Below are 57,213 nucleotides of genomic sequence, written 5' to 3'. Positions count from 1 at the left end.
AGCGACAACTGGCGGTGCAAACGGGTACCTGGAGACAGCTTCGGGCTCACGCTCATGTTCATAACTGGGCGTCCGTTCTCACCTGGCCGCGATCTCTCCAGTATATCCTCTTTCATCCCTGGTGGTGTCCCGGCACGGGGCATGCTGCTTCGGGCAAACTCGTGTGCGATTGGAAGGAAACATCCTGCTCTCTTGCGAGCTCCGCGCCAAGACGGGCTGGCAGCCTGTCACATCAGCCCGGTTTCCTTCGTCGGTGGTATGACGAATGGAGAAAGAAGGAAGAGAAGGAATGGATGAACAAGACTGGCTGGTGAAGCGCTTCGAGGCAGAACGTCCCCAACTGCAGGCGATGGCCTATCGGATGCTGGGTTCCCTTCCCGAGGCGCAGGATGCCGTTCAGGAGTCCTGGCTGCGTCTGGTCCGCACGGACCCAAGCACCGTCTCAAACCCGGGCGCATGGCTGAGCAGGCGGTCACGCGGATCTGCCTGGATATGCTGCGCGCGCGGAAATCGCGGGGAGAAGAGTCCCTGGAAGCGTCCTTTGCTGGGTCCATCACGAGAGAGCCTGGCAGAAGCGACCCCGAGGAAGAAGCCGAACTGGTCGATGCGGTGGGTCTAGCGCTGCTGGTGGTGCTCGATCAGCTGACTCCTGCCGAGCGCCTCGCCTATGTGCTGCACGACATCTTCGCCGTGCCCTTCGACGAGATCGCGCCTCTCGTGGAGCGCTCAGAGGGCGCAGCCAGGCAGCTCGCCAGCCGCGCCCGCCGCCGGGTGCGGGGAAGAGCCCATATTCAGGATGCGGACCTGTCCGCCAGCCGAGAAGTGGTGGAAGCCTTCCTCATCGCCGCGCGTGTCGGGAACTTTGACGCGCTGCTCGCCGTGCTCGATCCAGAGGTGGTGCTCCGGCGCGATCCCATGTCCGTGCCTGCGGGCGGAGCAGGAGAGCTTCATGGTGCAGCGGCTGTGGCGAACCAGTTTGTGGGACGTGCCCAGGCAACACAGACTGCGCTGGTGAATGGCTCCGTGGGAGTCGTGGTGGCCCCGTACGGGCGGCTGATCGGCGTCTTTGATGTCTCGATCAGGGGAGGCAAGATCATCGCGATCACCACGATTACCGATCCTGCACGCCTGCGCCAGGTGCTCCTTGCGGTCCTCGACGACTGACGAACCGCCGCCCGTTAAACGCCGTGCTCCCACAGTTCGAGTCGTGCCCGTGCTCACACGACTCGAACTGTGGGAGCACGGCGAGCCGCATGCTCGCGTGATGCGTCGCACCATCGGTCGGAGCCTGCGGAAAAACAGGGCGAGCCGATGAGATAAAAACGAGGGAGACCCATTCTTTCTACGACAGATGGCGAATTGGTATCAGCTATCTGGATCGATTCCAGGGATAGGCATCAGGCTGCGCGTGCAGCCGCTCCTGAAGGCGAGGGTGAGAGCTCCGGGCGGCTCGAGTGCCGATGGCAACGCGACCAGCTCCCTGATGCGATCCGCGAGCTGGTCCTGGATGATCAGCGGTTGCGCAACGACATCTGCTGGTCGGTGTTCGACTGCTGATCAACTTTCAACCTGACCACACACCATCTGCCTCACGCTCCCTTCACACCTGGAGCACCATTCCGTTGCCCAGCGCTCTCGTAGAAAGGAAACGTTCGCACCCACCACATAGCGCACTGGCCACTCCCTCCTCCTCATGGTTCTCTTTTTTATCATTCGGAGCCTTTTGGCCCGCTGTCATTTCGCAGATAAAATTGGCTGTTTCTCAGATAATTTTATCCGCGAAATGACAGCGGGCCTGGGAGTGGCAGTGTTCGTCATTGAGGGAATTGAAGTGCAGCGCCGGATCTGCTCCTCTCTTTACCCACTTTCAAAGGGTTGTGATTGCAAGTGAGGGTATAGCGAAGAGAGAGGAAGTAGTAGCGAGTTGGAGGTAGCGCCATGACCCTCTGGTCACCCTGGAAGAAACTGCCGATCACGCTCCCAGATCAGAACCCGCAGGCGCAAGCTGTTGGATATGCTTGGGCTCTCTATAAGTACGCTGAACTTTATCTCGATCAGATTTTGGAGCGTATGCCTGTCCAAGTGAGGTCCCAAGCTCGCCTATTACAGTACCCCCTGGCCCGCATGTTTCGCTCCACCCACCAACGGGGGAGGTTCACGGGACAAGACGAGCTCGCATTTGGGAGAGGAGCAGCCTGCACGTTTGTTCGGTGCCCCTATATCCAGACGAACAATCTGGACTTGTTTCAGGACCAGTACAGTCAAGGATTCGTCGAGGGCTACCGCTTTTGCTTCTTTGCCTGTGCGACAGGGCTGCTAGAACTGCTCTATGTGCTCCCTATGCGGTATTGGTGGGCTCTGGCTATCCACTTTGCCTGGGAGCGCATGGCACCGGGCGAAGTTCCATTGCTTGGGACCGCGAGCATGCCTATGGATGAACTATTAGAGCAAGCGTTGAAGATACTCAGGTACCTCTACCAGTGCTACCTCCAAGTATCCGAGGGCAGACAGTGACTGTTTGCCTTTGTGTTCTCCTGTGAAGAGGCCTGAAACGAACAGCGGCTGGCTTGCTCGGAGTAAGCAGGCCAGCCCCTTGTGAGTGTTACAGGAGCGTCGGCTGAAGCCGCTCCTGTGCGGCGAATTTTTCTTGCCTGCGCCACCACGTATTCATCTCGCGGACGAGGGTCTTCTCTGAGATGGAGACGTCGGGGTTGGCGGCCAGATACTCCCGCGCCAGCGGGACGTACCTGCGCTCGATCTCTCGCAGACTCAGCGGTTCCTTTTTCTCGCCCACCTAGCGCGAGCAGAAGGCCCTTCACCCGCTCAGACACGCTCCAGTTCCTTCTCCACCAACAGACACACAAACGGAGAAGATACCACTTTGCCACAAAGCGTATCTTCTCCCGATCTCTCAAAACAGGCTCACTCTTCCTACACCACCATGCGTACCTCTCTCAGAAACACGCTTCCATCTCTCCTCGCTACACTCTCTCTGGAAAACAGACAGGAGAAATTGCTCCCTCGGGTTGATTCTCCCTTTGCTCGCTTCGTGTACAATCTCAAGGGAAGCATCCAGACCTCCACAACCTGACGACATGGCGAGCCTGGGAGCGCCTGGTCACGTACTCCCCAGGTTCGGGGCCCAGTTGTTGCGGGCAGTCTTCAGCCACAGAGACGCAACCAGCACCAGTGGCTCAAGCATCATTCTCCTGTTGGGCATCAAGCTGCTGCTCCTCTGATGCTAGCCAGGACGACCCGATTCCCTCTGATCTCTACACGCAGATGAAGTTGGGTGAGAGAAACGTGGCTACCGGTTGGCAAAGAGAGGCGCGAAGAGAGCATCAAGACACGCCACCATGAATGGACGCTCGCATCCTCTTCCACCATGGCATCACGTCGACTCGCATGCTCATCAAGCTCTTCCATACATTTCCGCGCGTTTCTCTCGTGGATTGCACATTGCGGCATTTCATGATACAGTGAAGAGAGAAAGAGGCATTCGCACGACGCACGAATGCCTGCCCCAGGCGTCAAAGGAAGCAGGCGCCATTTTCCAAGGGGACAGATATAGACCCGCAAACAGACACGGGGCTGACGAGAGAGGCAGAAGCATTCTCTCGTCAGCCCCGTACCAGACACGGCTGATCAGGCCAGCACTGATCATGTCGAGCATCCCTTTTGCCCTTTCCCCGGATCCGCACCTTGCCCCCAAAAGCACCAGAGAACACAGCAAGCGTTCTGCCCCTGTCCAGGCATCAGCCATCCTGCACGTCAACCAGCAGACCTCTACCGCCTTCAGTGGCTACTATGCCAATGGCCAACCCACCACCATCAATGGGCAGAACTCCTAAGCACCGCTCGCTCGCGCGTGGGGCCTCGAACCAGGACATCGCGGATGCATTGGTGGTCGCAACCAGCACTGTGAAGCATCATGCCAGTAATATCCTCAGTAAACTTGAAGCCACCAATCGCACCCAGGTGATAGCCCGTGCGCGGGCTCTTGGCCTCCTTTCTTCAGCCCCTCTTGACTGAGGGCGTGCTTGCCAGAGACAGGTCTATCAGGCAGATCTAACTCGAATATATTCAACTGACCAGAGAAATCGAGTTGCGCACTAGAACTTTGGTGCCGGGTTCCATTTGTCACCTCTCTCCTTCCAATAGCTCTTTGGACCCATGACGTCCTCTCTACTCTTCCTGTATACTTTGAGAGCCAGAGGGCACCTACGAGAAAAACGCTGGGGAGACGCGATGGATGCTCCTTTTCCTGAAGAAAGTAGAAGCATGCTTGATAAGGGATGCGGGAGGTGAAAGGGGAACACCACGGATGTCGTTACGAACCGAAAAAAGCGGGCAGAAAGCGATGGAAGAAGAGCATGGCAACGGGTGAGTACGGCGACTATGAGCCGCGCCATCCGTGACGTGGGCTGGACACGAAAAAGAGTATACTTCTTGGTATCAGTAAAAGACAAGAGCACGAACGCTGCATTGCCGAAAGGAGACCATCATGTCTGGGGACACCACCCAGCACCAAAATGGTCATTTAGAGAGGAGAGGGCTAAGAGGAAGGGAGGAGCACTATGTTATCGGAACACGTCTCGAAACACGAATCGCTGTTAAGCACCTTGCAATGGTTGCTCGAACTGCCCGCAACCTCGGTGGGTAACACGCTCCATCAAAGCGCCCAACTGGTCGCCGCCGTTCTGCATGCCGAAAAAGTGGATACGTTTCTCTACGATCCGACCACCGAAAGCCTCGTGGCTTACGGAACGAGCCAGACCCCAATGGGAGCCAAACAGCAAGCGCTTGGCTTAGATCGCCTCCCTCTCGCTCTTGGAGGGCGGGCCGTTGAAGTGTACCAGACAGGCCAGCCATATTGGAGTGGACAAGTCCAACGTGATCCTGCCGAACTCCCTGGGATGAAAGAGGATTTGGGAATCAAGTCAGAGATCCTGGTTCCTTTGTCAGCCGATGGCACCCTGCGAGGGGTGGTGCTGGTCTCTTCGAGCGCGGAGCAGCACTTTACCGAAGAGGACCTACACTTTCTGGAAGCAGTCACGCACTGGATCGGTGTGGTCATGCATCGAGCCGAACTGGTCGAACAACAAACGCACGAAGCGATGGTCCAGGCGCACCGACTGGCAGCCGAAGAAATCCTGACCGTGATGGCCCACGATTTGGGGAATATGCTCACCCCGATCAAAGGGCGGTTGGATCTGCTGGAACGACGAGCACGGCGAGAAGGACAGGTGGCCTACGAGCGAGAACTGCTGATCATCAAACAGTGCGTCGTACGGGTAAGGCGCTTGATGACCGATCTGCTGGATGTGGCCCGGTTTAGACAAGGACTCTTCACCTTAGATGTCCAAGCGTTCGATCTGGTGGAGATGCTCTCTGACATGGTCTCCATCTGGAGCACTCCAGAACACGCGATCCAGCTGCATGCTCCAGATCATCTCTCGTCACAGCAGATCTGAGCCGGATACAACAGGTGCTGGAAAATCTCTTGTCCAACGCGACCACCCATGCAGCGGGGAGGACAGCAGTCCGCGTCACGGTAAAAGAGGAGCAGCATGATGCGGGACCGTGGGTGATCGTCACCGTCAGCAATCAGGGACCTCCCATTCCAAGAGAATTGCTCGCCACCCTCTTTCTACCATTTGCCAAAGGAGAGCGGTCGCTAGGGATGGGCTTGGGGCTCTATTTAGCGGAGCGCATTGCTCATGCCCATCGTGGGAGCCTCACCGTGCAAACAGAGGTAGGGCCAACCACCCACTTTGTGTTGTCTTGGCCCCGAAAAGCTGACTCCTGATCTCGGTTTTGAGCCGAGCCCTTTCTGCTGTTGGAGAGGGCAATTTTGGTCTGTTATGAGGTGGCCTCCTCACACAAGCTTTTCTTTTTCTTCCCACCAAAGCCGCCCCTGAAAGGGCCCGGGGCAGATGCTCATTGCTCCTGGCCTCTCCGGGAAAAGCACGTATTGCATACACACACTTTTCATCGCTTGTTCCAACTGATGTGACAGAAGAGGGATCATCGCCATTGCATGATATTTCTTGAGGTTCAAAGCGGGAAAACATCGTTGCCACCAGGGATGGGGAGACGTGAAAGGGAGAGAGACAGTATGATGTTCAATCCACAAAGCAGCGAGTCAAGCATGCTCACATCGCGTGACACGCTCCTCAGCACGCTTGAGACACTTCCTGGTGCGTTGTTTGTCGTCGATGACGCCACAACGATTGTGTATGCCAATGCGAGCGCGCAGACCATGCTCGGCACCACACAAGAGGCGCTTGTTGGAAACAGCTTCTGGTGCCTTGCTCCTCACCTGGTGAGCACAACGCTCTACCAGGCGGTGCTCAAGGCCAGGCAGACGCGGAAACGGACCGACGTGGACTATCGTTCCCCGGTGACCCAGACCTGGTTTCATGCACAGATCTCGCCCACCGGAGTGGGCCTCGCGGTCTTGTTCCAGGAAAACACAGAACCAACGCAGTGCCAGGACGCCCTTCGCCAAAGTGAACAGCGGTATCGGGATCTCCTGGAGCACAGTGCTGAGCGGGTCGCGATGTTGACACCGGAGGGACTGATCCTGGAGATCAGTCAGCGTCCCTTGACGGACGCACAGGTCCAGCTCGAGGAGGTGATTGGCAAACCGCTCACCGCTGTTCCCTGGTGGTCGTCTGTCCCGCATGCCCAAAGGCAATTAGGTGCGGCGATCGAACAGGCCAGACAGGGAGAGACGGTACGCTTTGAAGCCCGCGTCTGTCCACACCCAGGAAGGTATCTCGACCTTGCGTTGACGCTGACGCCCCAGTGCGGGACAAATCAGCAGGTCGAGTATCTGATCTGTAGGGGATTCGATATTACCCGGTACAAGCACGTGGAAGAGGAACTTCGTACTGTGCTCGATACCGTGCCCCAATTTGTCTGGGTCAGGCGGCCTGATGGTTCCATCGCCTACTGTAATCGACGCTCGCACGACTATGCCCACGAGATGGCCGAGCAATGCACAGAGGATGAATGGCTCCAGCACCTGCCTCCCACTGACCGGCTGTGCATCCAGGGTATGTGGCCCACAGCCCTCCGAACGGATATCACGCATGATGAAGCGGTCTCACTTCAGTTTGTACATCCTGAGGATCAAGAGCGGGTCCTGGCTCTTCAGCGCCAGGCATTGGAGACAGGGGAACCCTATGAGTTTGAATATCGCCTCAGGGAGAGACAGCCGGGCACCTATCGCTGGTTTTTATCACGGGGTGTGCCGCTGCGGAACGAGGAGGGGCAGGTTGTCCAATGGGTTGGCACCTGCACCGATATCCAGAGGCAGAAACAAACCGAGGACGCCTTGCACCAGAGCCAAGAACGCGTGAACCATCTCATGAGTTCCAGCGTGATCGGGATCTTTTTCGCCGAAGGCGACATGGTGGTGGAAGGGAACAACACCTTCCTGAGGATGACGGGCTATAACCGGGACGAGCTGTGCCAGCGGTGTATCAACTGGGGCAGTTTCACCCTGCCAACCTCGAAGCCCTCGCTGTTCCAGCAAGCGCACCAGGAACTGGTCGTGCAGCAAGATACCACGCCCTTTGAAGCCGAACTCGTGTGTAAGGATGGTAGCCGCCTGGACGTGCTCATGGGAGGAGTGGCCTTTCATGGGGAGGTGCTCCAGGGCATCGGCTTTGTGCTGGACAACTCAGCCCGCAAGGAGCTGGAGCAGCGCAAAGATCACTTTCTAGGGATGGTCAGCCATGAACTCAAGACACCGCTCACGTCCTTGAAGCTGCAAACGCAACTATTACGAAAGCAACTGGGAAAGCAAGGCATCGACAACGCGGATACCGTTCTTTCCCGGATGGAGGCACAACTCAACATGGTTACCCGATTGGTCGGAGAGTTGCTCGACCTCTCCAAAATTCAGGCTGGCACCCTGGAGTATGCCCAAGAAACGGTGAATCTGGACGACGTGCTCCAGGAGGTCGTTGAGATCGTGCAACAGATGCAGACGACCCATACCATCGTCGTGCATCGTGCCGCGTCCCCCCCGCTTCTGGTCGGGGATAAGGACCGGCTCGAGCAAATGTTGCTGAACCTGATCAGCAACGCGATCAAATATTCCCCAGGAGCCAACACAATAGAGGTGGATATCAAGACATCCGAAGAGGCCGTGACGCTCAGTGTGCATGATCAGGGTATCGGCATTCCACGAGAGCAGCGCGAGAAAATCTTTGAGCGCTTCTATCGGGCGGTTGCTCCACATCAGCGCGCCTTTCCAGGCCTCGGAATGGGCTTGTATATTGTCGCGGAGATTGTGAAATACCATGGAGGATCCATCACGATGGAGAGCGAAATGGGAAAAGGATCGACTTTTCAGGTGACGCTTCCCCTGAAAAGAACATAAGAAGCGCACATGGAGACTTTCCAATACCAAGGATGTAATGATGTTCTTGCTGTCAAGAGTATTCTCATTGTCGAAGATGATCCCATCCTTGGCAATCTCCTGCTGGAAGTGCTCCAGAAGGAGACGACCTATCAAGGCTATCTTGCTTCAAGTGGCGAGATGGCGCTGAATATGCTGCAAACGATCACGCCTGCGTTGTTTCTGCTCAATTACCATCTCCCCGGGATGAATAGGCTGGAACTCGCCGACCACCTGCGGCGCCGAGAAGGAGGGAAGCCGAGGTTCAGAGAGGAGCTGCTCAGATTTTTCCCTTTCTGAGTAGATCCTGAGCAGAATCATTTTGACGCAATGCGTGTGTAACAGAAAAACACGCAGTCTTTTCAGATCGCTACAGGTTCAAACGCCCTGTCACCTTGCATACGTCCGCAAGACCAGATAGGATGATAGGGAAGCTTTACGAGAGAGTGACGAAATCATCCCAACCGCTCCGGTATTGAGGGGAAAGGAGTAGACTGTTATGACCACCAATCTTCGGCTCAATGACCAGTTCCCCGATTTTGAACTGCCGAATCACCAGAACGAGCCCATGCGACTCTCCCACTTCACCAAGCCCAGTTTCCTCGACACCCACCTGGGGTTCCAGGACGGGTATCCGCTGATCCTGGTCTTCTTTCGCGGGTTCTTCTGCCCGCGTGACCAGCAGCAGATGCGGCAACTCGTGGAGTTCCAACGCGAACTGGCGGTGAATTATGGCAAGCTCGCGGCGGTAAGCGCGGATCCTCCGCTCGTGCAGGCCGCGTTCCGAGCGGGCCTGGGGGCGCAGTGGACGTTCTTGTCGGATGAACAGCGGGTCGTCATCAAACAGATCAACATTCTCGACGAGACGGAAGGCGAGTATGCCTATCGTGCGCAGCCGTACACGTTTGTGCTGCGGCCAGACTTGCGCATCCACGCCATCTATAATGGCTGGTACTTCGTGGGCCGCCCCACGACTGAAGAGCTGCGACGGGATCTGCGCGCGATCATGGAAACCCGTTCCGATTATCGCTACGAGGCGTATGACACGCCAGAGGTGCGGCGGATTCGCATTCCCCAGCAGGAGTGGCTCAAGGGAAGTCCTGCATTGGGGGAGAACGGCTTGCCGATAGCCCAAGGAGTCGTCCGCTGGTTTGACCCCAACGCGGGGATCGGTATCATCGTGAGAGAAGAAGCAGGCGAGGAGATCTTCTTCCACTTCACGGCGCTTCCTGGACAGGGCTACCGCACGATCAGAGCCGGCGTTCCAGTGCAATTCGAAATTGTCGAGGGGAGGGCCGGGCTAGCCGCACGGAATATTCAGCAAATCAATCTCTGAGGAGGTGCTTCTTAGGCTACCAGCAGCATGTCTTTTAAGACATCCAAGCGTTGACAGAACAGACGGCGTTGGTCGGCAAGAGAAATGCATTGCTTCGTGGGAGTACGAAACCGGAAGAACTGGCGTCCCTCGTCGAACGCCCGGCAGAAGCGTGTATGAATTTGCGTCATCAAGACCCAGAAAGGGCTCCCTCATCGAGGCCAACTCAGCCAGAGCAAGGGAATGGTAGACGGCCCAGCCGAACCGTTTTTGGAGAGAGGAAGAGGCCTGCTCCTGCGGGCAGAGGGTGAGAGCGGGACCACGAGCAAGATGCGCGTCATCAGCAGTTCCCTGAGCAGGACGCAGGGAAGCCTCCTCACGCACTGACGATTGCTGATCCGCCAGAGGCTTGTACTCTCGTTCTCTCCCGTCCCCTCGCGACACCTAGGCCCATAACATGTGCTGGACCAGCCGCTGCCGACGGAAACGCAACTGCCGCTCAAAGGCCTGATCGAGCATCAGTTGGATGGAGCGCGAGAGGGGAAGTGGATGCCCGATCAGGCCTTTGAGCGGCAACTGCTTGATCGTCTGGTCTCCCAGCCAGACGTCCAGGGCCCACTCGGGGGCATGGAGCAACAGCGTCACCTGTTGCCCGCAGAGAGCCCGCGAGATGGAGTAGGTCTCCCCATCCACCGTCACGCAGCCATCCGAACCGATCTTGCGTGCCAGGGCATGCCCATGCAATGCCTGGAGCCACGCGTCCGGATCGACCGGATCTGGCAAGGGTGGCAAGGTGGGGAGCGTCGGAAAGGCTACACGCGGAGGCTGATTGCGGCAGGAGAACCCCTGGTGTGGGCGCTTCTGGTTGTAATGGTGCTGATACTGCGCCGTGACCGTGCGCACCTCCTGCAGCGTGCCGGGATGATGGACCAGCAGACACTCCTCTTTGAGGCTGCGATGCAGCCGCTCTACAAACGCGTTCTTCTTCGGTTGATGGGGAGGACACAGATGTGGCTCAACTCCCACGCACCGCAAAAAGCGGCACAGCGCAGAGGGAAAATCGCGCCCGCTGCGGCTCCCCACCCATCTGGGATCATGGTCAAAGGTCATCATGGGAGGGCAGCCGTAGGTGAAGAGGAAGTTGATGACGGCCTGCAGTGCGGTTTCGGCGTGAAAGTCCGCATGGACCTGAGCATCGAGCCAGATCGAGGTGCCAGCATCCACGGCATTGCAGATCTCCACCACATGCTGCTGCTTGCTGCCGGGTTCGCTTGGATCGGGACGCACGGTGGAAGTGTCCTTGAAGTCGACCTGCACTTCCTGTAGTGGCCCGGGGCGTGGCAGGAGGTGATGCTCATGAGCTTCCTGCTCCACAAGCAGCCCCGTTTGATGCAAGAGGCGCCAAATAGCTCGTGGGGAACGGGGCAGGCGAGCCCCTTCTCGTCGCAGATCGGGATCACGGTGGAAGTAGTACAAGATCGTACGTGGTCCAGGGAGACGCTGCAAGCCCTCGGGGGGCTGCACACGAATCTCTATGATGCGCTGCACAACGCTGGGATCGTAGGCAGGAGGAGGTGTATGTCGCGCTCGCGAGTGGGAACGCAGGACCTCCAGATCATGGGGTGGGGCCTCCTGCAAGCGTTTGAGCCACTTCTTGACCCAGCTCCGTGAGTAGCCAAGCAGACGGGCTAATTGTGTAGGACCCCAGGTCGGGTGACGGACGGCCAAGGTGCGCAGGGCAGCCCGATCGGCAATCCATTGGGCTTCCATCGACAGACTCCTTCGTAGAAACGAGCCTTCCTGGCTCACAAACAGTCTCTCTACCCTCTCAGTCTAGCGCACAAGCGCGCCTAGGAGAAGCGAGGGAGAAACTAAGCAAGGAATCGCAGCTCAGCTGGCCTCGATGGGCAAGCCCTTTCTGGGTCTCGATGACGCAAATTCATACACCTGGTGCCATGGACGTTCACATACGTTTCATCTACGTCCCACGATGTTTTTGCTTGTCCGCGTCGTTTGGCCCGTAGGTGATCGGCGACAAGTGGAGCAAAACGGGCTTCCCAGTCTCTGATCGCTTCATGCGTGAACACAAAGCCACGCTCTAAGAACATCTCAGCGAGATCACGCAGACGCAACTTGTACCGGAGCCGCCACACAACGACGAGCAGGACGATATCGGTAGGATATTCGAGGGAATTGAAGGGAGTCCTAGTCCGCTCGTTGAAGATGCGCTGACAAGCGAAACAACGAAACGTTCGATAGCCAGGTATGGTGCTTTTCTGCCGTTCTTTCGTGGTTGGGGATGTGCAGTGTGAGCAGTTCATGGTTCCTTCCTCATCACGATGTGCTCAATGATCGTCAGTCTACCACAAGGGCTTTTTTCACACCGTCCTTGTTCTCAGTTCTGACGCTTCCACCTGGAGGGCACATACCGCCTGGGACCTGCATCAGGACAGAGCGAACTCTGTGCCAGGTCAGCGCTAGAGCTAGTGAGGCGGGCCAAGCAGGAGCGAGTCATGCTGTGACGACTCCCCACACATAAAGGCTGACATGTATACACAAATATGAACGTTTGCAGAAGATCCTCAGCATGATGCGAGGGAAAGGTGTTGAAAAAAACGCCCCTTGATGCACAGTGATGTGCTTTCAGCTTGGCGAGATGGTAAATAGTGCGAATGATCGACGGTTTTTAAGGGTCTTGGTCACTTTCGGTGGAAAAACACAGCAAAAGATCACGGCAGAAGCCACCCAAGCTCTTTCTTTTCAATTGTTGATGAGCTTAAACACCGAAAGTAAGCAAGACCCGTTTTTAAGGTGAATGTTAGGCAATCGGCGCGAAACATGGGAATCGACCATTCATCGTCTGAGAAAAGCCACGCTACAAGCGGACGTTTGCACATCGTTTTTGTCAATTCACAGCAACGTGGTTCGCCTCATGTTCGCTTCTTTGAGCGTCAGTGACGTGACGACTCGTCATGCCAGTGTGCTGAAGGTGCGTTCGGTGACGGTGCCGTAGACGAGATGCGCGGCCAGATCCGGAGCCAGCTCTGTGAAGCTGTACTTCCATATCGGCTTGTAGAGCCCCAGCAGCGGCAAGGTGACGTAGCTGCTCACCCACACACAGGCTCCGAACGTTGGGCCCGCTGCCAGGGGCAGGCGGCGCAACGTTCCACCGACAACCCCGAAGGTGCAGCCACAGTTGATGCCGTACCCCCAATGCGCGAGGTTATTCGTCAGGCGAGCCCAACGGTCGGCGAGTGGACGTTGCAGCAAGCCCTCATACAGGCGACGGCCCACTTGGGCGGGGGCTGAGACGCTCTCCCAATCGCTCTTGCCGCCGAATTCCCAGGCCAGGAATCGGTCGCTACCGCCGCTGGCACGGTGGCGCGCGTACAGTGCGAGGTCCATCGCCGTGGTCCCTACAGCGCCGGCAATGGCACCCAGGATGATTGCGCCAAGTGGCGTCATGCATCGCATCACGTTGTTCCCTCCTTTGTTATGACAATGATGTTCTGCTGCAGAAACGAAGAGTGGCACTGAAATGTGACAGAACATCACGCTCAACAAAAACAAGAAAACGCTGCCAGGAATTTCCACCGTGTGCATGCAACAAGCTGCTTCTAGGGATGTGTCAGAACAGAGAACACAGAAGATCACAAGGCGTGCTTCATCTTCAAGCTGAATCTGTTTAGGCGACCAGCAACATGGTTTTCAAGGCATCCAAGCGTTGGCAGAAGAGATGGCGTTGGTCCGCGAGGGAAACATGTTGCTTTCTCGTGGTCCGAAACCGAAAGAACTGGCGTCCCTCGTCATATACCCTGCAAAAGCGAGAGGCTGATGTGAAGTTCCCAAATCCACGCATCGGGTAATAGCGCTGTTTGATTCCACGATGATCTTGTTCCAGGTGGTTATTCAAGTAGGCATTCCAACGATGCATGACCTCGCTGCCGAGCATCTCACGAATCGCACGTGGATAGGAGTCATGTCCATCGGTCGTTACCCGCTCCGGGGCGTGACCAGCCGTTGCGAGAGCTTGGCGGAAGAACTGCTTTGCTGCCTCCATATCGCGTTTCTCACTCAGGCGTGAATCGACCACATTCCCATCACGATCGAGAGCGCGATAGAGATACCACCACTTTTCTCGCACTTTGATGTACGTTTCATCTACGTACCATGATGTCCCTATGTGTCCCCGCCGCCTGGTACGCAAGTGTTCTGCAAGTAAGGAAGCAAAACGAACTTCCCAGCCTCGGATCGCCTCATGAGTGAAGACCCAACCGCGCTCGAGAAACATCTCAGCGAGATCTCGCAGACTCAGTGTATAGCGCAGCAGCCAGAGAACGACAAGCAGAACGAGATCGGTTGGATATTCCAGCAAGTTGAAAGGCGTGTTGGTGCGCTCATTGAAGATATGGTGGCACCCTCGGCAACGGAATATCCGGTAGCCAAGTGTGGTTTTCCTGTTTTGTTCTCTTGTCGTTACAGACAGGCAGGACGGGCAATTCATCGGACACGCCTCCTCACAATGTCTCTGTGCTGATCAGTCTCTCACACGCTAGCGGAACTTCGCTTAGAGTCCTGTTCTCAGTTCTGACGCATCCTGAAGACCCGCAAGACGACGCAGCCGTTACAGATTGCGCTTCATGCGGTATTCATCTATGTTCGTTCCTTCGCATTCCAACCTGACGCTTCTTAAGATGCTATCTGCCGGCGTCACTGTCCGGACCTGTAAACTATCCGGTCTCTCCCGCACTTTTGATGAGAAAGTGCAGGAGAGTCATCTCACCCCAAATTGACTCCTTCCCTGGTGAGGGCATCCATCTCTTGCTCGGAAAGATGCCGTTTTCACCAGGGTTCTCTGTCATGTCCTGTTTGGATCAGTTTTCGTCCTCAAGCGGCTAGGCCAGTTTGAAATCATCGAGAACAGACGGATAGCTGAACATGACCAGGACGGAGCAGCCATTCTTCGTCGTATGTGGACCGTGAGCAATCAACGGCTTGACATTGAGTTCCGTGCCCGCCGGATAGGAGATGCCCTCGTTTATGAAATCACCCTCAAGGACGTACAGGGTTTCCGTTGTTCGCTCCTGCAGGTGTCTTGCAATCTCGCTCTCCGGCTCCATTCTCAGGAGGGCCAGCGCTGGACCCAAGGGCTGATCAGCGTTTAAAATCTTGAGCGTGACAGTCCCTTTGGTGTTGGGAAATGGTGCCGGTATCGCCTGGATCTCCGAGGTTTGGAGCGTTTGGTTAAAACTCATAGAACTGTGCCTTCTTTCTGTCTCTTTTTTCTTTCTTCGTCTCAGCCAAGACAGGTGCGCTTGACCTGCTTCTCGTGTAGAGCGAAATGCACGAGAAGTCATGGACCAAAAGACCCATTTTGGAGAGCACCAAACACTGTCACTTGCGTCGTAGTATCTGTCTCTTCAGACAAGAACAGACCACCCATTTCATTATGCAGCTTCCCCCAATCTCAGGGTCTGGTACAGATATGGTGGCCGAAACGTTTTCACCACACCTGCACCAGACCCTGTCATCAAAAGAGCGGTTGACCCACTATCCGCAGCGAGGTTTCGCCCCTACATACAAAATCGAAAGGTTTCGTAAAGGTCTCCATACCGTTTTTTTACATTCTTGAACGAGTCAGCTTGTCGCAAGAAACCAACCAGCCTGTTGAAAAAGTCCTTGCTGAGTTTATAAGAATACCTGAGCTTGCTTGCCCATCGCTTTGTTGAAGGAATAAACCAGCGACAAGAGCGATAAAGGGATGTGTCAGAACTGAGAACACAGAAGATCACAAGGCGTGCTCAATCCTCCAGCCTTCTTCTGTTAGGCTACCAGCAACATGACTTTTAAGGCATCTAAGCGTTGGCAGAACAAACGACGTTGGTCGGCAAGAGAAATGGATTGCTTCGTGGGAGTACGAAACCGGAAGAACTGGCGTCCCTCGTCGAACGCCCGGCAAAAGCGTGATGCTGACGTGAAGCTTCCAAACCCGTGCATCGGAGAGGAACGTTGTTTGATCCCACGATGATCTTGTTCCAATCGATTGTTCAGGTAGGCATTCGTCCGGTACACGACAGTATCGCCGAGGGTCTCGCGGATTGCGCGGGGGGAGGAATCATGCCCATCGGTTGTCACTCGCTCAGGTGCGTGATCAACCATGGTCACCGCTTGGTTGAAGAATCGCTTTGCTGCCTCCATATCGCGTTTCTCACTGAGACGTGAATCGATCAGATTACCATCTCGATCAATCGCCCGATACAGATAACACCAGGTGCCATGGAATTGGATAGGGACACGGCGCAGTACGCTTCTTACGAAGCACCTGTTTCCGCATCCCCTCCACCAAACCCGCCGTGCAACTCATCGCTGCAACGGGCTCTCCACGGTCTTTTGTTCTTTCTTAGGGTAATCAAACGGTCCTACGTATCCAGACCTCTCACCCCTCCTTGAACGAGAACCACCGCACCCTTCCCCGCAGTCCAGTCATTAGCTGGCTTTCAAAGGGTACTATGATGGCTCTGACTGATGATCTCTCCATCGGATGCAGCTATCTTTGCCTGTCTCACAAGCGTTCCAGGCGAAGAGATCACCTCTCACAAGTTTGGACCCTGACATTCTACGATGACCTTTGGGTGGCTCCTTTAGGCCGAATACAGACGCGTCTCGTCTGCCGCAGAAGGGGGGCGCGTTTCTTCCCCTATAACATCGTCTCTTGCTGGGGGGACCCCCAACGTTTTGGTGTAGTAAAAGAGTACACCATACCTCCCACTCACGGTTGTCCCTTAGAGGGCGACTCTCCCTCACCGTGTGAACCTTAACGACCCGTCAAACAGAGCTTTCTTACGTCACCCAGTTTCATCTTTGGCTAGCAAACCGGGTGAGGAGAGAGAGTTTTCTCCTCTCGTCCACATTGTCCAGGCAGCTCTTTCACCTCCGATTGCTCAACCGGAAGCTACGCCTGTAGCCATCAGGCTTTTGGGGGAAGCCTAAATCCTACCAAAGAAGAAATCTCCTTTGCTTCGGAGAGTGTCAGTAGCCAAGTTCTTGTCGCACCTTTTACGTACGTTTCATCTACGTCCCACGATGTTTTTGCTTGTCCGCGTCGTTTGGCCCGTAGGTGATCGGCGACAAGTGGAGCAAAACGGGCTTCCCAGTCTCTGATCGCTTCATGCGTGAACACAAAGCCACGCTCTAAGAACATCTCAGCGAGATCACGCAGACGCAACTTGTACCGGAGCCGCCACACAACGACGAGCAGGACGATATCGGTAGGATATTCGAGGGAATTGAAGGGAGTCCTAGTCCGCTCGTTGAAGATGCGCTGACAAGCGAAACAACGAAACGTTCGATAGCCAGGTATGGTGCTTTTCTGCCGTTCTTTCGTGGTTGGGGATGTGCAGTGTGGGCAGTTCATAGTTCCTTCCTCATCACGATGTGCTCAATGATCGTCAGTCTACCACAAGCACTTTTTTCACACCGTCCTTGTTCTCAGTTCTGACGCTTCCGTGCTGCGCACCTATTTTCCTGCATAAGAGGCTGGTGATCTTTCATGCCAATGCGATCAGATGACCCATTACAGACAATAGCACATACCTTCGATCGTATTCGAAAAGGCCAGGATCCGTGGGTGGCCATCGGGAATTTTTCCAACGAGTGGTTCCTCTATGCTGCCGATCGGCGACCGACTCTTATCGCTGAGGCGCCTTCTTTGCCATTTTCCCCAACCCGAGAGGAATGCCGCTGGGCCAGTTTTCTCGCTGCCTCGGTAGAGTATCTGTGCGAGGAGTACGTTTTGCCTTGTCCAGAATGGGTACACGAGCTGGACGAGCTGGTCCATCTGGACGTCCCCTGGTATCACGTGCTCTATGTCGACGAAGAAATCAAAAAGTGGCTGGAAGTTGCATCCCCTTTAGCATTTAAACAGAGAAATATCTTCTGCGGAAGCCAGGTCTTTCCTGACAAACGATCTCTTCTCTCCCAAGTGCCAGAGGGAGAGCGTATGCGGTAGCTGTGCCAACTGCCGGTCGACACACCACACAAACAACGCGTAACAGAAAATGCCAGGCCATCAACCATGCTGATCCCGCACTACGAGATCAATATTTATTGATGAGTAGAGGCCAAAGAGTCTCTTTCCTCTCAAGGTCGTGGGGACATTTATCAGTCCGAGCGTAAGATCCCTGCCTTTATGTGCTTACACTTACACACAAGTTTGAACGTTTGTAGAAGATCCGCATGAGCATGCGAGAGAAAGACGCCAGGAAAAACGCGTAATGATGCGCAATGATGTGCTTCAAGCTTGGCGAGACACGCGGCTTCTTCTGAGAGAAGCGGGCCACTTCTCGTGTGGGAAAAACAAAGCTTGTGCAGCGCATCGCCTCCACGTTTTTTCTCCAGATCCAATAGTTGTGTGTAAGTGTAAGGGATAAACGGCCTGGAGCTCGCAGGTTGGCTGGAAAGCCAGGAGGAATATGAGCATATCCCTATCCTGCTGATGAGCGCGGATATGCCGCAGGAAGTCAGTGGCAACAAGCATCTCAGAACGCTGCAGAAACCCTTTGAACTGGAAACCCTGCTGCTCCTGGTCGCGGAACTGCTGGCCTGAGCAGCAAATGATGTCTCTGGCGTGGGAAAAGCGTTCTCCAACAGCCATGATGCTCAAGCCCTACTTCCATGATCGGGAAGATCGGCGCGCATAGGGACAGACCAGCATGGATGCCCCCGCAGCGATTTCAAGAGAGCAAGGGAAAGCCTTCTATTGCAAATATCGGCTGACGGAACATGACAACGCCGTTCTCATTTTGGGAACTTAGCTGGAAAAACATGCACGTACCATGAAATGACATCCCTGTAATCTTTTGCATAAAGAGATGGAGATATGCTTGTCATTCTCTTGCACTCAACATATATCTTGAAGATGGAACACCATTATTGAGGTAGGTAGGTTGCTCGTGGGAAGCACCTATTACGTCTACGGAGAAGCAGAAGGAGAACAGTGAGATGCCCCAAGCCACCACCTATGACGCGATTGTGATCGGGACCAGCCGGGGTGGCAGACTCCTCCCCATCACCTTGGCGAAGGCAGGCCAAAACGTGGCGGTGATTGAGCGAGACCATATCGGCGGGGTCTGTGTCAATGTGGGCTGTACCCCCACCAAAACCATGGTTGCCAGCGCGCGCCTTGCCTATCTGGCACGGCGTGGCGCTGAGTACGGCGTCCACACGGGCCCCATCTCGGTTGATCTGCAGGATGTCCTCCAACGCAAACAAGAGATCGTTGAGGGTGCGCGCAAGGGCCACGAGAACCTTCTGACTGCGGCACAAGGGCTGGATCTGCTCAGGGGCGAGGCTCACTTTACCGCCCCAAAAACGCTTGAGGTCTCTTTTAATGGCGGCGAGACGCGAGAAATCACCGCGCCCCTGATTGTGATCGATACCGGCGTCCGACCAGCGCCACTCGCGATCAAGCGCGCCGAGCGTATTCCCGTGCTCAATTCCACCACGCTCATGGAGCTGGATACACTTCCCGAACATCTGCTCATTCTCGGTGGCGGCTACATCGGGCTGGAGTTCGGACAGATGTTTCGCCGCTTTGGCAGCCAGGTCACGATCATCCAGCGCCGTCCACGCTTGCTGATGAGTGAGGATGAGGACGTGTCCGATGAGATCACCAAGATGTTTCGCGAGGAGGGGATCACGGTCCTGACTGGCACCACACCGCAACAGGTGGAACAGCTCAGTGATGAGCGTCTCCAGTTGACCGTGCGCACGCCTCAAGGCGAACAACAGCTGACCGGCTCGCATCTGCTAGCGGCAACCGGTCGTGTCCCCAACACGGAAGCGCTCACCCTCGAAGCAGCGGGCATCCACCTGGACCAGGAGGGCTATATCCAGGTCAATGAGCGCCTGGAAACGAATGTTCCTGGCGTCTATGCCATGGGGGATGTGAGAGGGGGGTCAGCGTTTACCCACGCCTCGTACGATGACTTCCGCATTTTGCGCACCAATCTGCTGGAGCATGGTAACGCCAGCACGCGGGATCGCCTGGTCCCCCATACCATCTTCATCGACCCCCAGCTTGGACGGGTTGGCATGACTGAAAACGAGGCCAGGAAACAGGGTCGCACTATCCGGGTGGCGAAATTGCCCATGACTGCTGTGCCCCGTGCTCTGGAAACTGGCGAGACGCGTGGGTTTATGAAGGCTATCGTCGATGCCAAGACCCAGCACATCCTGGGCTGCGCCATTCTGAGCATCGAAGGGGGCGAGATCATGACCATCATCCAGGTGGCGATGATGGGGAAGCTGCCCTACACCGCTTTAAAGGAAAGCATCTTCACCCATCCGCTCCTGGCGGAAGGGCTCAATCTGCTGTTTATGACGCTTGATTCGTAGGACAAGCTCTCGTTCATCAAAAATACCATGAGAAAGAGATTAGGAGTGAAGAGATGAGCAATGGTTTCGTCTCGCGGGGATTCCGAGGTCGCCAAAAGCCTGGCGACGAGCGCGGGCGAATCCCGCCAGGACAATATCTGGAGCGTGGCTTCCCCGTTCTTTCGGCAGGGCCAACGCCACACACGCCTCTTGCAACCTGGGATTTCTCCCTGCTTGGGGAGGTCGATCAACCAAAACGGTGGACCTGGGATGCCTTTCGCACCCTGCCACATGAGATGGTGACCGCAGACATCCACTGCGTGACCAAGTGGTCGAAACTGGATACCCACTGGGAAGGCGTCTCTGTCGAGACGCTGCTCGAGCAGGTTGCACACGATGCCAAGTACGTGATCGCCTTTAGCGATGGCGGCTATACTACCAACCTTCCGCTGGAAGAGGTGTTGGGTAGGAAGGCATGGGTGGTGGATGCGTATGAGGGGCAGCCGCTCCCCCCTGAACATGGTGGACCAGCACGCCTGCTGGTTCCCCATCTCTACTTCTGGAAGAGCGCCAAGTGGGTTCGGGGTCTGCGGTTGGTCGCGCAGGATGAACCGGGCTTCTGGGAGTCGCTTGGCTACAACAATCACGGTGATCCATGGAAAGAAGAACGATACCGGGGCGACTAAGCTGGCAACTTGGCGAGGTCGTGGCGACGCAGGAAGAAACAGCGCGAGCGAAGAGCATCACGCTCGCCGTTCCGCACTGGAACGGGCATCGACCAGGACAGCATGTGGATGTGCGCCTCACGGCTGAAGACGGCTACCAGGCGGAGCGTAGCTATTCGATCGCGTCTGCTCCCCAGCAGGAACCACGTGTAACGCTCACCGTCGAACGGCTCGATGATGGGGAAGTGTCGCCCTACCTCACGGGTGAACTCCGTGTCGGTGACCAGCTGGAACTGCGCGGCCCAATCGGGGGATACTTCGTCTGGGAGGAGCAGATGGGTGGCCCTCTCTTGCTGGTAGCTGGGGGATCGGGGATCGTGCCATTGATGGCGATGATCCGCTATTGGGCTGCTCTAGGGAGCACAATTCCGATCCGTTTGCTGTATTCGTCGCGATCATACACAGAGGTGATCTACCGTGACGAACTCGCTCGCCTGGTCAAGGGCAACACGAAGCTTGAGGTGGTGCAGACGCTAACCCGGGAGCAACCGCCTGGGTGGACAGAGTATCATCGTCGGATTGATACCGAGATGCTGCGTGAGGTGGCATGGCCAGTTGATCAACGCCCGTTGCTGTTCATCTGTGGCCCAACCCCATTCGTCGAAACAACCGCCACGAGTCTCGTCACATTGGGATACGAACCTGGACACATCAAAACCGAACGATTCGGACCCACAGGAGAAACATGATGGAGAACAAGCTTGATGGCAACGCTGCCGGGGGCATCCTGCAAGAGATCTTCCCCTTTGAAATGACGCAGGTCCAGGCAACCTGCACAGGCTGCGGCACAACCGCTGCCATCGGTGCATTGGCTGTCTACATGCATGGGATGGGGACGGTCATACGCTGCCCCTCCTGTGATACGGTGCTCATTCGCGTAGCGCAAGGAAGGGGACACTACTGGCTAGATATGCGGGGAGTGCGCGTTCTTCAGATCAACACAGAGGTCTAGTACTGGAAAGCAACAGTATTGCGGAGGAAAAGGAGAAAGCCAGCATACAGGCGAAGAGGCTTGCGTATGCGGAAAGGTGAACAATGCAGCAGCTACGGGCAATCATCTTTGATCTGGACGGGGTTGTAACTGATACCTCGGAATATCATTACTGAGCATGGAAGCATTTGGCCAATGACGAGAAGATTCCATTTACTCGCGAGGAGAATGATGCCCACTTACGAGGCGTAGGACGACGCGAGTCGCTGGAGTATCTTATTCTTGGCCGGCAGTATTCGGAGCAACACATTCAGGAGATGATGGAGCGTAAGAATCGCTATTATCAGCAATTTATTCGCTCCATGACGCCTGCTGACGTCGTCCCTGGCGGACGCGAACTTTTACTGGAGATTGGCCAGCGTGGGATCAAGACGGCTATCGCATCCATCAGTAAAAATAGCCATACCGTCCTCGAACATCTCGGACTCATTCCGCTCTTTGATGGCATCGCCGATGGCTGGTGCGTGGTCAACGGGAAACCTGCCCCGGATATCTTTGTGTACGCCGCGGGCATGGTTGGCGTCGGTACTGTCAACTTAAACGGAAAGCCTCCAAAAAGCAGGACGGTATGATACAATCGACGCATGAAAAAGAATGAAGCATCTTCCCTCTACAAAGGTTTCCGTTTTCCCTCCGAAATTATGGTAGTGTCAGAACTGAGAACTCAACAGCCAGCAGGGTATAATGTTTCTCAAACCCCATCGGTGGAACTATGAGACGGCACCCATCAGCTCTCGTAAAGCCAAAAGTCGCTCACAGAAGAGTTGCCGCTGTTGCATCAGTGGCAGCGTTTCTTTTTCCATGTGGCGAGGACGGAGATACTGGCGCAATTCGTCAAAAGCACGACAGAAACGAGCTGCTGACGCAACGTTCCCAAAGCCACGCATGGGGGAGTAGCGTTGTTTCATGCCACGATGATCTTGTTCTATGCGATGGTTGAGATACTTATTCGTCCGATGCGTCACCTCATTTCCCATGGTTTCACGTACGGCGCGTGGATAAGAACGATGCCCATCTGTGGTAACAGATTCTGGAGCACGGCCAACTACCGCGAGAGCTTGCTGAAAGAACTGTTTTGCTGCATCCATATCTCGCTTCTCACTCAGCCTCGAGTCAACCAGATTGCCATCAGCATCAATCGCCCGATAGAGATAGCACCACTTTCCGCAGACTTTGATAGAGGTTTCATCGACGTACCACGACTTTCCCGCTTGACCACACCACTTGCTTCGCAAGTGGTCTGCAAGCAAGGGAGCAAACCGCTTTTCCCAATCTCGAACCGTTTCATAAGGAAAAACGAAGCCACGCTCCAAAAACATTTCAGCCACATCACGCAAGCTCAACTTGTAGCGTAATCGCCACAGAACAACGAGCAAAACGGCATCAGTAGGCACTTCAAGGTAGTTAAAAGGGGGCCGGTTCGCTCATTAAACGTTGATCGGCACTCAGGACAGAAAAAAACGGATATCCAAGCTTGGTTTTCTTCGAACGCTTCCTGGTGGTGGCAGCGGCACAATAGGGACAGCTCATTCGCCGATGTTCCTCATTCCATATTCTTGACAGGGTTAGCATACCAGAAAAGGAGCTTCTCAGCCAAGATGAGGTTTGAGTTCTGACAGAACCCCTTCACGAAATGGAAGCAGGAGATCCTGGCGTTTTTCCGTTTTTTGCCGACGCGCATCTCCAACGGATTTGTCGAAGGCAAAAACAATCGGACCAAGGCCATCATGCGCCAGGCGTATGGCTACCGCAACCTTGGAAACCTGCGTCTTCGCATCCTGATCGGAGATGCGATATGACGCGTTATTACCTCATCCTTCCCCCGGAAGGACGGAGACCCGGTTTTTCCTCCATCATGAACGAGATAAGACCCTAATTCACTCAGTAAAAGCCCCTGCTTCTGATCCCTGAATCGCAAGATCGCAACGCAAACCTGCAACACTGTTCGTACAAGACGCTTATCTAACAACTTATCAAGGGTGTTAAAAGAGGTGAAAGGAATATTTCAAGTTCTTGCGCTATAGCCTGCGAAACTTGCTGAGGATCTTGTTCGTTTGTTTGAAGTGTGTCATACTTGGGCTGCATCGATGTGAAAAGCCTCCTTACGCTCTCTGTTTCGTTTGTTTTCTACAGTTTAGCGTAGGAGGCTTTTTTTGCCTAGCATCCACTTTTTTTAAGTTCCTCATCACTCTGGTGGTCCTATGGGAAGCTCAAAAATCCGGGATGACTCATAACAAAAAGGTAGTATCAACGTAACCCTAAGAGTCGAGCGTCATAAACAGTGCTTTGAGCCCTTCAGCCAGGGTGGGATGCGTGAAAATGCCATCTCTCAAGGTGGTGTAGGGCAGCTTGCCCATCATCGCTACCTGGATGATGGTCATAATCTCGCCGCCTTCTGCTCCCAGGATGGCACAGCCCAAAATTTGTTGGGTATCGGCATCGACGATGGCCTTCATGAAGCCGCGCGTCTCGCCGGTTTCTACGGCACGGGACACGGCGTTCATGGGCAATTTGGCCACCCGGATGTTGCGACCCTGTTTTCTGGCCTGGTTTTCGGTCAGGCCAACTCGCCCAAGCTGGGGATCGATGAAGATGGTATGGGGGACCAGGCGACCTCGTGTGCTGGCGTTGCCCTGCTCAAGCAAGTTGGTACGCACAATGCGGAAATCATCTAAAGAGACGTGGGTGAAAGCAGGCCCACCTTTGACATCTCCCAGCGCGTAGATGCCAGGAACGTTCGTTTCCAGGCGCTCATTGACCTGGATGTAGCCCTCCTGGTCCAGGTGGATGCCCGCTGCTTCAGGGGCGAGCGCTTCCGTGTTGGGGACACGACCGGTTGCCGCCAGCAGATGCGAGCCGGTAATCTGCTGTTCTCCCTGAGGCGTGCGCACTGTCAACCGCATGCGTCCACCGTCCAGTGGCTCAATCTGTTGCGGCATTGTTTCGGTCAAGACCGTGATCCCTTCCTCGCGAAACATCTTCGTGATTTCGTTAGAGACATCTTCATCCTCGTTCATGAGTAAGCGTGGACGAGGCTGAATGATCGTGACCTGGCTGCCAAAGCGGCGAAACATCTGCCCGAACTCCAGCCCGATATAGCCGCCACCAGTGATGAGCAGGTGTTCGGGGAGCGTATCCAGTTCCATGATCGTGGTGGAATTGAGCACGGGAATACGCTCGGCGCCCTTGATCGTGAGTTGTGCTGGTCGGTCCCCAGTATCGATAAAAATCAGTGGCGCGGTGATCTCTCGCGTCTCGCCGTCCTTGAGAGAGATCTCAAGCGTCTTCGGAGCGATAAAATGGGCCTCGCCCATTAGCAGATCGAGACCCCGTCCTTGCAGCGCTGTCAGGCGGCTCTCGTGGCTGTTGCGAACACCCTCGACTATGCCTTGTTTGCGCTGGCGGACGGTCCGCAGATCGACCGAAATGGGGCCGGCGTGAACACCGTACTCGGCCCCACGTCGTGCCTGATAGGCGAGGCGTGCGCTGGCAACCATCGTTTTTGTCGGGGTACAGCCGAAGTTCACACAGACACCGCCTATCTGGTCGCGCTCGATGAGCGCCACTTTCCGGCCTGCTTTTGCAAAATCGATTGGAAAGAATCTACCGCCCTTACTGGCGCCGATCACAATTACATCATAGTGTGTCGAAGTCATTTGTGCTCATCTCCTTCTGGTGAGGCTGCCAGGGCTAAGGATACATCGGCCCCGGTAGCCGTTCTTGTTAAGTTTGAGTCTGAGAGCGCCCTCGACTATACGGTAGTGGTTAGATGGTAAGTGATAAGCCCAAATTATACTGAACAATAAACCACTTGGTAACCATTTCATGAGATTCGTCAGATTTGGAAAAGGACAACGTTTGTCGAACGTAGCAGTCTACTCGTTGACGCAAGGTGTTGTTCCAGCGTTCCATATGCGCAGTCTCCCCAGTTTCCTTCCCAACACAATGATGAGTTTCAGTTGGGAACACGTTGGGAACACGTACTGATAGGCATGCCAAAAATCACTGAAGGTATGGCAGTGTTTGTATTCATGCGGGATGGCTTACCAAAGCCGAAGACAGGTCGCTTTGCTTCGGTCTCCAATAGCAAAGGCAACGATTTGGCGGGTTCGGCGGCACATTGCCGTCTACAACCACCGCGCCTGGTCTTTTTTGCGCACAAAACTCCACATTTCATCGAGTTCGAGCACATCATCTGGGATCGCAGGCGGAAGGGTTTCTTTGACATCATGCGAGTTTTGGACGTGCGCTTTGAGCCACCCCGCAATGGTTGACCGTGCCATGGCAAAGATTCGTGCCACTCCACGTAGGCTATACCGTTCCAGATAAGTCTGCAGCACGGTTTGTTGCTCAGTTTCTGAAGACGCTTGCTGGCGTGAGAACACGATAGGTGCCACAGTCCTTGCAGTGGTATTGAGCATTTCCACAACGATTGGCTCCATTTTTGACAATATTTGTACTTCTACAGACACGGCAAACGTGTATCATCGTTTCTTGAATCATACCCCCAATTCTATCTCATCACTTACCACCTAACCACTACCCACCTGAGCAGTTATTCCCGGGGACAGCGACGAAGAACGCTCTCAAGTCATATCACTGATGAGCTAAACCTCGTTGCACATCCCGTGAGACGCAGGCGTCCAAAGAGGTCTTGTCAACTTCCAAAATTGTTGATGAGCTCTCACAGCTCCGATGTTATTTTCGCCAGGGTTCTCCTGACTATCAGGTCAGAGATAGAGAGCTCTCTCCACGTTGCGGCCATTTTTGGCATGGAAGCTCTACAACTTTGGCTGAGTTGACAAGACCGGAAGATGAGATTACGTTCACCCTTCCAGGCTAAGCACAATTTTTCCCTGGTGGTGCCGTGTCTCCAAGCGCTCGTGAGCCTGGCTGGCCTTTTCCAAAGGAAACACCTGGTCGAGGTGGACCGTCAACTGACCGGCATCGACGAGCTTCGTTAGTTCGGCCAATTGTTGCCCATCGGGGCGGTAGTAGAGCAATTGCGTATCAATGTGACGGGTAGGTGTTACCTGCTCAAGATCAACAATCGTGACGAACCGCCCACCATCACGCACAACCTTCAGACTTCTTGCCGCCGTCTCTCCACCAACACAGTCCAGAACTGCATCGATACCCTTGGGATGAGCCGCCTGGACCACGCTCGCGAAGTCCGTCTGTGCGTAATCAATGAGTTCACTGGCTCCAAGCTGCTGAAGGTATGGATGGTTCTTACTGCTCGCAGTGGCAATGACGTGGACTCCTAAATGAGCAGCAAGCTGAACGGCAAGCGTGCCTGTTCCTCCAGCCGCACCGGTAATCAGGAGCGTTTCTCCTCTCTGCATCTTCAGCACTTCATAGATTGCCTGGTAAGCGGTAAGCCCGCCGATAGGAAGCGCGGCTGCGTGCAAGGCATCGAGAGAGGATGGAGCTGGCGCGACGAGATGCGCAGGAACAGCGACAGACTGGGCATAATGACCAATGCCGACCTGATACGTCGTAGAGATCACGCGGGTTCCTACGTTCAGCCCGGTCACCGTAGCCCCTACCTGTTCAATGATCCCTGCTGATTCCCAACCAAGAATGAGCGGAAACTGTTGTCCTTCCAGCGTCAGGCTCCCTTGCCGCGCCTTCACATCCCACATTCCAACACCTGCTGCCTGAACGTGAATAATGACCTGATCCGGGCCACAGGTTGGCGCAGGTAGGTCTATGAGCGTGAGACGATCAGGCCCACCAAAGGCGGTAATGGCGATAGCTTTCATACGTTGTCCCTTGTCCTTTCACAATTCTTTTTTTCTTTTCGTTCTACCAACGTTACATATGTCTCCTAGAGAAGTCAGGCGGATTCATTCAAACGGAGAGACTTTCTCTCCGTACGCTGCTTTCTGCCAGGATATGATGAGACAAGTGTGAACAAATGAGGTCGTGTTGCAAAAAATGTAAAGCTCAGCACATTAGGTAGAGCCACATTACCTGCACCACTTTCTCAGCCCATTTTTTTTTGCAACACGACTATTCATGCTCGCTCCCTCTGGACATTTCCTTTATCTGCTTCTTCAAGAAACTTTCTTTTCCTGACACGAGAAGCATACTCCAATAATAGTCTTGTCAAAAGAGCCATTTTCAGGTAGACGAAAGGGGCCATTGAAGAAAGATTTCAATCCGTGTCAAGACGTTCAGGAACGCAGATACCGTATGCCGAAAGGCTGGAAATCACTCTTGACCAGAACGCATCCATCCCACTGTACAAACGGATGCGTCAGAACTGAGAACAGGACATCAAGCAGAGTTCCACAAGGCGTGATAGACTGATCAGCACAGGAACGTTTGGATGAGGAGTATCCTATGAACTGCCCATACTGCATGTCAGCGACCTCCACAGAACAGAACAAGAAAACCACACTTGGCTATCGGATGTTCCGTTGTCGAGGATGCCACCATACCTTCAACGAACGCACTAACACGCCTTTCAACTTTCTGGAATATCCGACCGATCTTGTCCTGCTTGTCATCCTCTGGCGGTTGCGCTATAAACTGAGTCTGCGAGATCTCGCTGAAATGTTTCTCGAGCGAGGTTGGGTCTTCACCCATGAGGCGGTCCGAGACTGGGAAACCCGGTTTGCGCCGTTGTTAGCAGACCAACTGCGAGCCAAACGACGTGGGCAAGCAGGTCGATCCTGGTTTGTCGATGAAACGTACATCAAGGTGCATGGGAAGTGGTGTTATTTGTATCGTGCTATCGACCGTGATGGCAATCTGGTTGACTGTATGTTGAGCGAGAAACGGAATATGGAGGCCGCCAAGTGCTTTTTCAGGCAGGCAGTCGAGACAGTTGGACACAGACCAGAGCAGGTGACGACCGATGGACATGATTCCTATCCGCGCGCGATTCGTGAGACACTTGGTAGCCAGGTTCACCATCGTTGCAATCCCTATCTCAACAACCGACTGGAACAAGATCATCGTGGGATCAAACAACGCTACTACCCGATGCGAGGTTTCGGAAACGTAGCCTCGGCAGCCCGATTTTGTCGCGCTTTTGATGAGTTACGGCAGTTCTTCCGCTTCCGCACGACAATGAACCAATTAGTGCCTCTTGCCCAACAACGCGCTCTGTTTTGTCAACGACTGAACAGCTTGAAGGCTCTCAGAATGAGAGCCTAAGCCCAAGGAGAGAGGACGAGACGTCGTCCCACAATTTTGTTGCTTCTCCTGTTCTCAGTTCTGACGCTTCCCTCGATTTCTCTCATCTTCTGCTCTTTTTGCCTCCCACACCTCCGTTTCTACCATCTTTCGGGAACGAGGTGTTCGGTTCCGCGCGGTTCTCGCCTACCCCATGAGAGATTAGCTCTTCAACAACCTCGTTGCGCATCGCGTGGGCAAGGCAAGGTAAAGACAAACTTCGCTGCAACGATTGGTAGTGCAACCGACGAAGCAGTCCTGCCGGGTCTGATTACTGTTGGCTTGGCAAAGGGCCCGAACCAGATGCAGGTCCATACTTTCGATCCGGATGGTAAACCTGCCGCGCGTTCTTTTCACTTGGCCTGCTTCCGCGATTAATACCATCTGTTGTTGATCTTTCAGCATAAGGGCGATCTCTGGTGATCGCCCTTTTCGAAAGAATATCGTTCAGACCGCCTGCTTGCGTGGAGAGAGCAGAGGCGATTGGCTATGGAATGAGACCAAAGAGGTCATTCAAGACTTCGGAGACGCTTGGATGCGTGAAGATGTTATCACGCAGTACCTGATAGTCCATATCCGCATGCATGGCCATCGCGACCGTATTGATGACCTCATTGGATTCAGCACTATAGAGCGTACAACCAAGAATCTTCTGAGTACGAGCATCCACGATCGCCTTCAACAGTCCCGCAGGCTCTCGCATCATCTGCACCCGCGTATTGGCAGCTGCCGGAAGTTTGGCCACTTTGATCTCATATCCCTGACGGATGGCCTCTGCTTCTGAGAGTCCAACGCGGGAGAGTGGAGGCGAGATGAAGATGGAATACGGCACGTGCTGGCGGGTGCGTGTGGAATGTTTTCCCCCTCCATTCAGTTGATCGCGGATAATCCGAAAATCGTCCAGTGAGATATAGGTGAATTGCGGTCCCCCATTGACGTCTCCAACGGCCCAGATGTTGGGGACTGTGGACCGCAGATACTCATCGACCTTCACAAAGCCACGCTCATTGGTTTCCACACCGACCTTTTCCAGGTGGAGCTCCGCTGTCACGGCTGCGCGCCCCGTTGCGACCAGGACGGCTTCTCCAACCAGCGTGTGGGTCTGTCCCTGTTCGTCCATAAATGCAACAGCGGTTTGATTGGCCTCATCTTGAATCTGTTGGACTTTCGCGTGAAGGTGGAAGGTGATCCCCTGGTTCTGCATCGTCTGGTAAACGGCTGCCGCAATGTCGCGATCCTGTGCGGGCAGAAAGACGCCTTGCTGTTCTAAGACGATGACTTCAGCGCCAAAGGCCCGGTAAATAGAGGCGAACTCCAGACCGACGTAGCTACTGCCAATCACGATCAGGTGACGGGGCAATTGCTTTAATTCCATCAACGTCGTACTATTGTAGACGTGTCGGCTCTGCTCCAGACCCGGAATCTGGGGAATAGAAGGCTCTGTGCCTGTACTGATGATAATCTTCTCGGCCCGTATCTGAAACACATCCTGAGTGTCACTCAGGACGACCTGTACCTCGTGCGGAGCAATGAAACTGGCAAGACCATCAATGACACGGATATGAGGATTGGTATGCAGCTTGTCGTAACTCTTTTGTCGCAACGTGGTAACCAGTCGCTGCTTCTCCTCGATCGCCTTCCTGTAGTAGGTCTGCTTCTCTTCATACGTGTTGGGATGATGGCTGGTGGCATGTTCAGCAGACAAGACGAGCGACTTGGTAGGGATACAAGCGATATTGATGCAGGTTCCTCCATACATCTCCTTCGACTTTTCCACGACGGCCACGTTCTGTTCTTTGTTCCCCAGGAAGGCGGCAAGCGTCCTGCCACCTTTGCCGAAACCAATGATCAGCGTATCAAAGTGCAGTGTTTGCATGGATGGGAAACTCCCTCGTGCTCAACTGAGAGAACGTCTTGTTCCTCACTGTTTACTGGACAGGTAAAACAACTCTTCCTGCGATTCTCTCATCGTCCTATTCTTTCCAAACTTGCGGGCTCAATCTTTCTGCTCAAACACAGAAGCGTTCTATTCCTCTTCAATGAGCATGCCTTCTATTCCTCCTCAATGAGCATGCCTTCTATTCGAGTGTACTCCCCCGGACAAAAAGCACCAAACTTAATCGTCCATTCGCAAATGCAACTTTTCCCGCTGACGAAATCCTGCTTGGGGGGGATTTCACGTTGATTTTACTGGAGATGGCAACTTAGCAACTGCTTCTTTTCCCGTAGCAGATTTCGTGACTAGGAACTATACTTCGTGGAGGGCAGAATCCAAAGATCACGCAGGTGCTTTTGATCCAGCCGTATTGACAAGCTATGCCCTTAGCATAAAGCGGACACTCACTCGTAGCTCACCCACCGGTCCAATCGATGTTGGCCAAATCATAAGCAAAGTTTTTACTGACACTTCTTCCACTCTTTCACATCCTCGAATGGCTGTAGCTCTTGAAGATGGATATGTGCTTTCAGGCGGAGGAGCCGAAGTACAATATGGGAATGGATTTGGCAACCTCTTGTGGGATTTGGAGCCTTATGTGAATGGCTTCACTGCGGCGTCCAAAGATCACGGTGGTCCTGATGCATGCCCCATTCAAACGTACGCAATGGGCGTCCAACTCGTGCCTATAGGACCTCGTTAATTCACCGTACGCTTGACTTTTCTCCCAAAATCAGGTACAGTATATATATCGTTTGCACAGGGCCACTCCCATGTGGTCCTTTCTTTTTGCCCTCTTCCTCGCCAGCAGAGGCCTCCCGCATTTCTCCAATGAGCTATGTTCGCTCCGATAGCCGGTATTCTCCCGGGCCTGTCGGGTTAACCCACCTCAGCCCATCCTCTTCCTCATCATAATTCTCTCCCGCAGCATACTCCGGATCTTTCAGCCCCAACAAGTCTAGCTCCATGTCCAGCGCTCCCACCTCCCCCCACTCACGCAAGACATGCACCCGCTGCCCTTTCCCCTGCGCCTGGCCGCGCATCTCAATCTTGACCCCAACCCCATACTGCTGAACAAACAACAGCGCGGCCAACACCATCATCTGCACCCGACGAGGCAACGGCAACACCACCGACTCGCTCACTCGCATAGGCTCTTCTCCAAAGCGCGATCGCGCTCTCACCACGTTCTTCTCTTCACAGAGACACCTTCCGCTCCTTCCATCCATTGAAGCCTATCACTCTTCTAAGATACCCGATCTCCTTTTCCTTGGCAACCCTCTTTTATCACGTTCTCTATTTCCATACATTTCTATATATCTATTCAATTCCTCCTTGTGGCTCCCTCCTTTATCATTTCTCCTCACGCCCACACTGGCATGATCCCCCTTCACTCTTCTCCCCCTCTCTCACTTACAACAGCATATCCTTACGAGAGTAGCTGTGGTTCCTTTCCCTCTCACTCGCCTTGGTTCCCTCTCCTCATGGCCCCCTCTTTTTCTCATTCGGAGCCATTTGGTCCCCTTTTCATTTCTCAACAACAAAGATGGGTAGGTAAGAGAATCTGTAGGCGCATGCATCTGCACGCGGTGCCAGCCGCGCCCATTTTGGGCAACAGACGCTTCCAAACTCATGCGATGAGGCCTGAGACGACGCCCCTGAGCGCCAGGCGTGCCGCTCCTTGCGGAGCAACTGCAAGGGGTCTCTGTTCTCTGGAACGGAGAACGCTGGCCCCGGTGGATCAGGTCGCCATCTTGCCAATGGGAGGAGCGTGCTCGCAAAAAACTGGAACTGTCCGGGAATGCCCAGGGAGCGATCAATCCACAACTGAGCGCTCGCCTCATCCAGACCCTGGTTGATGGGTCCGTCTTCTCCCTCCCTACCACTTTAGCATTTTCTGCCAATTGGCTAACCTTACCACCTTAGCGACAACACTGGTCAAGAGCGATTCCTGGCCTTTTGCCAGGTATTGCTCTTTTAGATATACTGTATCTACTCTCCTTAAAGCCCCTGTCTGAATCAAAATCTTTCTTAAATGGCCCCTTTCGTCTACCTGAAAATGGCCCTTTTAACAGGCCCTTTATCTGAGTATACTTCTTGGTGTCAGGAAAAGACAAGAGCACGAACGCTGCATTGCAGATCTGAAAGACCTCACATGAAGGTTCAGTGGTAAAAAATCATCAAGAGAAAAATGGACGTTGACACTACCCGCGGTTGTCGCCTGGGGAGAATGACTCAGGAAGAGGTCATCAGCCAAGAAGCATTACGCCATCCTATCTCCTCCTCCTTTCGCTCTACCAAACAGGAAATCAGCGCAGCCCTTGAGCAGGCCCAACGTGCGGGAGCGCTCAGCGAGACCATCGACACGACCGATGTGGCGACAACGCTCGTCGCCATCGTGCAAGGAGGATAGGTCTTGGCACGAGCGTTACAAGATCCACAGCAGATGGACAAGGCTCTACGCGGTGTCCTGGCTCTGCTCGAGAGCATCGAAGGGAGATACCATCATGCCGACAGAACCATCCTTCACCATGTGTTTTCTTGGAGAGACGGTTTTCCGTTGTACATAAGCGCTGCAACGGATAGCCCTAAAAGCCGCCCTGAAAGGGCCCGGGGCAGATGCTCATTGCTCCTGGCCTCTCCGGGAAACGCACGTATTGCATACACACACTTTTTCATAGCTTGTTCCAACCGATGTGACAGAAGAGGGATCATCTCCATTGCATGATATTTCTTGAGGTTCAAAGCGGGAAAACATCTTTATCACCAGGGATGGGGGTATGTGAAAGGGAGACAGACAGTATGACATTCAATCCACAAAGCAGCGAGTATAGCCCTCTTACATCGCGTGACACGCTCCTCAGCATGCTCGAGACGCTTCTTGATGCGTTATTTTGCATTGATGACGCCGAGACGGAAGAAGGACTCCGTGTCCTGATCGATACCATTCCCCAATTCGTCTGGATGATGCGCCCCGATGGCTCGTGTGAATACTGTAACCAACGCTGGTGTGACTCTACCAATATGACTTCTGAACAAGCTCAAGGGGACGGCTGGCTCCAGGCTATCCACCCCGATGACCAACAGCGTGTCCTGGAGAGGTGGCAGAGTGCCGTCCAGACCGGCAGGCCCTATGAAGCAGAACTGCGCCTGCGCCATGGCACGACCGGAGAGTATCACTGGTTCCTTGCCAGAGGAGTGCCACACAGGGATGATCAGGGGACGATCCTGAAATGGTTTGGGACTGCCACCGACATCGAGGACCAGAAACGAGTCGAGCAACAACTCAAGGAAAGCAAGGAAAGCGAGTAGCACTGGCGGGTACTGGCTGAAACAGTGCCCCAACTCGTGTGGACGACACGACCGGATGGCCATGTTGACTACTGTAATCAGCGCTATTGTGACCTGATGCAGGCCGATTTTGAGCAGATACGGGACTATGGATGGCGTCAATTCCTGCATCCTGAAGATGCGGAGCGTGCGCTCACGCTTCGGCAACATTCGCTGGCAACGGGCGAGATCTTTGAGAACGAACATCGCCTCAAGGATGGGTGGACTGGAGGATATCGCTGGTTTTTAGCTCGCGCCCTGCCAGTGCGCGATGAAGCAGGGCAGATCGTGAAATGGTTTGGCACCTGTACCGACATTGAGGAGCAGAAACGGACGGAACAAAAGCTCAAAGAGAGTGAAGAACGATTTCGTTTGCTGGCTGAAACGGTGCCCCACCTGGTGTGGGTGGCACGACCCGACGGCCAACACGAGTACACAAACCAGCATTGGTGTGACTACACCGGGTTGACGCTTGAGCAGATCCAAGGCTGCCGCTGGGCTCAGCTCCCGTTCTTCCATCCTGATGATCGTGAAGACAGGCAAGCTCGCTGGCAGCATGCCCTGGACATGGGAGCCATATATGAGCACGAAGGGCGGATCAGACATGGCCAGACCGGGGGGTATCGCTGGTTTTTCACTCGCGGGGTGCCAATGCGCGATGAAGCAGGCCAGATCGTCAAGTGGTTTGGCACCTGCACCGACATCACCGAGCGCAAGCGAGCCGAAGCAGAAATCCATGCCCTGGTTGATACGATTCCCCAGTTCGTCTGGATTGCAGCACCCGATGGGTTAATCACCTACAGCAATCACCGCTTGATCAACTATCTGGCGATGACCCTCGAACAGGTCCAAGGGGATGGCTGGCTGGCGGGTCTGCATCCTGATGACCGGCCTCGGACACGGGAGGCGTGGCAGACCTCCATCCAGACCGGCATGCCCTATGAAGTAGAACATCGCGTGCAAGACGGCACCAGCGGAGGGTATCGCTGGTTTCTGGTCCGAGGCGTGCCGCAGCGCAATGCGCAAGGCACGATCCTGCACTGGGTGGGCACCTGCACCGACATTGAGGACCAGAAACAGGCTGAACAGAAAATCAAAGCCAGCGAGGAAAACCTGCGGGTGCTGGCCGAAATGGTGCCACAACTGGTGTGGACGAAACGCCCCGATGGCCAGTTCGCGTACACGAACCAACGGTGGCGTGACTACACCGGATCGACGCTTGAGCAACTACAAAGCGACCAATGGGCTCACCTCCAGTTTCTCCATCCAGATGATCATGAAGGCAACCGAGCGCACTGGCTGCATGCCCTGGACACAGGAGACATGTTTGAGTACGAACAGCGTCTAAGAAATGCTCAGACTGGGGAGTATCGCTGGTTTTTAGTCCGCGCCATGCCCGTGCGTGATGAAGTGGGTCAGATCGTCAAATGGTTTGGCACCAGCACCGATATCGACGAGCAGAAACGAGCGGAGCAGCAGCTCAAAGAAAGCGAGCAGAACTTGCGCGTGCTGGCCGAAACGGTACCGCAACTGGTTTGGACGGCACGACCCGATGGCTTGTCAGACTACTGGAATCAACGGTTTTGTGCGTATACCCATGCCACGCGGGAGCAATTGTATGGCTATGGATGGAGCCAGTTCGTGCACCCGGAGGATTACACGCGCACCCTGGCGGTGCGAGAGCGAGCGTTTCGCACAGGCGTCCCCTATGAGGTCGAACATCGTTTCCGAGAGGGCCAGACAGGCCGCTATCGCTGGTTCTTAGCCCGCGCCATGCCGGTGCGCGATGAAACCGGCCAGATCGTCAAGTGGTTTGGCACCTGCACCGACATCGAGGACCAGAAACGGACTGAGCAGCGGCTCAAAGAAAGCCGGGAGCACTTCCGTGTGCTGGCTGAAATGGTGCCACAGTTGGTGTGGACAGCACGGCCAGATGGCCGTGTTGACTACTGTAATCAGCGCTACTGTGACCTGACGCAGGCCGATTTCGAGCAGATACGGGACTATAGATGGCGTCAATTCCTGCATCCCGAAGATGCCGAGCACACGCTTGCGCTTCGGCAGCAATCCCTTGCCACAGGTGAACTCTTTGAGAACGAACAGCGTCTCAGAGATGGGCGAACTGGAGAGTATCGCTGGTATTTAACCCGTGCGCTCCCAGTCCGCGATGAAGCGGGTCAGATCATCAAGTGGTTCGGCACCAGCACTGATATTGATGACCAGAAACGCATCGAGGAGGCCCTGCGTCAAAGCCAGGAGCGCGCGAATGCCCTGATGAACTCCAACATTATCGGGATCAATATCATCGAAGGTGAGCAGATCGTGGATGCCAACGACACCTATCTGCGCATGACCGGTTATACCCGCGAAGACCTGCGCGCCGGGAACATGAACTGGATGCAGATGACGCCGTCAGAGTATCTGGATCGGACCTTCGAGGCTCATCAGGAACTTGATGCCCAGCAGTCGCTGACGCCCTATGAGAAAGAATACGTGTGTAAAGACGGCAGTCGCCTTCCAGTGGTTGTGGGCGCGGTCCTCTTACAGCATCAGCCACGCCAGGCGATCGCCTTTGTGCTGGATAACTCGGCCCGCAAGGAACTCGAACAACGCAAAGATGACTTTATCAGCATGGCCAGCCATGAACTGAGGAACCCACTTACGGCTCTGAAACTGCACACTACCTTGCTGCACCGGCAACTGACGAAGCAAGGCCTCCAGGCTTCGGCGCTTTCCAGCATGCAAACCCAGATCAACAAACTCACCCGGCTGGTGGAAGACTTGCTGGATGTCTCCAAAATCCAGGCGGGCAGGCTCGAGTATCGGCAGGAATCGGTGGATCTCGATGCCTTGCTGCGGGAGATCGTCGACACCATGCAGCAAACGCATCCCAGCCATACCATCCTGGTGCGGGGAGGCGTGCAGACAACCCTGCTAGGTGATCGCGACCGGCTGGGACAGGTCTTCACCAACCTGCTCAGCAATGCTATCAAGTATGCTCCCGGCGCAGAGACCGTCGAGGTGGATCTCTCCGCTTCCGAAGAGACGGTCACGATCCGAATACGCGATCATGGCCTGGGCATCCCACGCGAGCAGCGCGACAAGATTTTTGACCGCTTCTATCGCGTCACTGATCCCAAGCAGAAAGCAATCCCCGGCCTGGGCATGGGGTTATACATTGTCGCGGAGATTGTGAAACACCATGGGGGAACGATCACCGTCGAAAGCGAACCAGGAAAAGGATCGACCTTTCGGGTGACGCTTCCCCGCAAAAGAACATGAGGAACGCACATGGAGACTTCCCAATACCAGGAATGTAATGAGAGTGTAGTTGTCAAGAGTATTCTCATTGTCGAAGATGATCCCGTTCTTGGGAACCTGCTGCTGGAAACGTTCCAGGAGGAGACGACCTATCAAGGCTATCTTGCGTCAAGTGGCGAGAGCGCACTGAATATGCTCTCAACCATCACGCCTGCATTGTTTCTGTTCGACTACCATCTCCCTGGGATGAATGGGCTGGAACTCGCTGACCACCTGCGTCGCCGAGAAAGGGGGAAGCAGTGCCCCATCCTCCTGATGAGTGCTGATTTGCCACAAGGAAACGGTGCCCTGGATCACCTCAGAACACTACAGAAACCCTTTGACCTGGAGGCACTGTTACAACTGATCGCAGAACTGCTTGCACCATAAGGAGAAATGGTTTTCTAAAATATGGTCCGGAGACTGTCATACTCTCCTGGTATGAGTATGACAGTCTCTGGGGATGCAGAAAACCAGAACAACATACTTGATGCATTCATTTTGTTCTGGTTTTCTGCATCCCCCTTTGAGCACCTGTACACTTCCTATTGTAGTGACAATACCCCCTCTCAATGGTTTGGTAGATGCAAAGGGCTTATTGATGAGTTCGCGACGTTCTTCTGGAGGACACAAGAAATATCACCTTTCGCTTGCTTCCTCCAAAATGCACCGCACACTCCAGTACAAACTCAACTTCACTCCAATGCAAACTCAGCATCACTCCAGTGCAAACTCAGCATCCCTTTGAAAAAGCCCAGGTTTTTCCATCCAGCGCTGAACCATAGACGATGGATGCCACCTGGTAGACCTCCCTGCGCATGCCCCCAATGATCTCAACCGTGCGTCATCCCCACTCCTGCTCTCGTCGCTCTGGTTGAACCGCTGCGGGGTAGCCTTCGACATACTCCGCAATCCAACACAATTTCTGGCCCAGCAAACTCGCACGCAGTTCTTCAACGCTCCGCGTGCAAAACGGCTCCTCAGGAGGAAGACTGAGCGCACGGTGGTACTGCCGCTCGCGCGCCTGGATCGCCTGCAATGTTGTATCTATGATCTCTTGGTGCTTTGGGGTCATCTCAGCTCCTTGCTTCGTCACCTGCTCCAGGCGATTCCTGGCTTCTCTGGAGACGTTCTCTGCTGCCACCTCGTGTTTGCGTGGAACAGACACACGCCCCCTACGCCTCACGCTCGCTTCACAAGCCGTCGCAGACATGTCTTTTCTTGTCTGCGACGTGTCCTATCCACCTTCTACCTATCGTAGGCGCTTCCAGAAAACACATTCTCTTGCGGGCCCTTTGTGTCCGGGGATACCATGCTCATGCTGGTCCACCTCTGGGTAGCGCGAACCTGGCCGGTTTCAACGCCAATATGCCACGCCCGCCAACGTACAGAGAGAAGCCGTTTCTCAACAGCGACGTTGGAGATGTTCCCCCTCTTCACCAAGTGGATGGGTGGAAAGCAGCAGCCTGGCCGAGGTCGTTGGGCGCACCCGGTTCCAGTTCGCTCCAAAAACGTCCTCCATATCGCCCAAAATCAGCAGATCTCGCTCGGTATCTGGGCCAACAACGCTGGCCCACCCACGAATTTCGCAGACCTGATCTGTTTGAATGACGACGTGCCCCTGAACATAGAGATAGCAGTGGTCGGCCTTCAACTGCCGCTGAAACAACTCTACCGCCAGTCTCATCGCCCTCGCCGACATCGGCAAACGAAATTGCACCCGCTCGTCTCTCATCACATCTCCCCAACCTGTAACAATTCGTCCCACCTCATGGTAAAGCGCTGCGATCGACGCGCCTATCGCATAAACCACGTTCGTTGCGTCCCCTGCGACCCAAAGCGCAGCGTCCTGCGGTCCCACTGCTCATTTATCGCGTCCACCAGGTCCATCACCCGCTCCTGCCGCGCATATCCCTCACCCCCTTCATTCTTCTCCCCCTCTCTCACTTACAATAGCATATCCTTAGTGAAAGGAAAACTCTACATGACACGGCCATCTCTGGTCTGCTTCCTGGCGCTAGGACTCCTCTTGCCAACACTCATGTCCAGTATCTACTGGCATGACAGTCTTCATGGGGGCAAGCAACAAGCGCATCGGAGCATGGGCATTCCTGCTCCTCACATCCTGGACCTGGCGCAGGCATTCACGCAAGAAGAACGCACGCAAACCAGGGCCAACAATCCCTATGATTCTCGCCCTTGCGCTGGAAACCCATCACCAACGAACTGCAACGGCGTCCTTCCTGTGATCCCTCACTTCTCTCCGGATAACCGCGATAGTGGCAATGGATTCTGCTTTGACCATCAGCCCCACATTCTGGAGGACCAACAACTCACCAACGCCGCCGGACAACGCATCGGCACCTTGCAGTTGTGGTACTTCACCGGCTGCGAAAGCTATGCCGCCCATCTTCTGGCCAGGCCAGACGCCAATGGGCAACAGCCAACGCTCCAACTCCAGGTGGATCAGTATGATGGCAGCGGTATTCTCAATGGGATTACCCAGCTCTTCTGGCATCTCGGCGATGAAGAGAAGCTGCTCCCTTCAACCACACAAGCCATTGGTCCTCTCCAGGAGCAGGAAATCTGGTCTCCCCTGCTTTTCAGTCCCGATGCCCCTGTCCGGGCATCAGCCATCCTGCACGTCAACCAGCAGACCTCTACCGCCTTCAGTGGCTACTATGCCAACGGCCAACCCACCACCATCAATGGGCAGAACTCCTAAGCACCGCTCGCTCCTGCGTGTTCCTGCTCATCACACAGGAGCGAGCCACGTACATGCGCCAACCAGCCCAACCAGCACGCCAGAAAGGTCAGGCACCGAAACACACGATGAATGAACATCCAACACGTACCCGCGCCGCTGGAGAGCGCACCACGCCCATAGAATACACACATACACACCTTCCAGTGTCCCAAAACATACACCCCGCGAAAGGAGCATAGAGTACATGAAGAAACGATTCCTGCCTGGACTCCTGGCACTCGTCCTCCTCCTCCAAATACTTATCCTGGGGATAGGCTGGTCGACCATGAACACCATGGCAAACCAGAATGCCCACCCGCGCGCGAAGACAAGCCAGGACACACACCCACGCGCGACCACTCCTCCCCCCGCTCCCACAAGCACCATGGACGCGGCGAACGCCTTCGCCCATGCAGGCCATACCCACCAAGGGGCAACTACTCCCCAGAGCTATGACTCCCGTCCTTGTGCCCAGCACCCATCACCTACAACCTGCAACGGCGTCCTTCCACTCCGCCCTCACACCCCGCTAGAGAGCCGAGAGCATGGCAGTGGCTCTTGCTTCGATCAGCAAATTACCATCATGGAGGACCAACAAATTTCGAACTCAGCAGGACACACGATCGCCGACTTCCAATTGTGGTTCTTCATCGGCTGCAAAAGCTATGCCGCCCATCTGATTGCAGCACCAGATCAACCACCACCAACTATCCAACTCCAGGTGCAACAATATGACGCAGCAACAGCAGGAAGAGGGCAAGCCTGGCGCAGCGCAAACATGGGAAAAACATGAAAAAAACAGAACCAGATCTCCATCCACACCAAACAGCGCACGCTTTGGCTGCCACCGCCAGGCCATATCGAGGCCATCATCATCCCAAAAAGGAACAGGCGTCAAGAGAGCCTGTCACACACCCAAACGTGCTTTCTCCTGTCACGACATATGGGACAATTGAAGAAGGATCATCGAGAACGTGTGAGATACTCATCATCGTAGGCTTCCCGAGGGCGTGTCAGCAACCGCATATATTGAGGCTATGGATCTATTTCCTGCAGCATCTCGAGGATCACTCCATCAAGATTGGCACGCGCTGTCCATCTCCGGACCAGGCTTGCCCCATTGCGCGAAGAGTACGGGGAGCAGCTCCAGCTCCTGGGCGTCATGGACGGCACGCGCGACACCGAGCGCCACCTTCACCATCAGGCAGGACCATCTCAGGCGCTTTTCCGAGTGGTTCCGGCCAGGGCCAGAGTTCCTCGCCTGTATCGAGCACCATGCGCGCCCTCTCCCCTTCCCCACATCAGAACGCAGGCCACTTCCGGCCCATACCTATGAGAAACAACAGCGTGCCCGCCGCCTGTACGACGCGCACCCCAATGGACTCACAGACAGCGAACTCGCAGGCCTGCTCCAGGTCTCACGAATGACCGCCAATCGTTATCGCCATCACCTTCAGGCCGTGAAAGTTCAACCAGGGCGCTACCGCCTGGTTCCTCATCCGGAGGAGAGAGCAGAAGCCCTCGCTCTCCTCCAGGTCGCCATCTCCACCTCTCTCATTCATCCCCAGACCATTCTCCACACCCTCTCACCTGCCAATGCCTGACGATCTCCCTCACCGTTATCGCAAGGAACGCAACCATTCCCCAAAAATGCACCAAAACAGGGGTGTAACACACCCTTTTCGTGCTCACAACACGCAATTTTGTGCAATCGTAATTTGGCACGACGTTGGAGGAAAAACACGGGAGCAGCACACGTGGAGGGCAGGAGGAGAGCAGGCGCTGCGTAGAACAAACATGGGAAAAACATGGGAAAAAGAAAACCACCATCCATCGTCCTGGCGCCTCCCAGGCCAACACACGCTCCTTCATGCTGGCAGCGGCAGGGACAAGCCTCGAGAACGATCCTCAATTGATGCCAGTGCAGAGAGCATTGCTGGGCGCGCCGGTAGCAACGGCGAACGTGTGGGATCGTTTTGGAGCACAAGACCGGCGCGCCCGTGTCTCTTTCGCGTGTCTCTGGCCCTGGGCCAGGCTCGGCCGCGGCCACACACGATCCAAGAGGGAAGACACCTGGAGCAACCATCAGGGCCTGGGCAAGAGAACAGGCCCTGCCTCGCTTCTTGCAGACAGACGTGATACCACTGAATAGGAGATTTTTGCGATAGCTCTCCTCGTGGGTATTCTATGCCAGAGCGAACATCCTCGTAAAGAGCCATCAATCTCTTCTGAGGCTTGACACACCACTCGGCATGGTATCAGGACAAAATTGCGATTGCAAGAATATGAGCATGTTCACGCTCACTCTGGGGGCCACTGCCCTCTTTTCCCTGTCACCCTTTCATTCTTCTCGCCTCTCACTCCCCTCCTCCCCATCTCCACCACCCTCTCTTCTGCACTCCCACACTCTCACCAGGCACCCGGGCATAGACCACATCCAAAGCACCCGCCATCTCCACCTTGTCAGAAATGGCAAGGTGGTGCACGTATCGGCTGCCTTCTAGGACGAGAGAGCCAGGGCACATACCAGCCTTTCCTCTTGGCAAGAACTCCATCAATTCCACTCCTCGCTCACATCAAGATTCCTCCCCTATCGGGCGTGGTCGCAGTCACTCGTCTCTGTCTTCTTTCCAGACAGAGACACTACGGCCATATCCTCATTCAAACTTTTCGATCTTGTTTCGTCTGAGAATGTTCTGTAGGCTGGTATAGCTCACGCCAGGAATATTTTGCGCATCTTTCAATGTATACGCCGGCTTGCCTTGGATCATGGTTGGTTCAACTGTCGTCATATTGCCTCCACTTCTACAATGTTTACACCTAGTGTACGTAATTGTGAGAGCTTTGCACAGGTCGTTGTACCTGGACATAATTCCTGGCCAAATGAGTGACATGTATAAATGGCCGCAGAGATGCTCAAGCTAGATCTCGCCTTGATTTATGTTGTTGAACTTCCTTTGTTCTGAGACACGTATCCTGGCCACGAGTTCTCTGCGCTTTTTTGTCACTCGATCCTCAAAGTCCTTCCTCACTGAGCGAGGACTGGAGGTCAGTATATGCGTCATTTTGGCCATCGGTCTGCCGCTCTCCGCATGAGAACAGACGCGAACGTTGGCCTGTGCGGGGGTATCTGACGATTGTGACCCCTATCCTGGCCAATTCTGGCCTGTGTACCTGAATCGAGAGCACCCTTTGTTCGCCTGAGCCAGAGAACAGGCAGGCTGTACTTTGAGGCGTTTTATGTGTCGTGGATGAGCGCATGAAAGAAGTATTACAGGAAATAAGGAGGACAAGATTTGCGTCACAAGGCCTATTTTGCGGCCAAGAAGTATGTCCAGTTACAGTCGTATCGGAGCGCTTGCGTCCCGACAGAACCATCACAACGTTACCAAGCTGTACGAAGAAATGGTTACACGAAAAAGCCAGAGCAAGCGAGTGCTTACCTTGATGAAAATAGTTCCTTCGTCCCGCCTTGAAAGCTCTCTTGCTTCGGCTCTTGGACAACAAGAAGGTCACAATGGGCCTCTAGAAAGGGGAGGTGCATTTGCTCAGGATGGATGAGTTGGTTGACCTCCCAACAAGAGAAGCGGGATGGCTCCATGGCGTCTACAACGGGGCATATTGAGCACAGCAATCATCAATGGAAACGAGCGCAAGAAGAGTGATCCGCTTGCCCCCAGAAAAAAGCGCTCTGAGAAAAAAAGAGTGAGTCACAAGGACTCACTCTTTCACCTCAAACATGGATCACACCCTCCATAGGTGCGGGGTTTGATCTGTAGTATAAAACACTTCAAAACACTTGTATAGCGCACCAACATCAATCAAGCGTCTCCAGCACATCCCTTCCACCAATGCCCATAGAGCCTGGCTTGTTCAACCTCTCCCCTCTTGAAACTTGCTCATTCATGCACTATAGTCTCTTTATGCATAGCAAATGCCATATATGCCCTTCCTTGTAGAGCAAAAGAGAGAGAGGCACACCGTGAGTGAAGGAGAGCCAAACCTTGCAGAGAGGGAACCCACAGAACAGGAACGCGCCGAAGGAGCCATTGGTCCACAGGTCAACTTCCGTCCGAGGAAAGAGGATAAACTTCGTTTATGGCGACTCATGGAGCGAACTGGCCTGGAAATCACCGAAGTCATACGTTTCTCGCTCACACAGACCGAGCGGCACTCCCCTGTGACGCGCCCTTCAGCCCAAATTGACCCTCAACGCATGCAGTACCTCGTTGGCTTCATCGGCATCCTGCGCCCCTTTTGCCAGGCAGCCTTGCGCAGTATGAGTGAGCAGCAGGTGAGCCTCGCTGAACAGCGCCTGCGGGCGCTCCCTTCACACCTGGAGCACCATTCCGTTGCCCAGCGCCTAGAAGAGGGGAAACGCTCTCACCCACCACATAGCGCACTGGCCACTCCCCCCTCCTCCTGGCCCAGCCCGATCCAAAGCACTATGTGCAAAGGATTATCGCCAGCCTTGGATACTATGAGGACAAGTACCGACGTCTCATTGAAACATAAGAGGCAGGGCGAGAGAAGGCATTCAGGAAGAAGCATCTTCAGCTTCTCTCGAGGGTGCCCAACCCTCTCCAACAGAAAACAGAAGGCCGCTGCGCATGGTGCCCCGCAGCGGCCTTCCTGTTACCAAAGTCAAATACATCTATATAAACGCATAAAAGCGCTAAAAGTAATTCGATCTTTACGAGCATCCCTCTCAGGAATACACAAGCCTCGTGCCTCCCCTACCAACCACATCTCGCCTGCAACTCTCCCCTGGCGACATGCAATTCTATACGATATCGTACGCTTTCATGCACAACAAGCACCCTCTCCCCCTGGTACGACCTTGCTCTCCGCTGCCTCGTCTTGCTCATCCTCATCAGCCTTCTCGTGCCCAAACAAGAATGCTGTATACTCAATAAGAGGTGGATGACACACATCCTCTGACCACGCTCATACACACGCTGGGAGACACGAATGACCATGGACAAAACACCTTGCACATGCAGCTCCCCGATGGCCGCTCCATCGACTTAACCCCAGAGCAGGCCCTGGATTTCGTTACCTGGCTCGCTCCCCATATGCCCGATCTGCCAGAGACACTCGCGACCTGGCTCGCGCAGCAGTCCCCCCCCTCCCCCGACCCCGACCTCCCACCGCTTGAGCCCTATTGCGTCGTCGAATGCTCTCCTCTCGACGGATGCTTTCATATTGTGGACTTTGGCCTCGATCTCCCCTGATGACGACCGCCCTCTCATCAACCATAGCTGTGTTGGTCACGCGTGCTATGACAATGGCAGAAGCGTGTGTTGGTCGGGGAGCGACACACGATCCCCCTTCACCGTTCCTTATAAGAGACTGATCATGTTCCTTGGAGAGCAGATCGCCTGGTTGCTGTCATTCAGGCATGTGTACTCCTCATGAGGACCAACCAGAGGAGATCAAACCCATCATGGGTGGAGGTGATATGAAAAAAGAGATACGCTTTCTCCTTCCAGAGCATACCGCTCAGGTCCAAGCGCTCGGATTCGCGTGTGGGCTAACGGCCGGCATGGCAATGCCACACTACCCACCAGACACGCTTCCCCCAATCGCCCCAATCCAGGCGCTGAGTCCAATCGCAACGAATGATCCTGCGCTGTTTCGCCGCTTGTTTCGAGAGGGACACGAACCAGGCCTTTTCTTTGGCAGACAAGCCTCGCAGGAACTCGCCCACGTCCTTGCTCCATTGCCTGAAGGCCTCTGGTTCCCTATCTGCATGTACTTTGCGGAGGAACACATGCAAATACCAAAGGAGGAGAAACAGACGGCACTGATCGATCTCCGGATACAGCAAGGGGTCAAAGCATTTCACACCATCTACCACAAGCACCTGGCCTGACGCCCTGGTAGTGTTGCATCATTTTTAAGCCCATCAAAATGATGCATATTCGAAAATCGTCTTAGGGTAAAACAAGCAAAAGATGTACCTCTTTCTCCTGAAAACGCTTCTGTTGCTGCTGTCCTACGCTTTGTTTTGATGGGCTCAAAAATTTTTGCAACACTACCCTTTCATGCATGTGAGATCTCTTTCTTTGTCCTTGCGATCTTCACCATGCGACCGCTTCCCCCGACTACTGCAATATAGCTCACAAAGGCTAGTAGACTAATACAGACACTACTCGGATATCCTGTGTAGAAACCGATGGCAATGCCGATCCAAGTGAAAGCGATGGCGAGGACAGCGGCAAATCCAAGGGCCGCAAAGGGGCGGCTGACAACCTGATATGCAATGGCTGCCGGCAAAAGCAACAGCGCAAATACCAGTAATGCTCCCACGGCCAGGGTTGCTTCACTCACCGTGATGGCCAGGAGCACCATAAACCCCAGACCAAGCGCACGTACTGGTACCCCATGAGCAGCTGCGACATCAGGGTCGAGGGATGCAAAGAGTAAGGGGCGTGCAAGCAGCAAGAGGACAACTATTACCCCACCACTCACAAGTGCTATCGTTCGCAGTTGATCTGCTGATACCCCCAGAATATTCCCAAAGAGCACCGTGACCCCTGAAAAGCCCGTTCCTGTTCCGCTCACATGCGCGGTAAACAAGCTCAAAAAGAAGACGCCTAATCCAAGCACCCAGGCCAGAACCGTTCCAATCGCCACATCCCGCGCCCGCAAGCGCTCACCAAATCCACCCATCGCGAGCGCCACGACAACGGTGGTGATCATCAGGCTGAGGAAAGGGTTGATACCCAAGGCCGCACCACCCAGCGCTCCAGTAAAAGCAACATCCGAAAGCGATTCACCAGCGAAGGCCTGGTGGCGCAGGACGACAAAATAGCCAACCAGCCCGGCAACGATACTCAAAAGCGTTCCGGCAAGGAGGGCCTGGCGCATAAAGTCGTAGCTCAGCATCACCTGGAGATCCTGCCAGAGATTGAGGGTGAATGGGGGCAGTGCTGTTGCAGTGATGACGTTCATATGATCCCCCCTTCTCGTGAATGGATACGTCGGCGTAGAAGAGCCGTTTGGATGAAGCGCATGCCACGGACCAGGACATAGGTGACAAAGGCCAAAGTGGTGATAAAAAAGCCAACTGGATAGGGAGTGGCGTAGCCAATGGCGAGTCCGACCCAGGTAAAGAGCAGTGCTAAGGTGATCGCGACGAGCACAGCCACACCAGGGCGAGTCGTGACATATTGCGCAATCGCTGCTGGCGTGACCAGGAGGGCAAAGATGAGCAACACCCCAACGACCTGTACGGCGACGGCCACCTCCAGTGCCAGCAGCACAAGGAAGCCAAGGGAGAGGATACGCACTGGTACTCGGTGCGCCGCCGCTACATTGGGATCAAGGGAGGCAAAAAAGAGGGGGCGTGCGATACAGAACATAATGACGAGCAAAAGGAGCGTTGAGCAGGCAATGATGGTCAGATCAGTGTCGCTAATGCCGAGCACATTGCCAAAGAGGACCGTGTAGACGCTGCCTGCGTACTCGGCTGTGGAGAGGTGAATAAAGAGAAAGCCCAGCGCCAGCGAGGCGGTAAAAACGGCCCCGACCGCGATATCGCTCTGGCGGTTCTGGCGAGCCGCACTATTTAACGTCTGGATGCCCACCGCTGCGAGCAGGCCCGCGAGAAAGAGGCCGATGACGGGCGCGATCCCAAAGAGAGCGGCCCCCGTCGCTCCGGCAAAGCCGACGTTCGCCAGGCTATGTCCCGCGAAGCTCTGGTCGCGCAAGACCATAAAATAGCCCATCACTCCTGCCACCACGGCGACAAGCGTCCCCGCGAGATAGGCGTTTTGCATAAAGTGATAGTGCAAAAGGAGCTGGAGGTCTGCGATGAGGTCCCAGGAGAAGGGATTGGCATCAGCGAAGACGATGTGCATGATAGCTGACCTCCTCTTCGGGCTGCCCAACCACGACAATGCGCCCATCGCTGGCACGCAGAACCTCAATAGGCGTATTGTAGAGGCGCGAAAGTGTCTCCGTCGTGATCACCTCTTCTGGCCTCCCGACAGCAATCTGCCCATGCGCGACATACACCACGCGATCAACCGCCGAGAGGATGGGATTGACATCATGCGCGACAAGGAGTACTGTGGCCCCCGTTTCCCGGCTGATCTGGCGGATCACGCCCGCCACACCTTGCTGGTTGCGCAGATCCAGGCTGTCGAGAGGCTCGTCCAAGGCCAGGATACGCGGACGCTTGACCAGCGCCTGTGCGATCAGCAAGCGCTGCTGCTCTCCGCCGGAGAGCTCACCAATGGGCCGATCAGCGTACGCGCTTGCGCCAACAAGCTCAATGGCCTCCTGCACGCGTGCCGCAACTTCCCGTGCTTTACGGCGCTGAAGCAGCGGCAGGGGTAATCCCCAGTGGGCGCCGTCCAGCCCGAGGTGCACAATACTGCGCCCGCGCACACGCACATCGGCCTCAAAATGCCGCCGCTGGGGGACATAACCGATGACGGTATTTCCTCGTTGCGCGGGACGCCCAAGGACCGTGATGCTTCCAGCAGCGAGCGGAAGCAGCCCGAGGATGGCTTTGAGCAGCGTCGACTTGCCTGCGCCATTGGGACCCAGGATCGCCAGAAACTCGCCTGGCTGAACGCTCAGGTGTACCTGCTGCCAGATAGTACGCCCGCCCAGCATGACCGCCGCTTCTTCCACCTGGATAATGGGGGAAAGCGCGGTAGAGGTGGGAACAGGCAGAGGAGAAGAGGATATATCATGCATGCTGTGGTTCCCTCCATTGGCACGGCAAGCCCAGACTTGCCGTGCCAATGCGTTATTTGCCCGTCGCTTGGGCGAGGGCGGTTTCGATGCCTTGGAGTTGCGCTGACTGCCATTCCTCAAACGAGGCGTTCGCCGGGGTCAGTGTCTCAGTGATGGTGGCGACAGGAATGTTGTTGGCCTTCGCAAGGTTGATCAGGGCCTGGATATTATTGGGCGTATTCTGCGAGTTGTAGATCAGGACTTTGATCTGTTTCTGCTTGATCTGCTGCTCGACGGTCGCCTGGTCAGCGGCTGCGATATCTTGTCCCTCAGAAACGGCCTTGAGGTAGGAATATGGCGTGACCAGCTTCAATCCCAGGGCGGGCGCTAGGTAGGAGAAGATGCTCTCTGTCGCCCCGACCGGTGTATCGCTATACTTTGCTTTGATGTCTGCGATCAGCGTATGATACTGCTTCAACCCGTTCGTGAGAAAAGCCTGATCCGACTGATCAAAGGCAGTGGCATCGCCCGGATCGAGCGTCTTGAGGTCGTCGCGAATCTTATTCGTCACGGCTGTCACATAATCGGGGTTGTACCACATGTGGGGATTATCACCCTCGTGCTTGCCATTGAAGTCGCCCACATTCAATTCTTTGCGCCCACTTGCCGGATTGGCCTTCAACAGCTTGTCCATCCAGGGATCATAGCCCGCACCATTGAAGATGACATACTGCGCATCAGCCACCACTCTGGCATTGGCGGTGGTTGGTTCATAGCTATGAGGATCGGCATTGGGATCGACGATCAGGCTGGTAACATGGACATGACTCCCGCCAACCTGGGAGGCGATACTACCCCAGAAGTTCTCGGCGGCCACCACTTCAATCGTCTTTCCACCACTGCCACTTCCGGTAGACGAGCCCTGAGCATTGCTCCCGCCACAGGCCGCAAGGACCAGCAGGAAAAATAGACTGATGAGTGCAGACGGAAGCGCTGCACGACGTGAGAGCGACATAGATCCTCCTTGAAGAAATTTAAAAATATGCACCAGAAACAACACGTAAGCAAGAGCAGTTGACGGTTTGTAAAGATGTCTTCTCATCATTTAGCCATGAGAAGTCGCTCCAACAAGTATGTTCAGGTGTTCTATACGCTATTTTGCTATCGATACTTCATATCAATATATCATTACAGTACCATTTACTGAGATGCCGTGTCAATACTTGTTGAGACAAAATCTCAGCAAAAAGTATTGACCAGGCAAAAATGCGTCTGCAAACAGAAAAGGGGGCAGCTAGTCATGTGTATGAGGATGCTGGTAAATTAACTGAAGGGTGGACCGATTTGGCACTGAAGGATGGGAATTTGATCTGAATCATGGGAAGCGGTGGTTTGTCTCCAGGCAAGGCCGCTCCCCATCTGGCTTCTTCCCTCGATACCTTGTAAATTGCCATTCCCCATCGTCCCCTCAAAGGGGACGAGCGCCCTGGCTCGGGTACTGTGGCGCTTGTTGTGATTGGGAATCATTCCATGGTGTTGTTTGTCGAAATAATTCGGTCGGAAAACGCGGGTTCCGGCGTGAGCACTAGGCGCAGCGCGATCTCGCCCTCTATCGTGCTCAACTCATGTATGGTATGATGCCTCCCATGAAAATAGCTCATCAGACGAAAGAGACAAACACGAGAGGAAGACTGTTGCAATGAGGGTTACGCCTTGAGTACCTGTCGCGCGGTTGGAATGCCATTGCGGGAACTGGGGCGGTTCTGACGGCTCTGTCAACCGCATCCGTCGCACTGCTCGGTTTCGGCCTCGACGTAGCAATTGACTCATTGGCTTCACTCATTCTCGTCTGGCGCTTCTGGCAGGAGGCTCGCGGCAACTCACTGAGCGTGCAAGTCGAACAGAAAGCGACACGCAACGTTGGGATAACACTTCTGGTAGCAGGGCTCTCCATTGCAGGACAAGCAGCCCATTCTCTCCTCACGCACACCACATCGGAGACATCGACCGTTGGAGTGAGTATTGCGGTCATTTCCGTCTGCATTCTTCCCCCGTTGGCCTATGGGAAAATCCTTCTCGCTTCTCAACTAGGCAGTGGAGCGCTTCGGGGCGATGGTGTTCTGACTGCAGTTGGAGCTTGCCTGGCGGCGGTTACCCTCCTGGGTCTCCTCGTCAATACCCTCCTGGGTTGGTAGTGGGCTGATCCACTGGCAGCGCTTCTGATTACTGGTGTGCTGCTGGGTGAGGGATAGCAGGCGCTTCAACCGGTGTGGAGAGCGTGACTCAGCTTTGTCAACGACAAGGAACCATTTGACAGAAGGTACTTTTCCCGCTACTATATGAGCATGTGTTCAGATGCTCAGGAGAAACAACTATGCCCAAGGAGACAATTCCATCGCCCATTCAGCCAGAAGCTCTCGCCACGGCGCGTGCAGCCGCCCTCCCGGAGGAACATCTTCGGCTCATGGTGGAAACCTTTGCCGCGCTCGCCGATTTGACACGCGCGCGCATTCTGTACGCGCTCATACAGCAGCCACTGTGTGTGCGCGATCTGGCTCTGCTCACGGGCGTTTCTGAGTCGGGAGTCTCTCACCAACTGCGCGCGTTACGTGATCGACGCCTGGTCAAATCTCGGCGCGAAGGCAATGTCAGCTACTATGAAATTGATGATCATCATGTCGCCGCCCTCTTTCGTGAGGCCGATTACCACATTGATCATGTTCGGCAAGGCTTACCCGATCATCCGTATCCGTAAGGATTGCTTTCCGCACCGGCTTGCGCAAGCCGGTCTTTTTTTGACAATCTATCTGAACATATGAACAGGTACACCATATTGGGAGGCCTTTCATGGCAACGTCTTCATCAAACGCATCCGGCTTTTCCCGTGTGCAGGCCGCCTGTGCCACTTGTGTGCGGGGCGGCAAACGCTTTGTCGGGCGCTATCGCGCCTTTTTGCTCGACCCCGGCACGCTTTTTACCCTGGCAAGCTTGATTCTGCTCGTCATTGCCGCCATCGTCACGCCTGATGGCTTGATTAATCCGGAGCATGCCCATACCTGGCTCTATTTGGCCTCAGCTCTTGCGGGTTCCGTCTTTATCTGGTGGGAGGCCATCCAGGGCATTCGCGAGAAAGATTTTACGGCGGATATCCCTGTCTCGTTTGCCACCATCGCGGCCCTCATCATTGGGCAATATTCTGCGGCAGCGGTGGTCGCGGTGCTCTTGCTGCTGGGCGGGATGCTGGAAGAGTTTGTCTCTGCACGTGCGGGCAATGCCCTGGACTCCCTGGCAAAGTTGCTCCCAGATCGGGTGACGATCCGACGCGAGGGTGAGGACCGCGTGGTGGCGCTCTCGGAGGTGCTCCTGGATGACCTCGTCCTCATCCGCTCTGGGGAGCGCATCCCTGTTGATGGAGTGGTTGCTCAGGGAACCGCTTCGATCAATCAAGCCACGATCACTGGTGAGAGCCTGGCAGTGGAGAAGCGTCCTGGAGATCCAGTCTTCGCGGGAACGCTCAACGAACTGGGAGCCCTCGAAGTACGCACGACGAAAGTGGGAGAGGAGACTACCCTCGGTCAAATCCGTCGGATGGTTGAGGAAGCGGAGGCCCAGAAGGCACCCATCGAGCGCATTCTCAACCGTTACGCCAAATTCTACACACCCGCCGCGCTCATCCTGGGAGCGTTGGTCTGGTGGTGGAGTGGCGATATCTTGCGCGCGATTACCATTCTGATTGTCTTCTGCCCCTGTGTGATGGTGCTGGCGACGCCCACAGCCCTTGTCGCTTCCATTGGCAATGCCGCGCTCCGTGGCAGCCTGGTCAAGAAAGGGGCAACCATTGAAGCCATGGCAAAGGTCACGGCGGTCGCTTTTGACAAGACGGGGACGCTCACCTTTGGGCGGCCCAAACTCACCACGATCCAGCCACTTGCAGAGATCACGGAAAACGATCTGTTACGCCTGGCGGCCATTGCAGAGAAGTTGAGTGAGCACCCTCTGGGACGTGCGGTAGTGCAGGCGGCTCTCTCGCGCGAGTTGACTGTTCCTGATCCAGAGGAGTTTACAGTGCTCCCTGGGCTGGGGGTACGGGCACGCATGGAAGGTGCTGAGGTCGTGGTTGGTCGCCCACAACTCCTCTCTGAACAGGATATCGACGTTCCGGCAGAGGTCGTGGCCCGCGCGAGAAATCTGGCAGAAGGAGGGCGCACCGTCATCCTGGTGGCGCACAACCGTCAGGTGGTGGGCATGCTCGTGCTGGAAGATACCCTCCGACCACAAGCTGGTTTGGTGATTACCCGGCTCAGGAAGTTGGGCATCCGCACGGTACTGGTGACTGGGGACAATACCGTGCCAGCGGAACGCATTGCGGGAGAACTGGGGATCAGCGAAGTCCATGCCGAAGTGCTTCCCGCGCAAAAGGTGGAAATTGTCAAGCAATTGCAGGCTCAGGGACTCAATGTCGCCTTTGTCGGGGACGGTGTGAATGATGGCCCTGCCCTGGCGACCGCCAATGTGGGCGTGGCCATGGGGTTAGGAGGCACCGATGTGGCCATTGAAACCGCAGAGATCGCGCTGTTGTCCGATGACCTGACGAAGCTGCCCCATCTGTTGAGTCTCTCGCGGCAAGCCATGCGAGCCATCAAGCAAAACCTGATCTTCTCATTGAGCGTGCTCGCCATTGCGGTCGGGTTGGCTATTCCTGGTATCCTGGCACCAGTGACGGGAGCGCTTTTGCATGAACTCTCCTCCATCCCCGTCATTGCCAATTCTGCTCGTCTCATTGGCCTGCGTGAGCGCGACTAGTTGCAAGGAGCACTACCTGTGGGCACTGATTTGAACATCGTCTTGCGCGTGAAAGAACTGAAACACGAAGCGAGTGAGTGTCTGAGTATCGTGTTTGAAAAACCGCAAGGATTGACTTTTAAAGCAGGGGACTGGCTGGATATCCGCTTTCCGGTGCCAGAGTTCCCCGTGGGGAGAACCTACTCGTTTGCTTCTGCTCCGACAGAATCTGACCTGATGATTACCTTCACAAAAGGGGTGAGTCCCTTTAAAAAGGCTCTAGAGAAGGTGCAACCGGGAGAGACGATGCTGATTACCCAATATGGGAGCAATGGCTTTCTCCTCGACCGCAGGTCTCCAGCGGTCTTCATTGCCGGTGGAATTGGCATTGCACCCTTTCGCAGTATGATCAAAGAGCAGATCGATTCTCATCGTCCACTCGCGATAACGCTGCTTTTTTCTAATCACCGCAATGACTTTCCGTTCCGGGCAGAATTGGAAGCATGGCAACACACGTCTCCTTCCTTCAAAACAATCTTTGTGGTCACGAGTGAAGAGGGGAGATTAACGAGCAAGAAGATACAAATGGAGCTGGAAAGGAGCGGCATCGAACATTTCACCACTCCTCGGTACTATATCGCAGGTTCCCCACAGATGGTTCAGAATTGTGAACACCACTTGTTCGCTTTAAGGATCGAGAAAAACCGCATTAAGACGGACAGTTTTGAGGGGTATTAGCTTCCTCCGCAGAACAACCACGCTCTCCCGCTCATGTGCGGCCAGAGCCTCTCATGCGCGAGGGCGAATACGTCATTTTGTGTCGCCTGGAGAGACGTAAGCTATGACGAAGGTGAGAATAGATGAGGACGGAAATCAGAGAAAGGAACAACAAACGATGTGTACCTTCAAAGACGAGCAAACCGTAATGGTCTGTGATGTAGCTATTGGTCAGGTGCGTGAGCGCCTTCAGGAAGCCTTTGGTGAAGCGATTCAGTACACCACCGTTCATGGGAAGGGAACACTGGTCCAGGCTTCATCCACGACTGATGCGACGCGGTTTCAAGCGGTGACACGCGAAGCCATTGCCACTTCACAAGAGGCATCTCTCGAAATGTAATCGAACCAGTGGCGAAGATGCCGGGGTGGCATCTTCGCCCGCGAAAGGGATCACTCTCTTCTCAATTTACAAGGTATCGAGGGAAGAAGCCAGATGGGGAGCGGCCTTGCCTGGAGACGAACCACCGCTTCCCATGATTCAGATCAAATTCCCATCCTTCAGTGCCAAATCGGTCCACCCTTCAGTTAATTTACCAGACGCGCGACGTGGTCATGCCCCAGATCCGTCTCCACGGCCAGGTCCCAGGCGACAAAGGGATTGAGGAAGGCACGCCATTGCTCCCACCCCAGGGCCATCTCCTCATCCGTCAGGAGTGCCTCGTTCAGAGAGTGTGTGATCTTCTCGCACTTTATCTGTATGCCGATAAAGACGATTTCCTGGCGGCGATCTCCATACACTGGTTCCATAAGCGCCTGGAGTTCTTCACGAAAGTACTCGTCGTCGGGCCATTCTTCCTGTGAGACCGTTGCCCACCAGACACCGGCATAGGAGATATTGATGATGGGTCCCGCCTGCGACCAGGCGCTCGCAAACTGATGGCGTGCCGCGAGCCAGATAAAGCCCTTTGAGCGTACCACACCAGGAAAGTCACGCTGCTCCAGAATGTGCATCAACCGCTGGGGGTGAAACGGACGACGTGCAGCGTAGAGAAAACTCCTGATGCCATACTCCTCGGTTTCAGGAGTATGCTCGCCTGGAGCTTCTTTGAGCCATTGAGGGGACATCTCTGCCTGCTCAAAGGTAAAGCGGTGTGTATTCACAATCTGGTATTTCTCATCATTTCAAAGAGGGCCAGGAACAGAAGAAGTCCCTGGCCCTTCTCCTCAAAACACTATAGCTAGAGTTTATAGTTGTCCTTGTTGTAATAGACCATCTCGCTCCTGCCCCCGCGAAGCACCTTCACAGGGAGCAACTTCGAGAGCATGATTGGCTCGCCCGTGATGGGATCAATGTGCTTTGTAAGATGATCTTTGAATTCCCGGTTGGCCAGCGAGGCACGCGCGGTTTTTGAAAGTTCGCCTTTCTTCGGCATGGCTATCTCTTCCTTTCCTAAAGCAAAGCATAACGGTACTTTTCACACAAATGATACTACGTATCAATAAAAATCGCAAGCCCCTCGGGAGAATTTACCTTTTGAACTCATGTAGAGTAAAGTGGTGCACAAAAAAACTGAGGCTGGGGAAGAGATTCCCTGGCCTCAGTTTTTGCTTTTTTGCTATTGCACCTGTACCGATCCATGCTGATCACAGTGATCGCCATGTGGATGATGTAGCACTCCATTGTAGAGATAATCAAAGTGGTCACCATGAGGAACTTTTTCATGCCCGCATGCATTGTGTCCACATTCGCATATGACAGGGGAGCAGGTGGCTGGATGCTGGGCGTCAACTTCGATAGTATGTTCATCATAATGTTCAGCATGCAAATGATGCAAATGGCCATCATGCAGGTAATCTGTATGCCCCGCGTGCGAGATTGCAGTATGACCACAATGCTCGCTATGTCGGTGTGTATGCTCATCATGAATTGTATGTATCACCGCATTCTCCTTTATGATTACATTTTACTTGAAGTAACTACTCAGGTTCTCTCTTGACGAACAACGCAGACGCTGAGAATTCCCGAGTGGATACCACTTGATAAGTCTATTTTAGCACATATAGTACATATTAAAACCTAGCAATATACAATACTCAGCAAAAAAACATGAGATGATGTATCGATTTTAGTGATTCATTCTATCTCATTTAGTAGTGAACAAAATTGGTATTTCCCCAGCGAAAGCGGCATGGCAATGAGCAGCGTTCATGTGTGTGACCTCATTTTGTTGTTTTTAGGGCAAGGCTGGTGGTGCCATACGCTTAAAAGCAGAGAATATCCACTTGCAATTACTGATGATACAATATATCATTAGACAAAACGTAAAAAGAAAAGAAACATTCTGGGTGCTTCTTATTCATAGGAGACATCACAATGATAGGAACAAGTGCTGCTAATCAGCCTCAATATCCCCATTCACAGGAACTGGAAGAACTGGATGTACTGGTTAACCCTAAAACCATTGTTATAGATACTTTAGACCTTCCATCCAGGCGGGACAATATCAACATTTCAATATGTCCTTTGCAAACGTTTTGAAGAGACGAAATGAAGGGAACATACATGCAAGACCAAGCTCGAATCCAACACGAACAGATGAAGCAGCAGATTGCGGCGGGGTTTGGCCGCGCGGCTACTACTTATGATCGCGTCGGACCGCATTTCTTTTCTTACTTTGGGCAGAGACTTGTAACACTGACATCACCTG

54 protein-coding genes and 9 pseudogenes (1 of these 63 cut by a window edge) are annotated in these 57,213 nt (G+C 54.5%); 35 read left to right on the top strand and 28 right to left on the bottom strand.

The genetic code is table 11. The features are described from left to right. Positions 1-289: 289 nt before the first annotated feature. The 3 genes and pseudogenes from JMJ04_RS49385 (at position 290) to JMJ04_RS44980 (ending at position 2,514) form a co-directional block, all read left to right on the top strand. Positions 290-1,164 (top strand): annotated as a pseudogene (locus JMJ04_RS49385) (sigma-70 family RNA polymerase sigma factor). A 234-nt stretch (positions 1,165-1,398) separates the two neighbouring features. Beyond that, positions 1,399-1,557, top strand: a pseudogene (locus tag JMJ04_RS49550) (putative immunity protein); the annotation flags it as partial. Between the two features lie 381 nt (positions 1,558-1,938). After that, positions 1,939-2,514, top strand: coding sequence for a hypothetical protein (locus JMJ04_RS44980; RefSeq protein ID WP_201376857.1), 576 nt, complete (start codon positions 1,939-1,941; stop codon positions 2,512-2,514). 88 nt (positions 2,515-2,602) lie between these two features. Here the strand turns inward: JMJ04_RS44980 and JMJ04_RS44975 are convergent, their stop codons facing one another. After that, positions 2,603-2,794, bottom strand: a complete 192-nt coding sequence (locus JMJ04_RS44975) for a hypothetical protein (RefSeq protein ID WP_201376856.1) — start codon at positions 2,792-2,794, stop codon at positions 2,603-2,605. A gap of 425 nt (positions 2,795-3,219) precedes the next feature. Next, on the bottom strand, positions 3,220-3,426 hold the full coding sequence (locus tag JMJ04_RS44970) for a hypothetical protein (RefSeq protein WP_201376855.1): 207 nt from the start codon (positions 3,424-3,426) through the stop codon (positions 3,220-3,222). A 236-nt stretch (positions 3,427-3,662) separates the two neighbouring features. On the opposite strand from JMJ04_RS44970, the gene JMJ04_RS44965 reads away from it, so the two are divergent. The 7 genes from JMJ04_RS44965 (at position 3,663) to JMJ04_RS44935 (ending at position 9,749) form a co-directional block, all read left to right on the top strand. Continuing rightward, entirely contained in the window at positions 3,663-3,851 is a 189-nt protein-coding gene (locus tag JMJ04_RS44965) for a hypothetical protein (RefSeq protein ID WP_201376854.1), read from the top strand. Then, the gene (locus JMJ04_RS44960; RefSeq protein ID WP_201376853.1) at positions 3,808-4,032 is read left to right on the top strand and encodes a response regulator transcription factor; all 225 of its coding nucleotides are present in this window, start codon (positions 3,808-3,810) and stop codon (positions 4,030-4,032) included. The genes JMJ04_RS44965 and JMJ04_RS44960 overlap by 44 nt, the downstream gene beginning before the upstream one ends. Before the next feature lie 545 nt (positions 4,033-4,577). Beyond that, entirely contained in the window at positions 4,578-5,474 is an 897-nt protein-coding gene (locus tag JMJ04_RS44955) for a GAF domain-containing protein (RefSeq protein ID WP_201376852.1), read from the top strand. A gap of 29 nt (positions 5,475-5,503) precedes the next feature. Then, positions 5,504-5,809, top strand: coding sequence for a sensor histidine kinase (locus JMJ04_RS44950; RefSeq protein WP_201376851.1), 306 nt, complete (start codon positions 5,504-5,506; stop codon positions 5,807-5,809). A gap of 312 nt (positions 5,810-6,121) precedes the next feature. Continuing rightward, positions 6,122-8,395, top strand: a complete 2,274-nt coding sequence (locus JMJ04_RS44945; RefSeq protein WP_201376872.1) for a PAS domain S-box protein — start codon at positions 6,122-6,124, stop codon at positions 8,393-8,395. Positions 8,396-8,404: 9 nt separating this feature from the next. After that, on the top strand, positions 8,405-8,713 hold the full coding sequence (locus JMJ04_RS44940; RefSeq protein WP_201376850.1) for a response regulator: 309 nt from the start codon (positions 8,405-8,407) through the stop codon (positions 8,711-8,713). A gap of 199 nt (positions 8,714-8,912) precedes the next feature. Next, positions 8,913-9,749, top strand: coding sequence for a cold shock domain-containing protein (locus JMJ04_RS44935; protein ID WP_201376849.1), 837 nt, complete (start codon positions 8,913-8,915; stop codon positions 9,747-9,749). An 11-nt stretch (positions 9,750-9,760) separates the two neighbouring features. Here JMJ04_RS44935 and JMJ04_RS44930 read toward each other — a convergent pair. From JMJ04_RS44930 to JMJ04_RS47805, 8 genes and pseudogenes are all read right to left on the bottom strand, one after another. Then, positions 9,761-9,904 (bottom strand): annotated as a pseudogene (locus JMJ04_RS44930) (IS6 family transposase); the annotation flags it as partial. Between the two features lie 268 nt (positions 9,905-10,172). After that, the gene (locus tag JMJ04_RS44925) at positions 10,173-11,498 is read right to left on the bottom strand and encodes an integrase core domain-containing protein (RefSeq protein WP_201376848.1); all 1,326 of its coding nucleotides are present in this window, start codon (positions 11,496-11,498) and stop codon (positions 10,173-10,175) included. A gap of 152 nt (positions 11,499-11,650) precedes the next feature. Next, positions 11,651-12,049: pseudogene (locus JMJ04_RS44920) on the bottom strand (IS6 family transposase); the annotation flags it as partial. A gap of 649 nt (positions 12,050-12,698) precedes the next feature. Continuing rightward, positions 12,699-13,331 (bottom strand): hypothetical protein, encoded by a 633-nt coding sequence (locus JMJ04_RS44915; protein WP_201376847.1) that lies wholly within the window; start codon positions 13,329-13,331, stop codon positions 12,699-12,701. A gap of 82 nt (positions 13,332-13,413) precedes the next feature. Next, entirely contained in the window at positions 13,414-14,232 is an 819-nt protein-coding gene (locus JMJ04_RS44910; protein WP_201376846.1) for an IS6 family transposase, read from the bottom strand. Positions 14,233-14,623: 391 nt separating this feature from the next. Beyond that, on the bottom strand, positions 14,624-14,983 hold the full coding sequence (locus JMJ04_RS44905; RefSeq protein ID WP_201376845.1) for a cupin domain-containing protein: 360 nt from the start codon (positions 14,981-14,983) through the stop codon (positions 14,624-14,626). Between the two features lie 568 nt (positions 14,984-15,551). Beyond that, positions 15,552-16,004, bottom strand: a pseudogene (locus JMJ04_RS44900) (IS6 family transposase); the annotation flags it as partial. A 697-nt stretch (positions 16,005-16,701) separates the two neighbouring features. Beyond that, a pseudogene (locus JMJ04_RS47805) lies at positions 16,702-17,142 on the bottom strand (IS6 family transposase); the annotation flags it as partial. Positions 17,143-17,277: 135 nt separating this feature from the next. Between JMJ04_RS47805 and JMJ04_RS44895 the strand changes: the two are divergent. From JMJ04_RS44895 to JMJ04_RS44865, 6 genes are all read left to right on the top strand, one after another. After that, positions 17,278-17,736, top strand: a complete 459-nt coding sequence (locus tag JMJ04_RS44895) for a hypothetical protein (RefSeq protein WP_201376844.1) — start codon at positions 17,278-17,280, stop codon at positions 17,734-17,736. 992 nt (positions 17,737-18,728) lie between these two features. After that, the gene (locus tag JMJ04_RS44885; protein ID WP_201376843.1) at positions 18,729-20,123 is read left to right on the top strand and encodes a mercuric reductase; all 1,395 of its coding nucleotides are present in this window, start codon (positions 18,729-18,731) and stop codon (positions 20,121-20,123) included. Between the two features lie 53 nt (positions 20,124-20,176). After that, positions 20,177-20,788, top strand: a complete 612-nt coding sequence (locus JMJ04_RS44880) for a sulfite oxidase-like oxidoreductase (protein ID WP_201376842.1) — start codon at positions 20,177-20,179, stop codon at positions 20,786-20,788. Then, positions 20,758-21,516, top strand: coding sequence for a ferredoxin reductase (locus tag JMJ04_RS44875; RefSeq protein WP_201376841.1), 759 nt, complete (start codon positions 20,758-20,760; stop codon positions 21,514-21,516). Before JMJ04_RS44880 ends, JMJ04_RS44875 begins: the two co-directional genes overlap by 31 nt. Beyond that, positions 21,513-21,779: a DUF6510 family protein gene (locus tag JMJ04_RS44870; protein ID WP_236039167.1), complete on the top strand. Its 267-nt coding sequence runs from the start codon at positions 21,513-21,515 to the stop codon at positions 21,777-21,779. Before JMJ04_RS44875 ends, JMJ04_RS44870 begins: the two co-directional genes overlap by 4 nt. Before the next feature lie 167 nt (positions 21,780-21,946). Continuing rightward, positions 21,947-22,390, top strand: coding sequence for an HAD family hydrolase (locus JMJ04_RS44865; protein ID WP_201376840.1), 444 nt, complete (start codon positions 21,947-21,949; stop codon positions 22,388-22,390). 138 nt (positions 22,391-22,528) lie between these two features. On the opposite strand, the pseudogene JMJ04_RS44860 reads toward JMJ04_RS44865, so the two are convergent. Then, a pseudogene (locus tag JMJ04_RS44860) lies at positions 22,529-23,348 on the bottom strand (IS6 family transposase). A 107-nt stretch (positions 23,349-23,455) separates the two neighbouring features. On the opposite strand from JMJ04_RS44860, the pseudogene JMJ04_RS49380 reads away from it, so the two are divergent. Continuing rightward, a pseudogene (locus tag JMJ04_RS49380) lies at positions 23,456-23,617 on the top strand (transposase); the annotation flags it as partial. Positions 23,618-24,076: 459 nt separating this feature from the next. On the opposite strand, the gene JMJ04_RS44850 reads toward JMJ04_RS49380, so the two are convergent. From JMJ04_RS44850 to JMJ04_RS44835, 3 genes and pseudogenes are all read right to left on the bottom strand, one after another. Continuing rightward, entirely contained in the window at positions 24,077-25,474 is a 1,398-nt protein-coding gene (locus JMJ04_RS44850; RefSeq protein WP_201376839.1) for a mercuric reductase, read from the bottom strand. A 109-nt stretch (positions 25,475-25,583) separates the two neighbouring features. After that, positions 25,584-26,321 (bottom strand): annotated as a pseudogene (locus tag JMJ04_RS49375) (IS1 family transposase). Positions 26,322-26,644: 323 nt separating this feature from the next. Continuing rightward, the gene (locus JMJ04_RS44835) at positions 26,645-27,583 is read right to left on the bottom strand and encodes an NADP-dependent oxidoreductase (protein WP_201376836.1); all 939 of its coding nucleotides are present in this window, start codon (positions 27,581-27,583) and stop codon (positions 26,645-26,647) included. Positions 27,584-28,166: 583 nt separating this feature from the next. Between JMJ04_RS44835 and JMJ04_RS44830 the strand changes: the two genes are divergently transcribed. After that, on the top strand, positions 28,167-28,985 hold the full coding sequence (locus JMJ04_RS44830) for an IS6 family transposase (protein ID WP_201376835.1): 819 nt from the start codon (positions 28,167-28,169) through the stop codon (positions 28,983-28,985). Positions 28,986-29,490: 505 nt separating this feature from the next. On the opposite strand, the gene JMJ04_RS44825 is transcribed toward JMJ04_RS44830, so the two are convergent. Continuing rightward, positions 29,491-30,879, bottom strand: coding sequence for an FAD-dependent oxidoreductase (locus JMJ04_RS44825; protein WP_201376834.1), 1,389 nt, complete (start codon positions 30,877-30,879; stop codon positions 29,491-29,493). Positions 30,880-31,775: 896 nt separating this feature from the next. Then, positions 31,776-32,126: a hypothetical protein gene (locus JMJ04_RS44820; protein ID WP_236039166.1), complete on the bottom strand. Its 351-nt coding sequence runs from the start codon at positions 32,124-32,126 to the stop codon at positions 31,776-31,778. A gap of 484 nt (positions 32,127-32,610) precedes the next feature. Between JMJ04_RS44820 and JMJ04_RS44815 the strand changes: the two genes are divergently transcribed. From JMJ04_RS44815 to JMJ04_RS44800, 5 genes are all read left to right on the top strand, one after another. Continuing rightward, positions 32,611-32,865 carry a hypothetical protein gene (locus JMJ04_RS44815; RefSeq protein ID WP_201376832.1) on the top strand — a complete coding sequence of 85 codons (255 nt, stop codon included), beginning with the start codon at positions 32,611-32,613 and terminating at the stop codon, positions 32,863-32,865. Positions 32,866-33,130: 265 nt separating this feature from the next. Beyond that, entirely contained in the window at positions 33,131-33,352 is a 222-nt protein-coding gene (locus JMJ04_RS44810; RefSeq protein ID WP_201376831.1) for a TetR family transcriptional regulator C-terminal domain-containing protein, read from the top strand. Positions 33,353-33,741: 389 nt separating this feature from the next. Beyond that, the gene (locus tag JMJ04_RS47800; RefSeq protein ID WP_236039165.1) at positions 33,742-34,251 is read left to right on the top strand and encodes a PAS domain-containing protein; all 510 of its coding nucleotides are present in this window, start codon (positions 33,742-33,744) and stop codon (positions 34,249-34,251) included. Positions 34,252-34,287: 36 nt separating this feature from the next. Continuing rightward, positions 34,288-37,551: a PAS domain-containing sensor histidine kinase gene (locus JMJ04_RS44805; protein WP_420799600.1), complete on the top strand. Its 3,264-nt coding sequence runs from the start codon at positions 34,288-34,290 to the stop codon at positions 37,549-37,551. 9 nt (positions 37,552-37,560) lie between these two features. After that, a complete protein-coding gene (locus JMJ04_RS44800; protein WP_201376830.1) occupies positions 37,561-37,959 on the top strand; it encodes a response regulator in 399 nt (132 codons plus the stop codon). Between the two features lie 454 nt (positions 37,960-38,413). Here the strand turns inward: JMJ04_RS44800 and JMJ04_RS44795 are convergent, their stop codons facing one another. The 3 genes from JMJ04_RS44795 to JMJ04_RS44785 form a co-directional block, all read right to left on the bottom strand. Continuing rightward, on the bottom strand, positions 38,414-38,737 hold the full coding sequence (locus JMJ04_RS44795) for a hypothetical protein (RefSeq protein ID WP_201376829.1): 324 nt from the start codon (positions 38,735-38,737) through the stop codon (positions 38,414-38,416). Positions 38,738-38,974: 237 nt separating this feature from the next. After that, positions 38,975-39,304 carry a hypothetical protein gene (locus JMJ04_RS44790; RefSeq protein WP_201376828.1) on the bottom strand — a complete coding sequence of 110 codons (330 nt, stop codon included), beginning with the start codon at positions 39,302-39,304 and terminating at the stop codon, positions 38,975-38,977. Between the two features lie 62 nt (positions 39,305-39,366). Beyond that, a complete protein-coding gene (locus tag JMJ04_RS44785; protein ID WP_201376827.1) occupies positions 39,367-39,516 on the bottom strand; it encodes a DUF4113 domain-containing protein in 150 nt (49 codons plus the stop codon). A gap of 37 nt (positions 39,517-39,553) precedes the next feature. On the opposite strand from JMJ04_RS44785, the gene JMJ04_RS44780 reads away from it, so the two are divergent. Next, a complete protein-coding gene (locus JMJ04_RS44780; RefSeq protein WP_201376826.1) occupies positions 39,554-40,294 on the top strand; it encodes a hypothetical protein in 741 nt (246 codons plus the stop codon). On the opposite strand, the gene JMJ04_RS44775 is transcribed toward JMJ04_RS44780, so the two are convergent. Then, positions 40,291-40,467 carry a hypothetical protein gene (locus JMJ04_RS44775; RefSeq protein ID WP_201376825.1) on the bottom strand — a complete coding sequence of 59 codons (177 nt, stop codon included), beginning with the start codon at positions 40,465-40,467 and terminating at the stop codon, positions 40,291-40,293. The two genes, JMJ04_RS44780 and JMJ04_RS44775, sit on opposite strands and share 4 nt — an antisense overlap. A gap of 53 nt (positions 40,468-40,520) precedes the next feature. On the opposite strand from JMJ04_RS44775, the gene JMJ04_RS44770 reads away from it, so the two are divergent. The 3 genes from JMJ04_RS44770 (at position 40,521) to JMJ04_RS44760 (ending at position 42,467) form a co-directional block, all read left to right on the top strand. After that, positions 40,521-41,108 carry a hypothetical protein gene (locus JMJ04_RS44770; RefSeq protein WP_201376824.1) on the top strand — a complete coding sequence of 196 codons (588 nt, stop codon included), beginning with the start codon at positions 40,521-40,523 and terminating at the stop codon, positions 41,106-41,108. Between the two features lie 217 nt (positions 41,109-41,325). Further along, entirely contained in the window at positions 41,326-41,919 is a 594-nt protein-coding gene (locus JMJ04_RS44765) for a helix-turn-helix domain-containing protein (RefSeq protein ID WP_201376823.1), read from the top strand. A 125-nt stretch (positions 41,920-42,044) separates the two neighbouring features. Next, entirely contained in the window at positions 42,045-42,467 is a 423-nt protein-coding gene (locus JMJ04_RS44760; protein WP_201376822.1) for a hypothetical protein, read from the top strand. 505 nt (positions 42,468-42,972) lie between these two features. Here the strand turns inward: JMJ04_RS44760 and JMJ04_RS48355 are convergent. Next, positions 42,973-43,107 (bottom strand): hypothetical protein, encoded by a 135-nt coding sequence (locus JMJ04_RS48355; protein ID WP_268887448.1) that lies wholly within the window; start codon positions 43,105-43,107, stop codon positions 42,973-42,975. A gap of 2,127 nt (positions 43,108-45,234) precedes the next feature. Here JMJ04_RS48355 and JMJ04_RS44755 point away from each other — a divergent pair. Both JMJ04_RS44755 and JMJ04_RS44750 read left to right on the top strand, forming a co-directional pair. Continuing rightward, positions 45,235-45,549 carry a hypothetical protein gene (locus tag JMJ04_RS44755; protein WP_236039164.1) on the top strand — a complete coding sequence of 105 codons (315 nt, stop codon included), beginning with the start codon at positions 45,235-45,237 and terminating at the stop codon, positions 45,547-45,549. Between the two features lie 227 nt (positions 45,550-45,776). Further along, on the top strand, positions 45,777-46,190 hold the full coding sequence (locus JMJ04_RS44750) for a hypothetical protein (RefSeq protein WP_201376821.1): 414 nt from the start codon (positions 45,777-45,779) through the stop codon (positions 46,188-46,190). Positions 46,191-46,360: 170 nt separating this feature from the next. Here JMJ04_RS44750 and JMJ04_RS44745 read toward each other — a convergent pair whose 3' ends face one another. The 4 genes from JMJ04_RS44745 to JMJ04_RS44730 are packed head-to-tail and all read right to left on the bottom strand — an operon-like array spanning position 46,361 to position 50,021. After that, positions 46,361-47,272 (bottom strand): metal ABC transporter permease, encoded by a 912-nt coding sequence (locus JMJ04_RS44745; RefSeq protein ID WP_201376820.1) that lies wholly within the window; start codon positions 47,270-47,272, stop codon positions 46,361-46,363. Further along, positions 47,269-48,180, bottom strand: coding sequence for a metal ABC transporter permease (locus JMJ04_RS44740; RefSeq protein ID WP_007917810.1), 912 nt, complete (start codon positions 48,178-48,180; stop codon positions 47,269-47,271). Before JMJ04_RS44740 ends, JMJ04_RS44745 begins: the two co-directional genes overlap by 4 nt. After that, complete coding sequence (locus JMJ04_RS44735; protein ID WP_201376819.1) at positions 48,161-49,027, bottom strand: ABC transporter ATP-binding protein; 867 nt, start codon at positions 49,025-49,027, stop codon at positions 48,161-48,163. Before JMJ04_RS44735 ends, JMJ04_RS44740 begins: the two co-directional genes overlap by 20 nt. Positions 49,028-49,079: 52 nt before the next feature. After that, the gene (locus JMJ04_RS44730; RefSeq protein ID WP_201376818.1) at positions 49,080-50,021 is read right to left on the bottom strand and encodes a metal ABC transporter solute-binding protein, Zn/Mn family; all 942 of its coding nucleotides are present in this window, start codon (positions 50,019-50,021) and stop codon (positions 49,080-49,082) included. An 814-nt stretch (positions 50,022-50,835) separates the two neighbouring features. Here JMJ04_RS44730 and JMJ04_RS44725 point away from each other — a divergent pair. From JMJ04_RS44725 to JMJ04_RS44705, 5 genes are all read left to right on the top strand, one after another. Then, positions 50,836-51,201: a hypothetical protein gene (locus JMJ04_RS44725; RefSeq protein ID WP_201376817.1), complete on the top strand. Its 366-nt coding sequence runs from the start codon at positions 50,836-50,838 to the stop codon at positions 51,199-51,201. 179 nt (positions 51,202-51,380) lie between these two features. After that, on the top strand, positions 51,381-51,761 hold the full coding sequence (locus JMJ04_RS44720) for an ArsR/SmtB family transcription factor (protein ID WP_201376816.1): 381 nt from the start codon (positions 51,381-51,383) through the stop codon (positions 51,759-51,761). A gap of 92 nt (positions 51,762-51,853) precedes the next feature. Beyond that, on the top strand, positions 51,854-53,809 hold the full coding sequence (locus tag JMJ04_RS44715) for a heavy metal translocating P-type ATPase (RefSeq protein WP_201376815.1): 1,956 nt from the start codon (positions 51,854-51,856) through the stop codon (positions 53,807-53,809). Positions 53,810-53,827: 18 nt separating this feature from the next. Next, entirely contained in the window at positions 53,828-54,526 is a 699-nt protein-coding gene (locus tag JMJ04_RS44710; RefSeq protein WP_201376814.1) for an FAD-dependent oxidoreductase, read from the top strand. A gap of 157 nt (positions 54,527-54,683) precedes the next feature. Further along, the gene (locus tag JMJ04_RS44705; protein ID WP_201376813.1) at positions 54,684-54,905 is read left to right on the top strand and encodes a hypothetical protein; all 222 of its coding nucleotides are present in this window, start codon (positions 54,684-54,686) and stop codon (positions 54,903-54,905) included. Between the two features lie 185 nt (positions 54,906-55,090). On the opposite strand, the gene JMJ04_RS44700 is transcribed toward JMJ04_RS44705, so the two are convergent. The 3 genes from JMJ04_RS44700 to JMJ04_RS44690 form a co-directional block, all read right to left on the bottom strand. Then, on the bottom strand, positions 55,091-55,666 hold the full coding sequence (locus JMJ04_RS44700) for a GTP-binding protein (protein WP_201376812.1): 576 nt from the start codon (positions 55,664-55,666) through the stop codon (positions 55,091-55,093). A 77-nt stretch (positions 55,667-55,743) separates the two neighbouring features. Beyond that, on the bottom strand, positions 55,744-55,938 hold the full coding sequence (locus tag JMJ04_RS44695) for a hypothetical protein (protein ID WP_201376811.1): 195 nt from the start codon (positions 55,936-55,938) through the stop codon (positions 55,744-55,746). A gap of 183 nt (positions 55,939-56,121) precedes the next feature. Next, on the bottom strand, positions 56,122-56,445 hold the full coding sequence (locus JMJ04_RS44690; protein WP_201376810.1) for a hypothetical protein: 324 nt from the start codon (positions 56,443-56,445) through the stop codon (positions 56,122-56,124). A gap of 623 nt (positions 56,446-57,068) precedes the next feature. On the opposite strand from JMJ04_RS44690, the gene JMJ04_RS44685 reads away from it, so the two are divergent. Beyond that, positions 57,069-57,213: the start of a class I SAM-dependent methyltransferase gene (locus JMJ04_RS44685; RefSeq protein ID WP_201376809.1), read on the top strand. The gene runs 698 nt beyond the window's last position; only the first 145 of its 843 coding nucleotides appear in the window; its start codon is at positions 57,069-57,071; its stop codon lies off the right edge, out of view.

This window comes from Ktedonobacter robiniae, assembly GCF_016587375.1.
Taxonomy (GTDB): Bacteria; Chloroflexota; Ktedonobacteria; order Ktedonobacterales; family Ktedonobacteraceae; genus Ktedonobacter; species Ktedonobacter robiniae.
Note: the sequence above shows the minus strand (reverse complement) of the source record. Positions and strands in the feature narration are given on the sequence as shown.

Coding starts and splice junctions, on each gene's coding strand:
- JMJ04_RS44980 (WP_201376857.1), top strand. CDS start 1,939: ATGACCCTCTGGTCACCCTGGAAGAAACTGCCGATCACGCTCCCAGAT.
- JMJ04_RS44970 (WP_201376855.1), bottom strand. CDS start 3,426: ATGGAAGAGCTTGATGAGCATGCGAGTCGACGTGATGCCATGGTGGAA.
- JMJ04_RS44965 (WP_201376854.1), top strand. CDS start 3,663: ATGTCGAGCATCCCTTTTGCCCTTTCCCCGGATCCGCACCTTGCCCCC.
- JMJ04_RS44960 (WP_201376853.1), top strand. CDS start 3,808: ATGCCAATGGCCAACCCACCACCATCAATGGGCAGAACTCCTAAGCAC.
- JMJ04_RS44955 (WP_201376852.1), top strand. CDS start 4,578: ATGTTATCGGAACACGTCTCGAAACACGAATCGCTGTTAAGCACCTTG.
- JMJ04_RS44945 (WP_201376872.1), top strand. CDS start 6,122: ATGTTCAATCCACAAAGCAGCGAGTCAAGCATGCTCACATCGCGTGAC.
- JMJ04_RS44940 (WP_201376850.1), top strand. CDS start 8,405: ATGGAGACTTTCCAATACCAAGGATGTAATGATGTTCTTGCTGTCAAG.
- JMJ04_RS44935 (WP_201376849.1), top strand. CDS start 8,913: ATGACCACCAATCTTCGGCTCAATGACCAGTTCCCCGATTTTGAACTG.
- JMJ04_RS44925 (WP_201376848.1), bottom strand. CDS start 11,498: ATGGAAGCCCAATGGATTGCCGATCGGGCTGCCCTGCGCACCTTGGCC.
- JMJ04_RS44915 (WP_201376847.1), bottom strand. CDS start 13,331: ATGCACACGGTGGAAATTCCTGGCAGCGTTTTCTTGTTTTTGTTGAGC.
- JMJ04_RS44910 (WP_201376846.1), bottom strand. CDS start 14,232: ATGAATTGCCCGTCCTGCCTGTCTGTAACGACAAGAGAACAAAACAGG.
- JMJ04_RS44905 (WP_201376845.1), bottom strand. CDS start 14,983: ATGAGTTTTAACCAAACGCTCCAAACCTCGGAGATCCAGGCGATACCG.
- JMJ04_RS44895 (WP_201376844.1), top strand. CDS start 17,278: ATGCCAATGCGATCAGATGACCCATTACAGACAATAGCACATACCTTC.
- JMJ04_RS44885 (WP_201376843.1), top strand. CDS start 18,729: ATGCCCCAAGCCACCACCTATGACGCGATTGTGATCGGGACCAGCCGG.
- JMJ04_RS44880 (WP_201376842.1), top strand. CDS start 20,177: ATGAGCAATGGTTTCGTCTCGCGGGGATTCCGAGGTCGCCAAAAGCCT.
- JMJ04_RS44875 (WP_201376841.1), top strand. CDS start 20,758: ATGGAAAGAAGAACGATACCGGGGCGACTAAGCTGGCAACTTGGCGAG.
- JMJ04_RS44870 (WP_236039167.1), top strand. CDS start 21,513: ATGATGGAGAACAAGCTTGATGGCAACGCTGCCGGGGGCATCCTGCAA.
- JMJ04_RS44850 (WP_201376839.1), bottom strand. CDS start 25,474: ATGACTTCGACACACTATGATGTAATTGTGATCGGCGCCAGTAAGGGC.
- JMJ04_RS44835 (WP_201376836.1), bottom strand. CDS start 27,583: ATGAAAGCTATCGCCATTACCGCCTTTGGTGGGCCTGATCGTCTCACG.
- JMJ04_RS44830 (WP_201376835.1), top strand. CDS start 28,167: ATGAACTGCCCATACTGCATGTCAGCGACCTCCACAGAACAGAACAAG.
- JMJ04_RS44825 (WP_201376834.1), bottom strand. CDS start 30,879: ATGCAAACACTGCACTTTGATACGCTGATCATTGGTTTCGGCAAAGGT.
- JMJ04_RS44810 (WP_201376831.1), top strand. CDS start 33,131: ATGGACGTTGACACTACCCGCGGTTGTCGCCTGGGGAGAATGACTCAG.
- JMJ04_RS47800 (WP_236039165.1), top strand. CDS start 33,742: ATGACATTCAATCCACAAAGCAGCGAGTATAGCCCTCTTACATCGCGT.
- JMJ04_RS44800 (WP_201376830.1), top strand. CDS start 37,561: ATGGAGACTTCCCAATACCAGGAATGTAATGAGAGTGTAGTTGTCAAG.
- JMJ04_RS44790 (WP_201376828.1), bottom strand. CDS start 39,304: ATGAGAGACGAGCGGGTGCAATTTCGTTTGCCGATGTCGGCGAGGGCG.
- JMJ04_RS44780 (WP_201376826.1), top strand. CDS start 39,554: ATGACACGGCCATCTCTGGTCTGCTTCCTGGCGCTAGGACTCCTCTTG.
- JMJ04_RS44775 (WP_201376825.1), bottom strand. CDS start 40,467: ATGTGTGTATTCTATGGGCGTGGTGCGCTCTCCAGCGGCGCGGGTACG.
- JMJ04_RS44770 (WP_201376824.1), top strand. CDS start 40,521: ATGAAGAAACGATTCCTGCCTGGACTCCTGGCACTCGTCCTCCTCCTC.
- JMJ04_RS48355 (WP_268887448.1), bottom strand. CDS start 43,107: ATGACGACAGTTGAACCAACCATGATCCAAGGCAAGCCGGCGTATACA.
- JMJ04_RS44750 (WP_201376821.1), top strand. CDS start 45,777: ATGAAAAAAGAGATACGCTTTCTCCTTCCAGAGCATACCGCTCAGGTC.
- JMJ04_RS44745 (WP_201376820.1), bottom strand. CDS start 47,272: ATGAACGTCATCACTGCAACAGCACTGCCCCCATTCACCCTCAATCTC.
- JMJ04_RS44740 (WP_007917810.1), bottom strand. CDS start 48,180: ATGCACATCGTCTTCGCTGATGCCAATCCCTTCTCCTGGGACCTCATC.
- JMJ04_RS44735 (WP_201376819.1), bottom strand. CDS start 49,027: ATGCATGATATATCCTCTTCTCCTCTGCCTGTTCCCACCTCTACCGCG.
- JMJ04_RS44730 (WP_201376818.1), bottom strand. CDS start 50,021: ATGTCGCTCTCACGTCGTGCAGCGCTTCCGTCTGCACTCATCAGTCTA.
- JMJ04_RS44720 (WP_201376816.1), top strand. CDS start 51,381: ATGCCCAAGGAGACAATTCCATCGCCCATTCAGCCAGAAGCTCTCGCC.
- JMJ04_RS44715 (WP_201376815.1), top strand. CDS start 51,854: ATGGCAACGTCTTCATCAAACGCATCCGGCTTTTCCCGTGTGCAGGCC.
- JMJ04_RS44705 (WP_201376813.1), top strand. CDS start 54,684: ATGTGTACCTTCAAAGACGAGCAAACCGTAATGGTCTGTGATGTAGCT.
- JMJ04_RS44695 (WP_201376811.1), bottom strand. CDS start 55,938: ATGCCGAAGAAAGGCGAACTTTCAAAAACCGCGCGTGCCTCGCTGGCC.